General features: G+C 67.4%; 51 protein-coding genes and 3 tRNA genes (2 of these 54 only partly in view). 40 read left to right on the plus strand and 14 right to left on the minus strand.

Features of this window, described 5'->3' with window-relative positions:
• A protein-coding gene (locus MRBLWH13_RS01760) for a GNAT family N-acetyltransferase (RefSeq protein WP_341956628.1) crosses the window boundary here: on the minus strand, nucleotides 1–181 show its beginning. Its footprint begins 839 nt before the window's first position; the window shows 181 of its 1,020 coding nt (coding positions 1–181); the start codon lies at nucleotides 179–181; its stop codon lies off the left edge, out of view.
• A gap of 71 nt (nucleotides 182–252) precedes the next feature.
• On the opposite strand from MRBLWH13_RS01760, the gene MRBLWH13_RS01765 reads away from it, so the two are divergent.
• From MRBLWH13_RS01765 to MRBLWH13_RS01805, 9 genes are all read left to right on the plus strand, one after another.
• Entirely contained in the window at nucleotides 253–1,164 is a 912-nt protein-coding gene (locus MRBLWH13_RS01765) for a 1,4-dihydroxy-2-naphthoyl-CoA synthase (protein WP_341956629.1), read from the plus strand.
• A 31-nt stretch (nucleotides 1,165–1,195) separates the two neighbouring features.
• A complete protein-coding gene (locus MRBLWH13_RS01770) occupies nucleotides 1,196–2,356 on the plus strand; it encodes an AMP-binding protein (protein WP_341956630.1) in 1,161 nt (386 codons plus the stop codon).
• 43 nt (nucleotides 2,357–2,399) lie between these two features.
• Nucleotides 2,400–3,191 carry a methyltransferase domain-containing protein gene (locus MRBLWH13_RS01775; protein ID WP_341956631.1) on the plus strand — a complete coding sequence of 264 codons (792 nt, stop codon included), beginning with the start codon at nucleotides 2,400–2,402 and terminating at the stop codon, nucleotides 3,189–3,191.
• A 65-nt stretch (nucleotides 3,192–3,256) separates the two neighbouring features.
• Nucleotides 3,257–4,432 (plus strand): histidine kinase, encoded by a 1,176-nt coding sequence (locus MRBLWH13_RS01780; RefSeq protein WP_341956632.1) that lies wholly within the window; start codon nucleotides 3,257–3,259, stop codon nucleotides 4,430–4,432.
• Nucleotides 4,429–5,064, plus strand: coding sequence for a response regulator transcription factor (locus tag MRBLWH13_RS01785; protein WP_341956633.1), 636 nt, complete (start codon nucleotides 4,429–4,431; stop codon nucleotides 5,062–5,064). The genes MRBLWH13_RS01780 and MRBLWH13_RS01785 overlap by 4 nt, the downstream gene beginning before the upstream one ends.
• A 92-nt stretch (nucleotides 5,065–5,156) precedes the next feature.
• The gene (locus MRBLWH13_RS01790; protein WP_341956634.1) at nucleotides 5,157–5,918 is read left to right on the plus strand and encodes an ABC transporter ATP-binding protein; all 762 of its coding nucleotides are present in this window, start codon (nucleotides 5,157–5,159) and stop codon (nucleotides 5,916–5,918) included.
• Nucleotides 5,915–7,387 (plus strand): FtsX-like permease family protein, encoded by a 1,473-nt coding sequence (locus MRBLWH13_RS01795; protein ID WP_341956635.1) that lies wholly within the window; start codon nucleotides 5,915–5,917, stop codon nucleotides 7,385–7,387. The genes MRBLWH13_RS01790 and MRBLWH13_RS01795 overlap by 4 nt, the downstream gene beginning before the upstream one ends.
• Before the next feature lie 93 nt (nucleotides 7,388–7,480).
• Entirely contained in the window at nucleotides 7,481–8,137 is a 657-nt protein-coding gene (locus MRBLWH13_RS01800) for a 2-phosphosulfolactate phosphatase (protein WP_341956636.1), read from the plus strand.
• Nucleotides 8,138–8,208: 71 nt separating this feature from the next.
• Complete coding sequence (locus MRBLWH13_RS01805; RefSeq protein ID WP_341956637.1) at nucleotides 8,209–8,715, plus strand: DUF3054 domain-containing protein; 507 nt, start codon at nucleotides 8,209–8,211, stop codon at nucleotides 8,713–8,715.
• 25 nt (nucleotides 8,716–8,740) lie between these two features.
• On the opposite strand, the gene MRBLWH13_RS01810 is transcribed toward MRBLWH13_RS01805, so the two are convergent.
• The 4 genes from MRBLWH13_RS01810 to MRBLWH13_RS01825 all read right to left on the minus strand — a co-directional run bounded on the left by MRBLWH13_RS01810 (nucleotide 8,741) and on the right by MRBLWH13_RS01825 (nucleotide 12,052).
• A complete protein-coding gene (locus MRBLWH13_RS01810) occupies nucleotides 8,741–9,229 on the minus strand; it encodes a SprT-like domain-containing protein (RefSeq protein ID WP_341956638.1) in 489 nt (162 codons plus the stop codon).
• A 46-nt stretch (nucleotides 9,230–9,275) separates the two neighbouring features.
• On the minus strand, nucleotides 9,276–9,803 hold the full coding sequence (locus MRBLWH13_RS01815; protein ID WP_341956639.1) for a hypothetical protein: 528 nt from the start codon (nucleotides 9,801–9,803) through the stop codon (nucleotides 9,276–9,278).
• Between the two features lie 102 nt (nucleotides 9,804–9,905).
• Nucleotides 9,906–10,766: a fused MFS/spermidine synthase gene (locus MRBLWH13_RS01820; protein ID WP_341956640.1), complete on the minus strand. Its 861-nt coding sequence runs from the start codon at nucleotides 10,764–10,766 to the stop codon at nucleotides 9,906–9,908.
• 17 nt (nucleotides 10,767–10,783) lie between these two features.
• Nucleotides 10,784–12,052, minus strand: coding sequence for an LCP family protein (locus MRBLWH13_RS01825; protein WP_341956641.1), 1,269 nt, complete (start codon nucleotides 12,050–12,052; stop codon nucleotides 10,784–10,786).
• Between the two features lie 144 nt (nucleotides 12,053–12,196).
• Between MRBLWH13_RS01825 and MRBLWH13_RS01830 the strand changes: the two genes are divergently transcribed.
• From MRBLWH13_RS01830 to MRBLWH13_RS01850, 5 genes are read left to right on the plus strand one after another with little or no spacing between them, the layout of a single operon-like run.
• On the plus strand, nucleotides 12,197–13,489 hold the full coding sequence (locus MRBLWH13_RS01830; RefSeq protein ID WP_341956642.1) for a sugar ABC transporter substrate-binding protein: 1,293 nt from the start codon (nucleotides 12,197–12,199) through the stop codon (nucleotides 13,487–13,489).
• A gap of 14 nt (nucleotides 13,490–13,503) precedes the next feature.
• Nucleotides 13,504–14,481, plus strand: coding sequence for a sugar ABC transporter permease (locus tag MRBLWH13_RS01835; protein WP_341956643.1), 978 nt, complete (start codon nucleotides 13,504–13,506; stop codon nucleotides 14,479–14,481).
• Complete coding sequence (locus MRBLWH13_RS01840; protein ID WP_341956644.1) at nucleotides 14,478–15,311, plus strand: carbohydrate ABC transporter permease; 834 nt, start codon at nucleotides 14,478–14,480, stop codon at nucleotides 15,309–15,311. The genes MRBLWH13_RS01835 and MRBLWH13_RS01840 overlap by 4 nt, the downstream gene beginning before the upstream one ends.
• Nucleotides 15,308–16,822, plus strand: a complete 1,515-nt coding sequence (locus MRBLWH13_RS01845; RefSeq protein ID WP_341956645.1) for a glycoside hydrolase family 3 N-terminal domain-containing protein — start codon at nucleotides 15,308–15,310, stop codon at nucleotides 16,820–16,822. The genes MRBLWH13_RS01840 and MRBLWH13_RS01845 overlap by 4 nt, the downstream gene beginning before the upstream one ends.
• A gap of 14 nt (nucleotides 16,823–16,836) precedes the next feature.
• Nucleotides 16,837–17,703, plus strand: coding sequence for a MurR/RpiR family transcriptional regulator (locus MRBLWH13_RS01850; RefSeq protein ID WP_341956646.1), 867 nt, complete (start codon nucleotides 16,837–16,839; stop codon nucleotides 17,701–17,703).
• A gap of 39 nt (nucleotides 17,704–17,742) precedes the next feature.
• Here the strand turns inward: MRBLWH13_RS01850 and MRBLWH13_RS01855 are convergent, their stop codons facing one another.
• Complete coding sequence (locus MRBLWH13_RS01855; RefSeq protein ID WP_341956647.1) at nucleotides 17,743–18,663, minus strand: sugar kinase; 921 nt, start codon at nucleotides 18,661–18,663, stop codon at nucleotides 17,743–17,745.
• A gap of 170 nt (nucleotides 18,664–18,833) precedes the next feature.
• Between MRBLWH13_RS01855 and MRBLWH13_RS01860 the strand changes: the two genes are divergently transcribed.
• The 6 genes from MRBLWH13_RS01860 to rpoC all read left to right on the plus strand — a co-directional run bounded on the left by MRBLWH13_RS01860 (nucleotide 18,834) and on the right by rpoC (nucleotide 32,001).
• The gene (locus MRBLWH13_RS01860; protein ID WP_056309360.1) at nucleotides 18,834–20,507 is read left to right on the plus strand and encodes an ABC transporter substrate-binding protein; all 1,674 of its coding nucleotides are present in this window, start codon (nucleotides 18,834–18,836) and stop codon (nucleotides 20,505–20,507) included.
• A gap of 87 nt (nucleotides 20,508–20,594) precedes the next feature.
• A complete protein-coding gene (locus MRBLWH13_RS01865) occupies nucleotides 20,595–21,599 on the plus strand; it encodes an ABC transporter permease (protein WP_341956648.1) in 1,005 nt (334 codons plus the stop codon).
• A gap of 34 nt (nucleotides 21,600–21,633) precedes the next feature.
• Entirely contained in the window at nucleotides 21,634–22,599 is a 966-nt protein-coding gene (locus tag MRBLWH13_RS01870; RefSeq protein ID WP_341956649.1) for an ABC transporter permease, read from the plus strand.
• Nucleotides 22,596–24,305 carry an ABC transporter ATP-binding protein gene (locus MRBLWH13_RS01875; RefSeq protein WP_341956650.1) on the plus strand — a complete coding sequence of 570 codons (1,710 nt, stop codon included), beginning with the start codon at nucleotides 22,596–22,598 and terminating at the stop codon, nucleotides 24,303–24,305. Before MRBLWH13_RS01870 ends, MRBLWH13_RS01875 begins: the two co-directional genes overlap by 4 nt.
• A 231-nt stretch (nucleotides 24,306–24,536) precedes the next feature.
• A complete protein-coding gene (locus MRBLWH13_RS01880) occupies nucleotides 24,537–28,040 on the plus strand; it encodes a DNA-directed RNA polymerase subunit beta (protein ID WP_341956651.1) in 3,504 nt (1,167 codons plus the stop codon).
• Nucleotides 28,041–28,125: 85 nt separating this feature from the next.
• Nucleotides 28,126–32,001 (plus strand): DNA-directed RNA polymerase subunit beta', encoded by a 3,876-nt coding sequence (gene rpoC, locus MRBLWH13_RS01885; RefSeq protein ID WP_056309349.1) that lies wholly within the window; start codon nucleotides 28,126–28,128, stop codon nucleotides 31,999–32,001.
• A gap of 106 nt (nucleotides 32,002–32,107) precedes the next feature.
• Here the strand turns inward: rpoC and MRBLWH13_RS01890 are convergent, their stop codons facing one another.
• On the minus strand, nucleotides 32,108–32,704 hold the full coding sequence (locus MRBLWH13_RS01890) for a hypothetical protein (protein ID WP_341956652.1): 597 nt from the start codon (nucleotides 32,702–32,704) through the stop codon (nucleotides 32,108–32,110).
• 86 nt (nucleotides 32,705–32,790) lie between these two features.
• On the opposite strand from MRBLWH13_RS01890, the gene MRBLWH13_RS01895 reads away from it, so the two are divergent.
• Entirely contained in the window at nucleotides 32,791–33,720 is a 930-nt protein-coding gene (locus MRBLWH13_RS01895) for a PfkB family carbohydrate kinase (protein WP_341956653.1), read from the plus strand.
• 86 nt (nucleotides 33,721–33,806) lie between these two features.
• Nucleotides 33,807–33,891 (plus strand) — tRNA-Tyr (locus MRBLWH13_RS01900).
• Nucleotides 33,892–34,031: 140 nt separating this feature from the next.
• Here MRBLWH13_RS01900 and MRBLWH13_RS01905 read toward each other — a convergent pair.
• Nucleotides 34,032–36,149: an MMPL family transporter gene (locus MRBLWH13_RS01905; RefSeq protein ID WP_341956654.1), complete on the minus strand. Its 2,118-nt coding sequence runs from the start codon at nucleotides 36,147–36,149 to the stop codon at nucleotides 34,032–34,034.
• 79 nt (nucleotides 36,150–36,228) lie between these two features.
• On the opposite strand from MRBLWH13_RS01905, the gene MRBLWH13_RS01910 reads away from it, so the two are divergent.
• The 4 genes from MRBLWH13_RS01910 to MRBLWH13_RS01925 all read left to right on the plus strand — a co-directional run bounded on the left by MRBLWH13_RS01910 (nucleotide 36,229) and on the right by MRBLWH13_RS01925 (nucleotide 38,566).
• Nucleotides 36,229–36,726, plus strand: a complete 498-nt coding sequence (locus MRBLWH13_RS01910) for a MarR family transcriptional regulator (RefSeq protein ID WP_341956655.1) — start codon at nucleotides 36,229–36,231, stop codon at nucleotides 36,724–36,726.
• 94 nt (nucleotides 36,727–36,820) lie between these two features.
• Nucleotides 36,821–37,087, plus strand: coding sequence for a hypothetical protein (locus MRBLWH13_RS01915; protein WP_042539097.1), 267 nt, complete (start codon nucleotides 36,821–36,823; stop codon nucleotides 37,085–37,087).
• Nucleotides 37,088–37,102: 15 nt separating this feature from the next.
• The gene (locus MRBLWH13_RS01920) at nucleotides 37,103–37,966 is read left to right on the plus strand and encodes an FHA domain-containing protein (protein WP_341956656.1); all 864 of its coding nucleotides are present in this window, start codon (nucleotides 37,103–37,105) and stop codon (nucleotides 37,964–37,966) included.
• A gap of 126 nt (nucleotides 37,967–38,092) precedes the next feature.
• Complete coding sequence (locus MRBLWH13_RS01925; RefSeq protein WP_042539101.1) at nucleotides 38,093–38,566, plus strand: heme-binding protein; 474 nt, start codon at nucleotides 38,093–38,095, stop codon at nucleotides 38,564–38,566.
• A 28-nt stretch (nucleotides 38,567–38,594) separates the two neighbouring features.
• Here the strand turns inward: MRBLWH13_RS01925 and MRBLWH13_RS01930 are convergent, their stop codons facing one another.
• The 4 genes from MRBLWH13_RS01930 to MRBLWH13_RS01945 all read right to left on the minus strand — a co-directional run bounded on the left by MRBLWH13_RS01930 (nucleotide 38,595) and on the right by MRBLWH13_RS01945 (nucleotide 42,052).
• On the minus strand, nucleotides 38,595–39,572 hold the full coding sequence (locus tag MRBLWH13_RS01930; RefSeq protein WP_341956657.1) for a GNAT family N-acetyltransferase: 978 nt from the start codon (nucleotides 39,570–39,572) through the stop codon (nucleotides 38,595–38,597).
• Nucleotides 39,573–39,629: 57 nt separating this feature from the next.
• The gene (locus MRBLWH13_RS01935; RefSeq protein WP_341956658.1) at nucleotides 39,630–39,932 is read right to left on the minus strand and encodes a hypothetical protein; all 303 of its coding nucleotides are present in this window, start codon (nucleotides 39,930–39,932) and stop codon (nucleotides 39,630–39,632) included.
• A gap of 217 nt (nucleotides 39,933–40,149) precedes the next feature.
• The gene (locus tag MRBLWH13_RS01940) at nucleotides 40,150–40,668 is read right to left on the minus strand and encodes a gluconokinase (protein ID WP_341956659.1); all 519 of its coding nucleotides are present in this window, start codon (nucleotides 40,666–40,668) and stop codon (nucleotides 40,150–40,152) included.
• Between the two features lie 7 nt (nucleotides 40,669–40,675).
• Nucleotides 40,676–42,052: a gluconate:H+ symporter gene (locus MRBLWH13_RS01945; RefSeq protein WP_341958365.1), complete on the minus strand. Its 1,377-nt coding sequence runs from the start codon at nucleotides 42,050–42,052 to the stop codon at nucleotides 40,676–40,678.
• Nucleotides 42,053–42,222: 170 nt separating this feature from the next.
• Here MRBLWH13_RS01945 and MRBLWH13_RS01950 point away from each other — a divergent pair, with 170 nt between their 5' ends.
• The 10 genes from MRBLWH13_RS01950 (at nucleotide 42,223) to MRBLWH13_RS01995 (ending at nucleotide 51,136) form a co-directional block, all read left to right on the plus strand.
• Entirely contained in the window at nucleotides 42,223–42,930 is a 708-nt protein-coding gene (locus MRBLWH13_RS01950; RefSeq protein WP_341956660.1) for an FCD domain-containing protein, read from the plus strand.
• A gap of 119 nt (nucleotides 42,931–43,049) precedes the next feature.
• On the plus strand, nucleotides 43,050–45,692 hold the full coding sequence (locus MRBLWH13_RS01955) for a LuxR C-terminal-related transcriptional regulator (RefSeq protein WP_341956661.1): 2,643 nt from the start codon (nucleotides 43,050–43,052) through the stop codon (nucleotides 45,690–45,692).
• A gap of 259 nt (nucleotides 45,693–45,951) precedes the next feature.
• Nucleotides 45,952–46,443, plus strand: coding sequence for an FBP domain-containing protein (locus MRBLWH13_RS01960; RefSeq protein ID WP_341956662.1), 492 nt, complete (start codon nucleotides 45,952–45,954; stop codon nucleotides 46,441–46,443).
• A 46-nt stretch (nucleotides 46,444–46,489) separates the two neighbouring features.
• Nucleotides 46,490–47,287, plus strand: coding sequence for an enoyl-CoA hydratase/isomerase family protein (locus MRBLWH13_RS01965; RefSeq protein ID WP_341956663.1), 798 nt, complete (start codon nucleotides 46,490–46,492; stop codon nucleotides 47,285–47,287).
• Nucleotides 47,288–47,367: 80 nt separating this feature from the next.
• On the plus strand, nucleotides 47,368–48,363 hold the full coding sequence (locus MRBLWH13_RS01970) for a hypothetical protein (protein ID WP_341956664.1): 996 nt from the start codon (nucleotides 47,368–47,370) through the stop codon (nucleotides 48,361–48,363).
• On the plus strand, nucleotides 48,360–49,154 hold the full coding sequence (locus MRBLWH13_RS01975; RefSeq protein WP_341956665.1) for an inositol monophosphatase family protein: 795 nt from the start codon (nucleotides 48,360–48,362) through the stop codon (nucleotides 49,152–49,154). Before MRBLWH13_RS01970 ends, MRBLWH13_RS01975 begins: the two co-directional genes overlap by 4 nt.
• A 212-nt stretch (nucleotides 49,155–49,366) precedes the next feature.
• Nucleotides 49,367–50,527: a peptidoglycan DD-metalloendopeptidase family protein gene (locus tag MRBLWH13_RS01980; protein ID WP_341956666.1), complete on the plus strand. Its 1,161-nt coding sequence runs from the start codon at nucleotides 49,367–49,369 to the stop codon at nucleotides 50,525–50,527.
• Nucleotides 50,528–50,596: 69 nt separating this feature from the next.
• A tRNA-Thr gene (locus tag MRBLWH13_RS01985) sits at nucleotides 50,597–50,668 on the plus strand.
• Between the two features lie 34 nt (nucleotides 50,669–50,702).
• A tRNA-Met gene (locus tag MRBLWH13_RS01990) sits at nucleotides 50,703–50,776 on the plus strand.
• 177 nt (nucleotides 50,777–50,953) lie between these two features.
• Entirely contained in the window at nucleotides 50,954–51,136 is a 183-nt protein-coding gene (locus MRBLWH13_RS01995) for a hypothetical protein (RefSeq protein ID WP_341956667.1), read from the plus strand.
• A 64-nt stretch (nucleotides 51,137–51,200) separates the two neighbouring features.
• On the opposite strand, the gene MRBLWH13_RS02000 is transcribed toward MRBLWH13_RS01995, so the two are convergent.
• Together MRBLWH13_RS02000 and MRBLWH13_RS02005 are read right to left on the minus strand one after the other, a co-directional pair.
• Nucleotides 51,201–52,877, minus strand: a complete 1,677-nt coding sequence (locus tag MRBLWH13_RS02000; RefSeq protein WP_341956668.1) for an MDR family MFS transporter — start codon at nucleotides 52,875–52,877, stop codon at nucleotides 51,201–51,203.
• A complete protein-coding gene (locus MRBLWH13_RS02005) occupies nucleotides 52,878–53,489 on the minus strand; it encodes a TetR family transcriptional regulator (RefSeq protein WP_341956669.1) in 612 nt (203 codons plus the stop codon).
• A 105-nt stretch (nucleotides 53,490–53,594) separates the two neighbouring features.
• On the opposite strand from MRBLWH13_RS02005, the gene MRBLWH13_RS02010 reads away from it, so the two are divergent.
• From MRBLWH13_RS02010 to MRBLWH13_RS02025, 4 genes are all read left to right on the plus strand, one after another.
• A complete protein-coding gene (locus MRBLWH13_RS02010) occupies nucleotides 53,595–54,203 on the plus strand; it encodes a TetR/AcrR family transcriptional regulator (protein WP_341956670.1) in 609 nt (202 codons plus the stop codon).
• Nucleotides 54,200–55,636: an MFS transporter gene (locus MRBLWH13_RS02015; protein ID WP_341956671.1), complete on the plus strand. Its 1,437-nt coding sequence runs from the start codon at nucleotides 54,200–54,202 to the stop codon at nucleotides 55,634–55,636. Before MRBLWH13_RS02010 ends, MRBLWH13_RS02015 begins: the two co-directional genes overlap by 4 nt.
• Nucleotides 55,637–55,639: 3 nt before the next feature.
• Nucleotides 55,640–56,833, plus strand: a complete 1,194-nt coding sequence (locus MRBLWH13_RS02020; RefSeq protein ID WP_341956672.1) for a M20 family metallopeptidase — start codon at nucleotides 55,640–55,642, stop codon at nucleotides 56,831–56,833.
• Nucleotides 56,834–56,992: 159 nt separating this feature from the next.
• Nucleotides 56,993–57,167: the start of an Asp23/Gls24 family envelope stress response protein gene (locus MRBLWH13_RS02025; RefSeq protein WP_341956673.1), read on the plus strand. It continues 278 nt past the right edge of the window; only the first 175 of its 453 coding nucleotides appear in the window; its start codon is at nucleotides 56,993–56,995; the stop codon falls past the right edge of the window.

Raw genomic sequence — 57,167 nt, forward strand, 5'->3', positions numbered from 1 at the left:
GCAGGTACGCCCGTCGATCGATGACGGCGGATTCCTGTTGCAGCTCGCTGCGGCTCTCCGCGAGCGACCACACGACGGCGTCCGCGCCGCGGTCGGCACGCTCCGCGGCCGCGTATGCATCCCACCACGCGTCGACGTCGACGGGATCGAACGGATCGATGCGCGAGATCTCGATGGTCATGCGCCCACGGTACTTGCTCTCGCGGGGGCGCCGTCTGCGTCTGCAACCTCGTCGGGAATAGGCTGGATGCTGTGACCAGCGCATTCGTCTCAGACCTGTTCGACCCGGACGAATGGGTGCTCGCGCCCGGTGCCGAGGACTACACCGACATCACTGCCCATGTGAGCGCGGATGGCGGAGTCGCGCGCATCGCATTCAACCGCCCGGAGGTGCGCAACGCCTTCCGCCCGCACACGGTCGACGAGCTGTATCGCGCACTCGACGATGCTCGGCAGAACCCGCGCATCGGTGCGGTGCTGCTCACCGGTAACGGCCCGAGTCCGAAGGACGGCGGCTGGGCGTTCTGCTCCGGCGGCGATCAGCGCATCCGGGGCCGTGACGGCTACAAATACTCGGATGACGAGACGACCGTGCACGACCCCGCGCGAGCCGGGCGCCTGCACATCCTCGAGGTGCAGCGGCTCATCCGCTTCATGCCGAAGGTCGTCATCGCAGTGGTCCCCGGTTGGGCCGCCGGCGGAGGGCACTCGCTGCATGTCGTGTGCGACCTCACGATCGCCTCGGCGGAAGAGGCGCGGTTCAAGCAGACCGATGCCGATGTGGGCAGCTTCGACGCCGGATACGGCTCGGCGTACATGGCGCGGCAGACGGGGCAGAAGTTCGCTCGAGAGGTGTTCTTCCTCGCCGAGGAGTACTCGGCGCAGCGCGCCTACGAGGCCGGTGCCGTGAACCGCGTCGTGCCGCATGCGGAACTCGAGCGCGAAGCGTTGAAGATGGCGCGCACCGTGCTCACCAAGTCGCCGACCGCGATCCGGATGCTGAAGTTCGCGTTCAACGCCGTCGATGACGGGCTCGTGGGTCAGCAGGTGTTCGCGGGAGAGGCCACGCGCCTCGCCTATGGCACCGACGAGGCCGTCGAGGGACGGGACTCGTTCCTCGAGAAGCGGGATCCGGACTGGACCTCGTTCCCCTGGCACTACTGATCCTGGAACGACGGAGCAGAGCGAGGATCACATGGTCGCGTTGAGATCGACGGATGCCGAGGATCCGGCCGAGCTCCGTGATGCACTCGCGCGTGCACTCGACGGAGGTCCGGCCCTCGGATTCGGCATGCTCGGAGACGCCCCGAGCTGGGTGTCCGAGGGCACTGCGGTCGTGATCGCGACATCGGGATCGAGCGGCATCCCCAAACGGGTCGCCCTGAGCGGTGAGGCGCTGCGCGCGAGCGCTGATGCCACGGCGGCGCGGATCGGTGCGGGCCGTTGGCTGCTCGCCCTCCCCGCGGGCTACGTCGCGGGGCTCCAGGTCATCGTGCGATCGCTGGTCGCCGGCACGCATCCGGTCGCTCTGAGCGGTCGCTTCTCGCCCGCATCCTTCGCCGAGTCGACGCTGTCGATGCTCCGACCGTCGTCGGGGGCATCCGGGTCGATACCCGACCTCTACACGTCGCTCGTTCCCGCACAGCTCTCCACGCTGCTCGACGCGGCAGATGAGGCGCCCGTCCGGGCCGCGCTGCAGGCGTACCGCGCGATCCTCGTCGGCGGCCAGGCCCTGCCCGAACCGCTGCGCGACCGCGCTTCCGACCTCGGAGTCCGGCTGGTGCGCACCTACGGTTCCACGGAGACGAGTGGAGGTTGCGTGTACGACGGCATCCCGCTCGACACCGTCGGCGTGCGGACGGTCGACGGCGAACTGCGCATCGCCGGTCCGATGCTCGCCGAGGGGTATCTCGGGGACGGTGAGCTGACGGCGAAGAACTTCTCGCGTGACGAGCACGGCATCCGCTGGTACCACACGGGCGATCTCGGACTCCTCGACGACGGCGTGGTGCGGGTGCACGGTCGAGCCGACAACGTGATCGTCTCCGGTGGCCTCAACATCTCCCTCGACCGCGTCGAGCGGCTGGTGCGTCGCGTTCCAGGGCTCACCGGTGCGGTCGTGGTGGGCGTCGAGGACGAGCGATGGGGCGAGGCCTCGGTGATCGTCGCCCCTCGTGGCGAGGTGCTGCGGCGCAGCGAGTCCGAGCAGCTCGCGCATGCCCGGGATGTGGTCGCACAGGAGCTCGGCAAGCACGCCAGGCCCGCGCGGCTGATCCTGGTCGACGAGCTCGACGTGCTCTCTTCGGGTAAACCCGACCGCGAGGCCATCAGGCGCGCCGTCGCCGAGCTGCACTGACACTCGATTCGCCGGGGCGGGAACTCTCCTGCCAGAGTGGGGCATGGCCACCTACACGCACGGACATCACGAGACCGTCCTCCGCTCGCACAGCAGCCGCACCATCGCGAACTCGGCGGAGTACCTGCGCCCGCACCTCACGGCCGGCACGAGACTTCTCGACGTCGGAGCCGGCCCCGGCAGCATCACGGTCGACTTCGCCGGCGTGGTCGGCCACGTCACGGCGACCGAGATCGATGAGAACGCGCTGTCGCTTTCACGCGACCTCGCGGCGAGCAGAGGGCTCACGAACCTCGACTTCTCCGTCGAGGACGTGCACTCGCTGAGCTTCGCCGACGACAGCTTCGACGTCGTCCACGCGCACCAGGTGCTGCAGCACGTCGGGGATCCGGTGCAGGCGCTCCGTGAGATGCGTCGGGTCACGGTGCCCGGCGGAGTGGTCGCCGTGCGCGACGCCGACTACGGGGGGTTCATCTGGTTCCCGATGCTCCCCGAGCTCGACCGCTGGCTCGACCTGTACCGACGGGCCGCTCGGGCGAACGGCGGCGAACCCGACGCGGGCCGCCGCCTGCTCGCCTGGGCGCGGGCAGCCGGGTTCGAGGACGTGACTGCGACCTCCTCCACCTGGACCTATGCGACGCCGGAGGATCGCGCCTGGTGGGGCGGCATGTGGGCCGACCGCATCCTCGAGTCCGCGCTCGCCAGGCAGCTGGTCGACGGCGATATGGCGACCTCCGCGGACCTGCGGGCGATCAGCGACGCCTGGAAGCGCTGGGCCGACGACGGCGACGGCTGGTATCTCGTGCCGCACGGAGAGATCGTCGCGCGCGCCTGACCCACGCGGCGGATACATCTGCAGGCGGATGCGGGGCGGTTGCCGTGCCGCGTAGCGTGGGGGGAGTGATCCGCCCGCTCTCCCGCACGGCGCTCGTTCTCGACATCGTCGGGGCGGCGCTGCTCTTCATCGTCCTCACCCCGTTCTCCGTCGCCTTCTACGGGCCGGGGGCGAGTGGGGTGGGTGTCGACGGTGCTGGCGCCGCCGCAGTCATCGTCGCGGGTCTGCTGATGTGCGGCGGCGTCGCGGTCGGCAGACTCGCCCCGGCGCTCGCTCTCGTCGCCGCCTGGGCCGGCGCGATCGTGCAGATGTCGGCGAGCCTCGGCCCGCTCCCCATCGACCTGGGGATCCTGATGGTGCTCTATGCGACCGCCGCCTGGGGCTCGCGCGTGGTTCTGTGGTGGGGCTTCGGCTCGGCGCTGTTCGGCGCATTCGTGGCATCGGTGTACCTGGTCGTGGTCACCGGGGTCGCCTCCGGCGCGAGCGGGTGGGATCAGCTGACCACCGGCACGCTGCTGCTCGTGGTCTCGGTGCTCGCGCTCGGATTCGCGTGGGTGTGCGGTCTGCTCTGGCGCGTCGTCCTGCGCGCACGGCGCACCAGGTCGGCGCAGCTGCAGGCGGAGTCGCTCGCGGCAGAGGAGCAGGAGCGCGTGCGCATCGCCCGCGACATGCACGACATCGTGGCGCACTCCCTCGCCGTCGTGATCGCGCAGGCCGACGGAGCTCGATACGCGGCGGCAGCCAAGCCCGAGATGGCCACCGAGGCGCTGGGCACCATCGCCCAGACGGCACGAGGGGCGCTGAGCGACGTGCGACTGCTGCTCACGCAGCTGCGGCACCGTCAGGGAGACGGCCCCCAGCCGACGCTGGCCGACCTCGAGGCGCTGTTCGCGCAGGTGCGCCAGGCCGGAATCGAACCGCGCATCACGGTCGATCCCACACCTCCCGGAGAACCGCCCGGAGCGATCCAGCTCGCGGTGTACCGGATCCTGCAGGAGGCGCTCACCAACGCCATCCGGCATGGCGACGGCGCGGTCGACGTGCACCTCGCCTGGCTCCCCGACCGGGTCGACATCCAGGTGCGCAACACCGTCGGCCGCGATCAGACGCAGGGGAGCGGCGGGCACGGAGTGATCGGCATGCGCGAACGCGCCCAGCTGGTCGGCGGTAGCCTTCAGGCGGAGCGCCAGGGCGTGCAGTTCGTCGTCCACGCCTCGCTCCCGATCGGAGAAGCCGCATGATCAGAGTCGTCCTCGTCGACGATCAGTCGCTCTTCCGCGCCGGCATCCGCATGCTGCTCGCATCGCAGTCCGACATCGATGTGGTCGGTGAAGCCGGAGACGGGCGCGAGGCCATCGAACTTGTCCGCGCGACCCGACCGGACGTCGTGCTGATGGACATCAGGATGCCGGTGATGGACGGTCTCACCGCGACCGCCGAGATCCTCGGGCACCCCGACCCGCCGAAGATCGTGATGCTGACGACCTTCGACCTCGATGAGGCGGCGGCCCGCGCGATCCGTCAGGGAGCCAGCGGCTTCCTGCTGAAGGACGCGGACCCCGAGTTCCTGCTCGCCGCGATCCGGACGGTCCACTCCGGTTCGAGCGTGATCGCGGCATCCGCCACCCGCGAGCTGTTCGAGCACTTCGCCGAAGCCCCGAAACCGGTGCCCCCGCAGTTCGCGTCGCTGACCGATCGCGAGCGCGAGATCTTCGCGCTCGCCGCGAGGGGGCTGTCGAACTCCGAGATCGCCGCGCGCGAGTACCTCAGCGAGGCCACCGTGAAGACGCACATCAGCCGCATCCTGACGAAGCTGACCCTGCGCGACCGCGTGCAGCTCGTCGTGTTCGCGTTCGAGCACGGTCTCGCCTGACCTGCAGCCGGTCGCAGGATCATCCTTGCGATGTACGCGGATGCGTCGCCAGAGCGACGCGGCGGCGGGTCAGCTCTCCGTAGCGTCGAAGCATGGAGATCACGACCACCGACCTCGGGCTCGCGGCCCGCGTCCAGCACCTCGACAAGACCTACGGCGCCGGCGAGGGAACCGTCCGCGCGCTCGACGACGTCAGCGTCGGCATCCGCCGCGGTCAGTTCACCGCGATCATGGGCCCGTCCGGCTCGGGCAAGTCCACGCTCATGCACATCATGGCGGGCCTCGACACCCCCACACGGGGACGAGCCTGGATCGGAGACACCGAGATCACCGGCCTCGGCGACCTCGATCTGACGATCCTGCGCCGCCGCCGCGTCGGCTTCATCTTCCAGGCCTTCAATCTGGTGCCGACCCTCACTGCGCTCGGAAACATCATGCTGCCGTTCGAACTCGACGGCCGGCGCCCCAGCGCCATCGAGAAGGCCCGCATCGACGGACTGATCGAGACGCTCGGCCTCGGCTCCCGGCTGCAGCACCGTCCGCATCAGCTCTCGGGAGGGCAGCAGCAGCGCGTCGCGATCGCGAGAGCCCTCGCCACCGCGCCCGATCTCGTCTTCGCGGACGAACCCACCGGGAACCTCGACTCCAAGACCGGGCGGGAGGTGCTGCAGCTGCTGGCCACGGCGAGCCGCGAGCACGGGCAGTCGATCGCGATGGTGACCCACGACGCGATCGCGGCCAGCCACGCGGACCGCGTGCTCTTCCTCGGTGACGGACGCATCGTCGCCGACCACCCCCGGCAGAGCGCCGAGGAGATCTCGGCCTACATGCTCGCCGCCGAGGTGGCGGCATGAGCGCCGTCATCGACTCACCGGCCCGCACGGTCGTGCCGCAGACCGCGGCGACCGGGCCGCGCCTGGGGTGGCTGCGCGACCGCGGCATGGGGGCCAGCATTCTCGTCGCCGCTCTCTCTGCCGCCTTCGGAGTGGTGCTGGTCGAGACCACCGCCTACCTGGGCGCAGTGCTGCAGGCCGACCCGTTCATCGGAGACAGCGAGACCCTCGCCTTCATCGTCGGTCTGCTTTCGATCCTGCTCACGGGCGTCGCGATGTATGTCGCGGCGATCGTCACCGCCAACACGTTCTCGACGATCATCGCCGGCCGCACGCGTCAGATCGCGCTCATGCGCCTGATCGGCGCGACCGCTCGGTCGCAGCGTGCAGAGGTGGGGAAGCAGGGATTCGTCGTCGGCGTCATCGGCGCAGGCCTGGGGCTGCTCGTGGGACTGGGGATCGCCGCGATCGGCGTGCAGATCGGCAGCGGTCTGATCGCGAACGTGCCGGAGGGCTTCTCGCTCGCACAGCCGTTCATCGCGCTGCCTGCCGTGGGTGTCGCCCTGACCACGTGGGCCGCCGCCTGGGCCGGATCCCGCAGGGTCCTCGCGGTCACGCCGCTGCAGGCGATCGGCGGCTCGGTCGAGCGCAGCCACGAAGAGGTCTCTCGCGCCGGTCGCCACATCGGTGCCTGGGTGCTGCTGGTGTCGGGCGCGATCCTCCTCGCGGCGGGCGTGGTGGTGGGGCTGGTGCATCCGCTCGGTGTCGTCGTCGCCTTCTTCGGAGGACTGCTGTCGTTCACAGGGCTCGCGCTCGGCTCGGTGCTGTTCATGCCGCCCGTGCTGCGGCTGGTGGGGCGGATGTTCGGATCGAGCGCCACCGCGCGGCTCGCCGCCGAGAACGCGCTGCGCTACCCCGAGCGGTCGTCTCGCATGGCGATCGGCGTGGTCATGGGCGTCACGCTCGTCACGATGTTCGCCGTCGCGCTCGAGTCGGTCAAGCAGATGCTGATCGGCCAGGTCGAGGGCGAGATCCCCGCGGAGTTCTTCACCCCGTTCGACGCGTTCGCCGCCGTGATGATGGTCCTCGTGGCCGTGTCGGCGGTCATCGCGGCCGTCGGACTCGTCAACCTGCTCACGATCGGGGTGGTGCAGCGCCGCCGCGAACTCGGTCTGCTGCGATCGATCGGCCTGTCCAACGGACAGGTGCGCCGCATGGTGCTGCTCGAGGCGACGCACATCACGGTCGCTGCCACTCTGACCGGTCTCGTCCTCGGCATCGTCTACGGATGGATCGCTGCCCAGTCGCTGCTCGGCTCCACGCCCACGCTCCCGGACTTCGAACCGGCGGGGCTCGTCGCACCGCACGTGCCCTGGCTGCCGATCGCGATCATCATCGTGGCGACCGCCGTGCTCACCCTGGTCGCCGCGGCCACGCCGACCCGACTCGCCACCCGTGTGGCCCCTGTCGAGGCGCTCGCCGCCGACTGACCCGAGCCAGCAGGAAGCCGCAGACCGAAGGCCCCGATGACTCGAACCGTCATCGGGGCCTGGGCTCGTGCGGGCTCGTTCTAGGCTGGACGGATGCCGTCTCCGTTCGATCAGTCCACGTATCAGGTGCGCCTCGACTGGGGCGTCGAGGGGCTCGACCGTCTCGCGTCCGCCGATGTCGTCGTGGTCGTCGACGTCCTGCGCTTCTCGTCGACGGTCGGGGATGCGGTCGCATCTGGATCCACGGTCTCTCTCGAGGACGCCGTCGGTTGGTCCCGCAATGGTGCCGCGGTCGCCGCACGTGCGGGCGGCTCGGTGGTGCTCGTCGGCAGCCTCCGCAACGCCTCGGCCGTGGCGCGCGCCGTGGCGACGCTGCAGGAACGCAGGCAGGCCCGCACCTCGGTCGCCGTGATCGCCGCGGGAGAGGCGGATGCTGCAGGGGCCGTGCGCTTCGCAGTGGAGGACCACCTCGGGGCCGGTGCCGTCATCTCAGCGTTGACTGACCTCGGCATCGACCACACCGCGCCGGACGCGGCGGTCGCCGCTGAAGGATTCCGGGCTCTCAAGAGGGCTCTGCGGCATATGATCAGCGCCAGCGGATCGGCGCGCGAGATCGCGGAAGGTGTGGACGCGACCGAGCGGATCACATCGGCAGGGCTCGTCCCCACGTCGACCGTCGCCGCCGCCGAACTCGACGCGCACGATGTCGTCCCCGAGCTCCGCGACGGACTGTTCGTCGCCTTCCACTGATACCCGGACTCACTCGGCAACAGGCCGCGCACTCGGCACCGCTTTCGGCGGCGTCGACGTAGGGTCGTGGCATGAGGTTCGTCCCCGCTCTCGTCCTCGACGCCGTCCTGGTGCTCATCTTCGCCGTGATCGGTCGTGCGTCGCACGACGAGGACCCCGGCGGATTCCTGCTGACCGCCTGGCCCTTCATCGTCGCGCTCCTCGTCGGCCACCTCGCCGCCGCGCTGCTTCCGGGCAGGCCGCGCCGGCCCTGGTCGCTCGCCTGGGGCGCGGTCGTCTGGGCCGTCACGGTCGTCGGAGGGATGCTCCTTCGCGTCGCCTCGGGCGATACGGCCCAGATGGCCTTCATCATCGTCGCGACACTGGTGCTCGGCGTCTTCCTGGTCGGCTGGCGGGCCGTGGCAGCACTGCTCCGTCGCCGTGCGGCGCGTGCCCGCGACGCCGGGCAGCCCGACGACGCAATCGACGAATCGAAGGATGACGTGCTCCCCGCCGACGAAAGCGCCGTCGATGCGGAGCAGTCGACGGATGAGCCGACGCCCGAGGTCGATCCGAAGAACGACCGCGAATCGCGCTGACCTCGGGCGGCGTCGCGAGCGCGGCTCAGCGCGACATCTGCGCGGCGATCCGAGTGTCGGCCGTGATCTCGCGGCGCGTCCACTCGAAGAGATAACGCGCGTCGTACGACCGCGAGCACCGCGCGCACGATGTCGCCCGTGACGGGCGCCGATGGCGGTAGGTGATGTGGCCCGAGGGGCATTCGCCCACCCACGGCGCGAGCTCGACCGCCGTCTCGCCGTGGTGGGTCGTTCCGCCGACGTAGCCGAGTTCGCGGGCCACTCGTTTCCATGCAGATCCGTGCGCTGCCTCGTGCCCGGCCAGCGCGTGCGCGACCTCGTGCAGCAGCACCTGATGGATCTCGTCGTCGTCGAACCGAGCCGCGAGGTAGCGCGACACGGTGATGCGCTTCTTCGTGTAATCGCACTGTCCTGCGCGTCGCTTCGCGTGGTCGAAGCCGAAAGACCAGCTGTCGTCGAGATGCAGCGTGATCAGTGCCTCGCCCCAGACGCGCACCCGGTCAAGTTCCGCCATGCGATCAGGCTAAGCCATGCTGCCGACATCGTGCCGCAGGGGCGCGTCAGCCTGCGACGAGGTGCGATGTGCGGCGCCGTTCGGCCGCCTCGATCGCGAGAAGCACGGTCTCGAGCTCGCGGTCTTCCGCACCGGCTTCGCGACGCAGGAACAACGACTGCTTGAAGCTCTCGCGAGCGGTCTCGTAATCGCCGGCCTCGTACGCGTTCTTGCCGTGATTGTGATGCGCGAACGCGGCGATCGAGACCCAGCGCTGGCCCTCGGCCTCGGCTGCGCAGGTCGCCAGTTCCTGCTCAGCGGCGGCATACGCTCCGCGGTACTGGAGCACGGTGGCGTGGAGCACACGAGCTCGGAGCACGTCCTTGCGGGTGCCCGCCATTCGCGACTGCCGCACGGCCTCGTCGGCGAGGGGGAGTGCTTCGTCCAGCCGGTCGAGGACCTTCAGCAGCCATACGCGCTCGAGCAGCGCAGGAAGACTCCTCTGGCTCTCGATCTCCTCCAGCCGTGCCGCGCATTCATCGAGATCGACCAGCTCGCGAAGGCTCTCCGGGTCGTACCCTCGGATGAAACTCATTGCTCTCCTTCCGCAGCGTCCCCCGACCAGTGTGCCTCGCGACCGCGCGCTCGCCGGGGCGGCACGCCCCACGACCACGCATCCGGATCCGGATCGATGCGCTCAGCGCAGGAAGAGCGATGCGTCCGGACGAGGGGATGCCACGGCATCCGCATCCGTCACCACCCGTGCACCCTGCACGAAGGCGGTCACCTCGGCGCCCTGAGCGATCTTGGCAGGGTGCGGGCCTGCGGCGAGTAACCTCGGCAGCCATTCGGTGGGCAGCGGCGCGGCAGAGGCGGCGATCACCAGGTTGCCGAAGCGTCGCCCCTTCAGTACCTGCGTGTCGGCGAGGACGCCGATCTCCGGAAGCACCTCTGCGATCGTCGCGACCTGTCGGCGGGCGAACGCGAGGCCGGGGCCGTCTGCGACGTTCACGAGCAGGACGCCGCCGGGGGAGAGGAGATCCGCGAGCTCGCGGTAGAACTCCAGGCTGGTCAGGTGGGCGGGCGTCTGCGCGCCCGAGTAGACGTCCGAGACGACGAGGTCGCAGCTGCCGACGATCGCCGCAGGCAGTCGCTTGACGCCCTCGCGCGCGTCGCCGATCCGCAGTCGGATCGCGGCGCCCTTGGGCAGCGGCAGGTGCTCGCGCACGAGGGTCGCCAGCGGTGCCTCGAGCTCGATGACCTGCTGGCGGGAGCCTGGCCTCGTGGCATCGATGTAGCGGGGGATGGTCAGAGCGCCGGCGCCGAGATGCACGGCGGTGAGAGGGCCGGACGGCAGCTGGTCGATCACCGCGCCCATGCGCACGATGTACTCGAAGTGCAGATGCGTGGGGTCGTCGAGGTCGACGTGCGACTGCGGGGTGTCGTCGACGATGAGCTCGAACCCGCTCGTGAACTCCGACGGCACGATGCGCGCGATGCCGCCGTGGTCGAGTCGGGCCTGAGGATGCTCGGTGTCTCGTGCTCGCGTCCGGCCCATGCTCCGAGACTACGCGCTCACTTCGCCTGGTTGCCGACCGAGCAGGTGTCCTGATCGACGCTCTGACCCGAGATCTCCGGAGGCAGCGTCGCGCGGGTCTCTGGCGCCTCCGTCGGAGCGGCGGTCTCCGCCGTCTCGGGGGCCTCCTCGGTGGCGGGCGGGGTCGCGAGTTCGACGCTGCGGTTCGTCGCGACGTCGCCCGAGAGCGTGATCGGCTCGCCGGCGATCAGCGCCGCCCAGAGAGGCTCGGCCGCGTCGTAGTCGGGAACGACCTTGATCCCCGGGTTGTCGGGATCGTCGAGGTTCGGGTACTGCACGAAGACGAAGTCCGAGAACCGCACGTCCTTCAGCGCCAGCGCGAGCTGGGTGAGGGTGAGTGCGTTGCTGAGCGACTCGCTCGGCACGATGTTGTCGGCGACCGTGTTCATCAGCCGCAGCACCTTCGACGGATCGGTGAGAGTCTCGGCGCTGAGGATCTTCTTCGCGAGACGCGACATGTACTGCTGCTGGTTCGAGATGCGGGCGAGGTCGCTCTCGTCGCCCACACCGTGTCTGGTGCGGATGAAGGCGAGGGCGTTCGCTCCCGAGACGGTGTGGGTCCCCACGGGCAGGTCGATGCCCGCCTGCGAATCGCGGATCCCCTCGCCGGCGACGCACACCTCGACCCCGCCGATCGCATCGGTGATCGCGATCACGCCGTCGAAGCTGATCTTGGCCGCGAACTCGATGGGGATGCCGCTGAGGTCGCCGACCGTCTTCGCGATGCATGAGATGCCCGCATGGTCGAAGAGGGAGTTCAACGGCGCCTTCGCCATAGACGACGCGGTCGAACCGTCGTCGCGCGTGCACTCGGGAACCTCGACCATCAGGTCGCGGGGAAACGACACGACGGTGACGTTGCGGGGAGCCGCTGAGACGTGCACGAGCAGATTCACATCGTTTCGGGAGCCCTCCTCGATCTTCTCGCAGCGTTCGCCGAGCAACTGCGTCGAGACCTCTCCGCACTCGTCGGTGCCGACGATCAGGATGCTGAAGGCCTTGTCGCTCGGATATGCCCCGAGCGACGGAGGAGCCACCTCCGCGTCGTCCTCCAGTGCGACCGCGCCCTCGCCGACCCTGTTCAGCACGTCGACGAAGACGAAGCCGGCCACGGCGATCGAGGAGACGAGCAGCACGCTCAGGGCGACGCCGAGGAGCTTGAGGAAGGTGGACAGCGCACTGGGTGTCGGGAGGTCGGCATGGCGCGCGACCGTGGTGCGCTTCGCGTCGTCGAGAGCCCCTGACATGCCGCAGAGCCTACCCGCGGAGCACGATGTTACGGCCGCATGACGTTTCTGAGAATAACTTGCAGGGAATTAGTTAGTGATGAATACTTTTTCCTACGTGGTAGGCACCCGATGCCGCCAGGACGTTCAAAGAGGAGAACCCTGATGCACAAGCGCATTCTTCCGGCCGTGGCGCTCGGCGCCGTGGCCACCCTGGGCCTGGCGGCCTGTGCCGGCGGTGGCGCCGACAACGGTGGAGCCGTCGACGGAGAGGGCCAGGAACTCACCGTCTGGATCATGAAGGGCACCAACCCCGACGCGAGCGCGTTCTACGACGAGGTCTCGGACGCCTTCGAAGACGAGACCGGAGCCACGGTCAAGATCGAGGAGATCCAGTGGGCCGACGCCCACGACCGCTTCGTCACGTCGATCGCCGGTGGCACCACGCCCGACATCGCCGAGACCGGCACCACCTGGACTGCGGAGTTCGCCGATGCAGGCGCGCTCGAGCCGCTCGATGAGTACGTCGACGCCGAGAAGGGTCTGCGCGACGACCTCGTCGAGGGCCTCGCGGTCGCCGGCACCTACGAGGACGAGCTCTACGGCATGCCGTGGTACGCCGGTGTCCGTTCGATCGTCTACCGCACCGACGTGTTCGAGGAGCTCGGTCTCGAGGCTCCGAAGACCTGGGATGACATCGTCACTGCGGGTGAGGCCATCAAGGCGGCCAAGCCCGACATGCTGCCCTTCCCCGTCGCCGGAGACGCCGAGTTCCAGGTCTACCCCTGGGTCTGGGGTGCGGGTGGCGAGGTCGCGACCCTCGACGGCAAGACCTGGACGAGCGAGCTCGACAGCAAGGAGTCGCAGGCCGGCATCGAGTTCTACACGGGACTCGCGACCGAGCACGGCTTCTCGTCGGCCGGTGCCACCACCTGGAAGGAGACGGACCTCCGTGACTCGTTCACGCAGGGCAACGTCGCCATGATGCTCTCGGGCTCGTGGACCCCGAAGGCTCTGATCGAGGCGAACCCCGAGCTCGAGGGCAAGATCGGCGCCGCCGTGATCCCCGGTGAGGACGGCGGAATCGCTCCGTCCGTGCTCGGCGGCTCGCACCTGTCCGTCTTCAACACGACCGAGAACGCCGACCTCGCGTGGGAGTTCGTCAAGCTCATGACCACGGGTGAGTTCGCCGAGAAGTGGGCGGACGAGACCGGGTACTTCCCCGGAGTCCAGTCGGCGATGGAAGAGGCGCTGGCCTCCACCGATCCGCTCGTCGCTCCGTTCGCGCAGCAGATGGTCGAGGGTGGCGCATCCGTGCCGGTGACCCCGAACTTCGGCGCGGTCCAGGCCAAGAAGACCACCAACTCGATGATCCAGGCGATCCTCAGCGGGCAGAAGGATGTCGCCACGGCGACGAAGGATGCCGCTGCTGAGATGACCGATCTGCTCAACCAGTAAGGCTGTATCCCTCCATGTCGATGGTGCAAGCGCCACTGCCGGCCACGAAGGCGGAGTCCTCCTCCGCCTCCGTGGCCGGCGGCCGGCCGCCCAAGCGAGGACTCTCGCTGCTGACGGCCCGCCCCTGGCTCCTCCTCGCCCCTGGCCTGGTCATCCTCGCGGTGCTCATGCTCTGGCCGCTCATCCAGGTCTTCATCTTCTCGCTGCAGGATTACGGCCTGCGCGAGATCAACACCGGCGAGAACAACTGGATCGGCGTCGACAACTACGTCGAGGCGCTCACCAATCCGACACTCTGGACGGTCGTGCTCCCGAACACCGTCGGCTTCGCCGCTGTCGCCGTGTTCGTCACCGTCGCCGTGGGAACGCTCGTCGCCCTGCTGCTCGCGAAGCTCGGCACCGTCTGGCGCACGATCGTCTCCAGCTGCATCATGGTGGCCTGGGCGATGCCCGCGGTCACCGGCACCTACGTCTGGACGTTCATCTTCGATGCCGACCGCGGCATCTTCAACACCGTCCTGCAGGACCTCGGTCTGATGGACGACCCGGTGAACTGGTTCACGAACCAGTGGTCGTTCTACGCCATCGTCCTGCTGAACGTGGTGCACCACGGATTCCCGTTCGTCGCGATCACGGTGCTCGCCGGTCTCCTGGGCGTCTCGAAGGAGATGCTGGAGGCGGCGGCCCTCGACGGCGCCAACGCCTGGATGCGCTTCTGGAAGATCATCTTCCCCACTCTCAAGCCCGTCTTCTCGGTCGTGATCATCCTGTCGACGATCTGGGACTTCAAGGTCTTCGCGCAGGTCTACCTGATGCCCGGCGGAGGAGGCGGCAACCGGTCGGTGCTCAACCTCGGTGTCTGGTCGTATGTCGAGTCCTTCGGTCAGAACCGTTACGGGTTCGGTGCCGCTCTCGCCGTGCTCCTCACCCTCGTGCTGATCGGCATCACGATCGTGTACATCCGTTCGCTCATGAAGGAGGACGAGCTGTGAACCCCCGCCCCTCTGTCATGTCGCGCCTCGGCACCGGCATCGCGATCGCCGCGGTCCTGATCTTCACCCTGTTCCCGGTGTACTGGATGGTCTCCAGCGCGCTCGACGCCAAGGCGTCCAGCGGGGGACAGTCCCTGCTGCCGCAGGAGTTCACATTCGACAACTTCGCGTTCGTGCTCACCGACGGCGGCTTCGGCACGTACCTCCGCAACTCCGCGATCGTGGCGCTCGTCACCGTGCTCGTCAGCGCCCTGGTGTGCCTGCTCGCGGCGGTCGCCGTCGCGCGCTTCCGCTTCAAGTTCCGCACCACGATCCTCATGATGATCCTCGTCGTGCAGATGGTGCCGCTCGAGGCCCTCGTGATCCCGCTGTTCCTGCAGGTGAAGAGCCTGGGTCTGCTCAACAGCATCCTCGGTCTGATGGTCGTGTACGTCGCGCTCTCGCTGGCGTTCGGAATCTGGATGCTGCGCGGGTTCGTCGCAGCGGTGCCGGTCGAACTCGAGGAGGCCGCGTACATCGACGGGGCCAGCTGGTGGCGGATGTTCCGCTCGATCCTGCTGCCGCTCGTGATGCCCGGCCTCGTCGCGACCAGCATCTTCAGCTTCATCACCGCGTGGAACGAGTTCATCTTCGCCATGACGATCCTCGGCAGCGCCACGGACCAGTACACGGTGTCGATCGGTCTGAAGTCGTTCTTCGGCCTGCACTCGAACGATTGGGGCAGCATCATGGCGGCATCGACGATCATCACGATCCCTGTCATGATCTTCTTCGTGATCGTGCAGCGCCGGCTCTCCGCCGGCATGGTGGCAGGAGCGGTGAAGGGATGACGGACGAGCTCGAACGACTCGCCAATGCGGTGCTCTGGCCTGGATTCCTCGGGACCGAGGCTCCGCAGTGGCTCGTCGGCGAGCTCGAGGACGGCCTCGCCGGCGTGGTCTACTTCGGGCAGAACATCGGCGAGGGGCTGTCCGCACTGAGCGCGCAGATCCTCCGCAGGAATCCCGACGCCCTGATCGGCATCGACGAGGAGGGCGGCAACGTCACCCGTCTCGAGTCCGCCACAGGGTCGACCCTTCCCGGGGCCGGGCAGCTCGGCATCCTCGACGACGTCGACGTGACGAGGGCATCCGGCGCGGAACTCGCCAGGCGGGTCACGGCGATCGGTGCGAACGTGGTCCTCGGGCCGGTCGCCGACGTGAACACGGATCCGCGCAACCCTGTGATCGGCGTCCGCTCGTTCGGCAGCGACGCGGCTCTGGTCTCGCGACACGCGCTGGCCGCAGTCGACGGGATCCAGAGCGGCGCGGCGGCGGCCTGTGTGAAGCACTTCCCCGGGCACGGCGACACGCACCTGGACTCGCATCACGCGTCCCCCGTGATCTCGCTCGACGTCGACGAGTTCGAACGAGTCCACCTCGAGCCTTTCCGGGCCGCGGTGGCCGCGGGTGTCGACGCGATCATGACGGCGCACATCGTCGTGCCTGCATGGGGACCAGAGCCCGCGACGCTGAACCCACGGGTGCTCGGCATGCTCCGCGACTGGGGGTTCGACGGGGTGATCATCTCCGATGCCCTCGACATGGCGGCGATCCGCGAGACCGTCGGCATCGGCGCCGGGGCGGCACGTGCGCTCGCTGCGGGCGTCGACCTGCTGTGCATCGGAAACCCCACCAACAGGGGAGGGGCCACCCTGCCCGACCAGGACCGACGCGACTTCCTCTCTGCGCGCGACGGCATCGTCTCAGCGCTCCGAGACGGGTCGCTGCTGCGCACGCGGGTCGAGGAGGCGGCGGCTCGGGTCGCGGCCCTCGCCGCTGCCCTGCGGGAGCGCGCGGATTCGGCATCCGGTCCGGTCGACTTCGATCCGCGCGAGATCGTCGGGCGGGCGATCACGGGTGCGACGGCGGATGCGGCGTCGCTCGCCGTCGTCGACGCGCGTAGCCGGTCGACCCTCGCCGTCGACAGTGCCTCGGCCTACATCGCCGAAGCGCTTGCGGCCGGCGGCCATCGTGCCAGGGTCGACGTGGCTCGGACATCGCTCGACGAGCAGGACACCGCTCTCGACGCCGCCGTCGCGGCCGAAGGACTCACGGTCGTCCTGCTGGATCGACCGGACGCGGACGACGCTCAGCGAGCTCTGGTCGAGCGCGCTGCCACGCGCGACCCCGAGGCCGTCGTCGTCAACGTCGGGCTCGCACCGCAGCATCCGCTCGCTCTGCCGATCGTCGAGGTCGGCGCAGCGAGCCTGGTCGGTGCTCAGGCGGCCAGGGAGCGGCTGACGAACAAGGGTCTGACCGGAGACGGCTCGTCACTCGGCGACGCGGATCTGGCTGACTGAGGCAGGATGACACCGTGGACTCAGACGTTCTCGCGCTGGTGCGCCGATCGATCGCCCGTCTGAGTGCTGCCGAGGCTCGGGTCGCGGAGACCATTCTCGGCGACCCCACGCTGGTCGTGGATCTCGCCATCAACGACCTCGCGCGGCTGTGCAACACCTCACTGTCGACAGTGGCGAGATTCGCGCAGTCGCTCGGGTTCAGCGGGTATCGCGAGCTGAGAGTGGCGGTCGCACGGACGGTGACGCTCGCCCAGGCGCAGCAGGCCCGTTTCGGTCTCGACACCACGGCGATCGATCCGGACGACGAGCCGTCGGCGATCGCCGCCAAGCTCGCGTCCCAGGAGATCGACGCGATCGAGAAGACGGCGCTGGGACTCGACGCGGACGCTCTCGACCGGGTCGCGCTGGCCGTGGTCGCCGCGCGACACGTCGACCTGTTCGGGCAGGCGGCATCGTCGCTCACAGCGCAAGACCTGCAGCAGAAGCTCGCCCGCATTGGATGCTCGGTCGCCCACTCCGCCGACCCGCATCTCGCCCTCACGACCGCATCGCTGCGCTCGACGGACGACGTCGTGATCGCCTTCTCGCACGGGGGCGAGACGCAGGAGGTCGTGCGGGCGGTGGAGGTCGCGAGAGACGCCGGGGCACTCTCCGTCGCCGTCACGAGCGCGCCGGACTCGACGCTCGCTCTCGCCGCTGACATCGTGCTGCTCACCTACGCACAGGAGTCACCGTTCCGTATGGCGGCGATGTCGAGTCGCATCGCGCAGCTCGCGCTCGTCGACATCCTCTTCGTCAGGGTGGTGCAGCACCGGGGGGAGCCCGTCGTGATCCCCCTCCAGCTGACGCACGACGCGGCGGCGTCACGCCGTCGGCGCTGAGTCCACGACCGCCGGCGGCGACCCGCGGGTGAGACGAGATCAGTCGACGTGGTCGCGTGTGCTCGCGAGCGCGCGTGTTGCGATGCGGTGCGCGCGAGCGAGGCTGCCCGTGAGCGAGAGCCCGGTGAGCACCCCCGCGAGGAATCCGGCGGCGAACGCGTCACCCGCGCCGATCGATTCGACGACCGGCACATCCAGTGCCGCACTGTCGGTGCGCTCCGATCCCTCGAACGCGACCGCTCCGCGCGGGCTCGTGGCGAGGAGGTACCGCGGTTCGGGGAACAGCTCGCGCAGCCGGTCGGGGTTCGAGGTGCCGAACACGGCCTCGGCGTCCGGCTGCGTGCAGAAGACGACGTCGGCGCGGCGGGCGTAACCCGAGATCGCCGCCCGCCCCTCGGCTTCGCGCCCCCGCCACAGAGCAGGGCGCCAGTTCACGTCGAAGCTGAGCAGGCGTCCTTCCCGGTCGGCGTCGAACAGGGCATCCTGAGCTGCCCGTGCCGTCTCGGAGAGGGCGGGGGTGATGCCCGATGTGTGCACCAGCGCCGCCTCCGCCAGCAGCTCGGATGCGGGTGATGCGGAAAGAGTCGCGGGTGACATCGCCGCCGCCGCAGAACCGGATCGGTAGTAGTGCATGGTCCCGTCGACCGACCCGTCGGGCCGAGGCGACAGCTCCTTCACGTAGAGGCCGGTGGGAGCCTCCGGATCCACCTCGACGGCGATGTCGTCGACCCCATGTCTGCGCAGCTCGGCGGTGAGGAAGCGACCGAATCCGTCGTCGCCCACCCGGGACACGACCGCGGTGCGGATGCCCGCAGAGGCGAGGGCGATCGCGGCATTCCACTCCGCTCCGGCGAGGGAGCGGTGGAAGGTCCGGACGTCCTCGAGAGGGGCGGCGGTGGCGGGGACGAGGGCCACCAGGCCCTCGCCGACGCAGACGGCGAGGGGAGACGTGTCTGGCACGTTCTGGAGATTACCGGATCGACCGTGCGGCCGAACATCCGTAACAGGAATGCAACCTGGAGATGTTTTGCAACGGTGTACCCACTGGGTAGCGTCGAGGGCATCACCGTTTCCGGAGTCGAAGACGCCTCCGGAACGCGCACTGCAGCGCTCGACAGGAAGGTCACACAATGCACCATAAAGTCATGCGTCGGCGAGGACTCATCGCCGTCACCGGAGCAGCGCTCGCCGCGCTGGTCCTCTCGGGATGCGTCGCCAGCGAGCGCGGCGACGACGGCTCCGAGGGCTCAGGAGATGTGGACGGCACGTTCGTGTTCGCCGCGTCGTCGGACCCTGCGAGCCTCGACCCGGCATTCGCCCAGGACGGTGAGAGCTTCCGCGTCTCCCGTCAGATCTTCGAGGGTCTCGTCGGCACCGAACCCGGAACCGCCGACCCCGCCCCGCTTCTCGCCGAGTCGTGGGAGTCGTCCGAAGACGGCATGAGCCACACCTTCACCCTGAAGGAAGACGTCACCTTCCACGACGGCACGCCGTTCAACGCCGAAGCGGTGTGCGCGAACTTCGACCGTTGGTTCAACTGGACCGGTCTCGCCGCGTCCGAGGCCTTCGGCTACTACTACAACAAGCTCTTCAAGGGCTACGCAGACAACCCCGCCGACGCCGTGTACAAGTCGTGCACGCCCGACGGCGACTACTCCGTCACGATCGATCTGAACAAGCCGTTCGCCGGCTTCGTCGCATCGCTGTCGCTGCCGTCGTTCGCGATGCAGAGCCCGTCGGCGCTGCAGGAGTTCGGCGCCGACGACGTCAGCGGCTCCGCCGAGGCGCCGGTGCTCTCCGAGTACGCGATGGGGCACCCCGTCGGCACGGGCCCCTACCAGTTCGACGAGTGGGCACCGGGCGAGCAGGTCTCGCTCAAGGCCTACGGCGACTACTGGGGCGACGCGGGCCAGATCGACGAGATCATCTTCCGCACGATCGACGACCCGACCGCGCGTCGCCAGGCGCTCGAGTCCGGCTCGATCGACGGCTACGACCTGGTCGGCCCCGCCGACACCCAGGCGCTCGAGGACGACGGCTTCACCATGGTGTCGCGCCCTCCGTTCACGATCCTGTACCTCGCGTTCAACCAGGCCATCCCCGAGCTGCAGGACCCCAAGGTCCGTGAAGCGCTCTCGTACGCGGTCGACAAGGATGCGCTGATCAGCCAGGTTCTGCCCGAGGGCACAGAGAAGGCGATCGAGTTCGTGCCCGACACCGTCAACGGCTACAACCCCGACGTCACGACGTACGACTACGACCCCGAGAAGGCGAAGTCCCTGCTGGCCGAGGCCGGCTACGACGAGGCCAACCCGCTGAAGCTCACCTTCAACTACCCGGTCAACGTCTCGCGTCCGTACATGCCGGACCCCGAGCAGATCTTCACGGTCCTGTCGTCGCAGCTCTCCGAGGTCGGCGTCGAGACCACCCCGGTCTCGGAGGAGTGGGTCGAGTACCTCGACCGCACCACCGGTACGTCCGACCACGGCATCCACCTGCTGGGCTGGACCGGTGACTACAACGACACCGACAACTTCGTCGGCGTCTTCTTCGGCCAGCAGAGCTCCGAGTGGGGCTTCGACAACCCCGAACTGTTCCAGAAGCTGAACGAGGCTCGCGGCGTCTCCAACCTCGAGGACCAGACGGCCCTCTACGAGGAGATCAACGAGATGGTCGCTCAGTTCATCCCGGGCGTCCCGCTCGCGCACCCGGCGCCCACGCTGGCGTTCGACCCGCGCGTCGAGAGCTACCCCGCCAGCCCGGTGAACGACGAGGTCTTCACGGACATCGTCCTCACCAAGTAGGTCTGACCGACTGAGATTGCCCACCCGGGTCTCCGCGCTCGCCGCGGAGGCCCGGGCCCGGCGTACCTTCTGATCAACGGAGACCTCTTGCTGCGCACCATCGGCAGGCGACTGCTTTTCCTCATTCCCACCCTGATCGGCCTCAGCATCCTGCTGTTCGCCTGGGTCAGGGCCCTCCCGGGCGGCCCGGCCGTCGCTCTTCTCGGCGAGAAGGCGACTCCGGATGCCATCGCGAGGGTCAACGAGCTCTACGGCTTCAACAAGCCGATCATCGAGCAGTACTTCATCTGGGTCGGACGCCTTCTGCAGGGCGATTTCGGCACCTCGATCCAGACCAACCGACCGGTGACGGAGGAGTTCTTCCGTCGCTTCCCCGCGACGATCGAGCTGAGCGTCGTGGCGCTCATCTTCGCGATCGGCGTCGGCATCCCTCTCGGATACTGGGCCGCCCGCCGCCACGGCAGGTTCACCGACCACGCCTCGGTGGTCCTGAGCCTCGTCGGCATCACCATCCCGGTGTTCTTCCTGGCCTTCATCCTGAAGTACGTCTTCGCGGTGCAGCTGGGGTGGCTGCCGTCCGACGGCAGGCAGAACCCTCGAATAGACGCCACCCATCCCACCGGCTTCTATGTGTGGGACGGCATCATCACCGGCGAGTTCGACGCCTCGTGGGACGCGCTGATGCACCTCGTGCTCCCGGCGCTCGCACTCGGCACCATCCCGCTCGCGATCATCGTCCGCATCACGAGGGCCAGCGTCCTCGAGGTGCAGAACGCGGACTATGTGCGCACCGGCCGGGCGAAGGGCGTCGGCGCCTCGACGTTGCGCAGCCGTTTCATCCTGCGCAACGCCATGCTGCCGGTGATCACCACCATCGGCCTCCAGACCGGTCTGCTGATATCGGGAGCCGTGCTCACGGAGACCGTGTTCGCGTTCCCCGGCATCGGCTCGTTCCTCGCGAGGGCGATCTTCACGAGGGACTTCCCGGTGCTCCAGGGGTTCATCATCTTCATCGCGATCGCCTATGCGCTGATCAACCTGGCGGTCGACGTGTCGTACAGCTTCATCGACCCGAGAGTGCGGGTGCAGTGATGTCCCGTCTCGTTCTCCGAAAGGGGGTGGCGTCATGACCATCTCGCTCCCACCCGCACAAGGCCCGTCGGCGGCGAGCGGCTCGGTCGTCGACACCGTCGCCGTCAATCAGGCCGGCCTCAAGGAGGGGCCGGGCGGATTCTGGCGCGACGTGTTCCGCCGTCTCCGCCGCAACCCCACCGCCTGGATCGGTGCAGGCATCGTCCTGCTGTTCGTGCTCGTGTCGGTGCTCGCACCGATTCTCGCGCCGTACCCCGAGACCGCGCTCCCCGGAGCGAAGTACATCACTCCGACGAACATCCCCGGGCCCGGCGAGCTGCCGGAGTTCCCGCTCGGTCTCGACCGCTTCGGCGGAGACGTGCTCTCCAAACTCATCTGGGGTGCGCAGGCGTCGCTGCTCATCGGTGTCATCTCGACCGCGCTGGGCCTGGTCGGCGGAATGATCCTCGGGTTGCTCGCAGGCACCTTCGGGGGGTGGGTCGACACGCTCATCATGCGCATCGTCGACATCATCCTCTCGGTGCCGAACCTGCTGCTGGCGGTCTCGATCGCCGCGATCCTGGGCCAGACGCCCTTCGCGGTGATGATCGCGATCGGTGCGTCGCAGGTGCCGATCTTCGCGCGTCTGCTGCGTGCGTCGATGCTGCAGCAGCGATCGAGCGACTACGTGCTGTCGGCGCAGACCCTGGGTCTGGGCCGCGGGCAGATCACGATGTCGCACGTGCTGCCGAACGCCATCGGGCCGGTCATCGTCCAGGGAACGTTGACGCTCGCGACCGCAGTCATCGACGCGGCTGCGCTGTCGTTCCTCGGACTCGGCGGCGGTCGCCCCGAGACGGCCGAGTGGGGGCGCATGCTCACCTACGCGCAGGCGGAACTCGCCATCGCGCCGTGGTTGGCATTCCTGCCCGGTATCTGCATCGCGGTCACCGCGCTCGGCTTCACCCTCTTCGGTGAGGCGCTGCGCGAGGCCATGGACCCGAGGACGAGAGCACGATGAACGCTGCGAAAGAGAATCAGAACCCCGGCGCGCCGCTGCTGTCGGTCGAGGGCCTCGCCGTCGACTTCGCCACCATGGACGGCGTCGTGCATGCGGTCGAGGGAGTCGATCTCGAGATCGCTCCGGGGCAGACTGTCGCGATCGTGGGGGAGTCGGGGTCGGGCAAATCGACGACCGCCATGGCGATCATCGGTCTGCTCGCCGGAGGCGGACGTGTCGCCGGCGGCAGCATCCGCCTGGACGGCAAGGACATCACCCGCGCTCCCGAGCACGAGCTGCGCATGATCCGCGGTCGAGACATCGGGCTCGTCCCGCAGGACCCGATGTCGAACCTGAACCCGGTCGCCAAGATCGGCACCCAGGTCGCCGAGACGCTCCTCGCGCACGGGCTGGCCACCAGGCAGAACGTGCACGAGAAGGTGGTCGAGGCGCTCACCGCCGCAGGCCTGCCCGACCCTGAGAAGCGTGCGAAGCAGTATCCGCACGAGTTCTCCGGCGGCATGCGTCAGCGCGCGCTGATCGCGATCGGCCTGGCGTGCAAGCCGCGTCTGCTGATCGCGGATGAGCCGACCAGCGCGCTCGACGTCACGGTGCAGCAGACGATCCTCGATCAGATCGGTGAGATGACCCGGGAGCTCGGTACCGCCGTGCTGCTCATCACCCACGATCTGGGACTCGCGGCCGAGCGAGCGGAGCGTGTCATCGTGATGCACCGCGGCAAGGTCGTCGAGCAGGGGCCGGCGAAGCAGATCCTCGAGGATCCGCAGCATCCGTACACCCAGTCGCTCGTGAAGGCGGCGCCTTCGGTGGCCGCAGCGCGTCTGCGCCCGGAAGCCTTCCAGGTGGACGATCGACCGGCTGAGCAGGCGGCTGCGCACGAGCCGGCGGATCCCGTGACCGCTCCCGCCTCGTCGACCGCCGACAACATCGTCGAGATCGAGAACCTCACCAAGGTCTATCCGGTGCGCGGGCAGAAGGAGGACTTCGTCGCGGTGAACGACGTGTCTCTCGCGATCCCGCGAGGCGAGACGGTCGCGATCGTGGGCGAGTCGGGTTCCGGCAAGACGACCACGGCGCGGATGCTGCTGAAGATCATCGAGCCGACCAGCGGACTGATCCGTTACGAGGGCAAGGACATCGCCTCGCTCAGCAGAGCCGAGACGCGGGACTTCCGTCAGAAGGTGCAGCCGATCTTCCAGGATCCGTACTCGAGTCTGAACCCGATGTTCACTATCGAGCGACTGATCGCCGAGCCGCTGGACTTCTACAAGCGGGGGAGCAGCGCCGATCGGCGCAAGCGCGTCCGTCAGCTGCTCGACGATGTGGCGCTGCCGCAGTCGATGCTGCGGCGGTACCCGTCGGAGTTGTCCGGAGGTCAGCGTCAGCGTGTGGCGATCGCGCGAGCGCTCGCTCTCTCGCCCGAGCTGATCGTGTGCGACGAACCGGTCTCGGCGCTCGACGTGCTCGTGCAGGATCAGATCCTCAAGCTGCTCGGTGACCTGCAGACCGAGTACGGGCTCAGCTATCTGTTCATCTCGCACGACCTCGCGGTGGTGCGATTGATCAGCGACTACGTGTGCGTGATGAAGGACGGATCGCTCGTGGAGGCGGCCTCGTCGGAGGAGATCTTCACGAATCCGCGGGACCCGTACACACGACGGCTGCTGGCCTCGATCCCGGGGAACGAGCTCAACATCGCCTCCTGAAGCCCTTCGGACCCGTTCCTCTCGACCTTCTTCGGATGCCATTACCGCAGCATCCGAAGAAGGTCAAGGATCGAGCTTGCCATGTCGCGAGATCGAGCGTATAGTTGGTAGTTGCGCTCGCTTCTCCCTGCCCTCATATGGTGGTCGGCAGCTCGTTGAGCATTCGGGCGCACACTCCACCTGACGACAAAGGAATCGAGAAGCCCTGCGGGGCTCACGGAGGTTATTCCCTTGGCTGCTGCTCGCAACGCATCCACATCCACCACCACCAAGAACGGACGCGGAGCATCCCGTCTTTCGTTCGCCAAGATCTCCGACACGCTGACGGTCCCTGACCTTCTCGCTCTGCAGACCGAATCCTTCGGATGGCTCGTCGGCAACGACGCCTGGAAGGCTCGTGTCGCGGAGGCCAAGAAGGCCGGCCGCACCGACGTGAACGAGAACAGCGGTCTCGGCGAGATCTTCGAGGAGATCTCTCCGATCGAGGACCTCGGCGAGACGATGCAGCTGTCGTTCACGAACCCGTACCTCGAGCCGGAGAAGTACTCCATCGAGGAGTGCAAGGAGCGTGGCAAGACCTACGCCGCTCCGCTGTACGTCGAGGCCGAGTTCATGAACCACCTCACGGGTGAGATCAAGACCCAGACGGTCTTCATGGGCGACTTCCCGCTGCAGACCGACAAGGGAACGTTCATCATCAACGGCTCCGAGCGCGTCGTCGTGTCGCAGCTCGTGCGCTCCCCGGGTGTCTACTTCGACAAGACCCCCGACAAGACGTCCGACAAGGACATCGTGTCGGCCCGCGTCATCCCGAGCCGTGGTGCATGGCTCGAGTTCGAGATCGACAAGCGCGACCAGGTCGGCGTGCGCGTCGACCGCAAGCGCAAGCAGTCGGTCACCGTGTTCCTCAAGGCGCTGGGCATGACCAGCGAGGAGATCCTCACGGAGTTCGCCGGCTACACCTCGATCGAGGAGACGCTCGCGAAGGACACCATCGTCACGAAGGAAGATGCGCTCCGCGACATCTACCGCAAGCTGCGTCCGGGCGAGCAGGTCGCCGCCGAGGCCGCCCGTGCGCTGCTGGACAACTTCTACTTCAACCCGAAGCGCTACGACCTGGCGAAGGTGGGTCGTTACAAGATCAACCACAAGCTGGGCCTCGACGCTCCGCTCACCGACTCGGTCCTCACGGTTCAGGACATCGTCGCGACGATCAAGTACCTCGTGCGTCTGCACGCAGGCACCGAAGAGACCTTCCCCGGCATCCGCTCGGGCAAGAAGGCCGAGATCCGCATCGCGACCGATGACATCGACAACTTCGGCAACCGTCGCATCCGCGCGGTCGGCGAGCTGATCCAGAACCAGGTCCGCACCGGTCTCTCCCGCATGGAGCGCGTCGTCCGCGAGCGCATGACCACGCAGGACATCGAGGCGATCACGCCGCAGACCCTGATCAACGTGCGCCCCGTCGTCGCCGCGATCAAGGAGTTCTTCGGAACGTCGCAGCTGTCGCAGTTCATGGATCAGAACAACCCGCTCGCGGGTCTGACCAACAAGCGCCGCCTCTCGGCTCTCGGCCCCGGTGGTCTGAGCCGTGACCGCGCAGGTGTCGAGGTCCGTGACGTCCACCCGTCGCACTACGGCCGCATGTGCCCCATCGAGACGCCTGAAGGCCCGAACATCGGTCTGATCGGTGCTCTCGCGACCTTCGCGCGCATCAACTCGTTCGGTTTCATCGAGACCCCGTACCGCAAGGTCGAGGGTGGCGTCGTCACCGAGCACATCGACTACCTGACCGCTTCCGAAGAGGTCGACTTCAACATCGCGCAGGCCAACGCCCCGCTCGACAAGAACGGTCGCTTCCGCGAGAGCCACGTCCTCGCACGCCCCAAGGGCGGTAGCGGTGAGGTCGACCTCTTCCTCCCGGAGGAGATCGGCTACATCGACGTCTCGCCGCGCCAGATGGTGTCGGTCGCGACCTCGCTCGTGCCCTTCCTCGAGCACGACGATGCACAGCGCGCCCTCATGGGTGCCAACATGCAGCGTCAGGCCGTGCCGCTGCTGCGCAGCGACTCGCCGCTCGTCGGAACCGGTATGGAGGGCTACACGGCCATCGACGCCGGCGACGTGCTCACGGCCGAGAAGCCGGGTGTCGTCACCGAGGTCTCCGCAGACCGCGTCACCGTCATGCTCGACGAGGGCGGCACGCAGGACTACCACCTGCGCAAGTTCGACCGCTCGAACCAGGGCACGTCCTACAACCAGAAGGTCGTCGTCAACGAGGGCGACCGCGTCGAGGTCGGGGAGGTCATCGCCGATGGCCCCGCCACCGAGAACGGCGAGCTGGCACTCGGAAAGAACCTCCTCGTCGCGTTCATGACGTGGGAGGGCTACAACTTCGAGGACGCGATCATCCTCAGCCAGGACCTGGTGAAGGACGACACCCTCTCCTCGATCCACATCGAGGAGTACGAGGTCGACGCCCGCGACACGAAGCTGGGCAAGGAGGAGATAACCCGTGACCTCCCCAACGTCAGCCCCGAGCTGCTCAAGGACCTCGACGAGCGCGGCATCATCCGCATCGGCGCCGAGGTCCGCCCCGGCGACATCCTCGTCGGCAAGGTCACGCCGAAGGGCGAGACCGAGCTGTCGGCGGAAGAGCGTCTGCTCCGCGCGATCTTCAACGAGAAGAGCCGCGAGGTCCGTGACACCTCTCTGAAGGTGCCCCACGGTGAGCAGGGCACGATCATCGCCGTCAAGGAGTTCAACGCCGAAGACGGCGACGACGAGCTCGGCTCCGGCGTCAACCGCCGCGTCGTGGTCTACATCGCCCAGAAGCGCAAGATCACCGAGGGCGACAAGCTCGCCGGTCGTCACGGCAACAAGGGTGTCATCGCGAAGATCCTCCCGATCGAGGACATGCCGTTCCTCGCGGACGGAACGCCGGTCGACATCGTGCTGAACCCGCTGGGCATCCCGGGTCGAATGAACTTCGGCCAGGTGCTCGAGACCCACCTCGGGTGGATCGCGAAGCAGGGCTGGAAGGTCGAGGGAACCCCCGAGTGGGCTGCGAAGCTCCCGAAGGACGCCTTCGAGGCCGCCCCCGGCACCAAGGTCGCCACTCCGGTGTTCGACGGTGCGAGCGAGGAGGAGATCGCAGGTCTCCTCGACGCGACCATCCCGACCCGCGACGGCATCCGCCTGATCGACTCCACCGGAAAGGCCCAGATGTTCGACGGCCGCTCCGGCGAGCCGTTCCCGGCGCCGATCTCGGTGGGCTACATGTACATCCTGAAGCTCCACCACCTGGTCGACGACAAGATCCACGCGCGTTCGACCGGCCCGTACTCGATGATCACCCAGCAGCCGCTCGGTGGTAAGGCGCAGTTCGGTGGCCAGCGATTCGGTGAGATGGAGGTGTGGGCCCTCGAGGCCTACGGTGCGGCATACGCGCTCCAGGAGCTCCTCACGATCAAGTCCGACGACATCCTCGGCCGCGTCAAGGTGTACGAGGCCATCGTCAAGGGCGAGAACATCCAGGAGCCCGGCATCCCCGAGTCCTTCAAGGTGCTCATGAAGGAGATGCAGTCGCTCTGCCTGAACGTCGAGGTCCTCTCGGCCGACGGCACGCTGGTCAACCTGCGTGACACGGACGACGAGGCCTTCCGCGCAGCGGAGGAGCTCGGCATCAACATCTCCAGCCGCTTCGAGGCCGCCTCGATCGACGAGATCTAAGGTCCAGGCCGCCGACTGAGCGTCACGCCCGGTCGGCGGCCCACCTCCCCGATTTCTTCAGAAGAATTCCTACACAGGAGAATTTGTGCTCGAGTCAAACACTTTCGATGAGCTTCGCATCGGCCTGGCCACCGCGGATCACATCCGCGCCTGGTCCTACGGCGAGGTCAAGAAGCCTGAAACCATCAACTACCGCACCCTGAAGCCGGAGAAGGACGGTCTCTTCGGAGAGCAGATCTTCGGCCCGTCCCGCGACTGGGAGTGCGCCTGCGGCAAGTACAAGCGTGTCCGCTTCAAGGGCATCGTCTGCGAGCGCTGCGGCGTCGAGGTCACCAAGTCCTCGGTCCGTCGTGAGCGCATGGGTCACATCGAGCTCGCCGCTCCCGTCACCCACATCTGGTACTTCAAGGGTGTTCCCTCGCGTCTGGGCTACCTGCTCGACATGGCGCCGAAGGACCTCGAGAAGGTCATCTACTTCGCTGCCTACATGGTCATCTCGGTCGACGAGGATGCTCGTCACCGCGACCTCGGCACGCAGGAGAACAACATCCGCCTCGAGCTGAAGACGCTCGGAGACCGCCGCGACGCGAAGATCGCCGAGCGCCTCGCTCGCCTGGAGGAGGAGCTCGCTTCCCTCGAGGCAGAGGGCGCCAAGGCCGACGCGAAGAAGAAGGTCAAGGACGCCGGCGAGAAGGAGATGTCGCTCATCCGCAAGGGTGCCGACGAGGCGATCGCCAAGCTCGAGCGCGTGTGGGAAGACTTCCGCACCCTCGAGGTCGGGGCCCTCCGCCCCGAGGACGACGTCTTCCACGAGCTGCAGGACCGCTTCGGTCAGTACTTCGAGGCCTACATGGGCGCCGAGTCGATCCAGCGTCGCCTCGCGGCGTTCGACCTGGCCGCCGAGGCCGAGAGCCTGCACCTGCAGATCTCCGAGGGCAAGGGTCAGCGCAAGATCCGTGCGATCAAGCGTCTGAAGGTCGTCAACTCGTTCCTGGAGACCGGCATGAGCCCGGCCGCCATGGTCCTCGACGTCGTTCCGGTGATCCCGCCGGAGCTGCGCCCGATGGTGCAGCTCGACGGTGGCCGCTTCGCGACCTCCGACCTCAACGACCTCTACCGTCGTGTGATCAACCGCAACAACCGTCTTCGCCGTCTGATCGACCTCGGTGCCCCCGAGATCATCGTCAACAACGAGAAGCGGATGCTGCAGGAGGCCGTCGACGCACTGTTCGACAACGGTCGCCGTGGTCGCCCCGTCACCGGTACCGGCAACCGTGCCCTGAAGTCCCTCAGCGACATGCTGAAGGGTAAGCAGGGTCGTTTCCGCCAGAACCTGCTCGGCAAGCGCGTCGACTACTCGGGCCGTTCGGTCATCATCGTCGGACCGCAGCTGAAGCTGCACCAGTGCGGTCTGCCCAAGCAGATGGCTCTGGAGCTCTTCAAGCCGTTCGTCATCAAGCGCCTGATCGACCTCGGTCACTCGCAGAACATCAAGGCGGCCAAGCGCGCCGTCGAGCGCACCCGTCCCGAGGTCTGGGACGTGCTCGAGGAGATCATCCGCGAGCGTCCGGTGCTGCTCAACCGTGCACCCACCCTGCACCGTCTGGGCATCCAGGCGTTCGAGCCTCAGCTCGTCGAGGGCAAGGCCATCCAGCTGCACCCGCTCGTCTGCGCGGCGTTCAACGCCGACTTCGACGGTGACCAGATGGCTGTACACCTGCCGCTGTCGGTCGAGGCTCAGGCCGAGGCCCGCGTGCTGATGCTCGCGTCGAACAACATCCTGAAGCCGTCCGACGGACGCCCGGTCACCCTGCCTTCGCAGGACATGATCATCGGTCTGCACCACCTGACCACGGTCAAGGCGGGCGCAGCCGGTGAGGGCCGTGCATTCGGTTCGGTGGGCGAGGCGATCCTGGCCAAGGACGAGGGCACCCTCGACCTGCAGGCCAAGGTCCGCATCCGCATCCCGGGTCTGACGTTCCTCGAGGGCGAAGCTCCCGAGGGCTACGAGCGCCACGGTCTCGTCGACGCATCCCTCGGACAGGCGATCTTCAACGACACGCTTCCCAAGGGATACCCGTTCGTCCGCGAGCAGGCTGACAAGAACAAGCTGTCGCAGATCGTCAACAAGCTGGCCGAGGAGTACCCCAAGGTCGAGACGGCCGCGTCGCTCGACCGCATCAAGGACGCCGGTTTCTACTGGGCCACGCGCTCTGGTGTGACGGTCGCCCTGAGCGACATCCTCACGCCGCCGAACAAGGCTGAGATCGTCGCGGGCTACGAGAAGCAGGCCGCGAAGGTCCAGTCCCAGTACGAGAAGGGCCTCACGACCGACGTCGAGCGTCGTCAGGAGCTCATCAAGATCTGGACTGAGGCGACCGACGAGGTCCAGGCCGCGATGAAGGCGAACTTCCCTGAGGACAACACCATCAACCGCATGGTGTCGTCGGGTGCTCGTGGTAACTGGCTGCAGATCCGGAACATCGCCGGTATGCGTGGTCTGGTGAACAACCCCAAGGGTGAGATCATCCCGCGTCCGATCATCTCCTCGTACCGCGAGGGTCTGTCGGTTGCGGAGTACTTCATCGCGACGCACGGTACCCGTAAGGGTCTGGCCGACACCGCTCTGCGTACCGCCGACTCGGGTTACCTGACCCGTCGTCTGGTGGACGTCTCGCAGGACGTCATCATCCGCGAAGAGGACTGCGGCACGTCGAAGGGCCTCGAGCTCCCGATCGCCGCTCCGAACTCGCAGGGCGAGCTGGTGCGCGACGCGAACGTCGAGAACTCGGTGTTCGCTCGTACCCTGGCCTCCGACGTGGTCGACAGCAAGGGCGAGGTCCTCGCTTCTGCCGGCGACGATGTGGGTGACGTGCTCATCGACAAGCTGGTCGCGCTGGGCGTCGAGAGCATCAAGGTGCGCTCGGTTCTCACCTGCGACTCCGCCGTCGGTGTCTGCGCGCAGTGCTACGGCCGTTCGCTCGCGACGGGTAAGACCGTCGACATCGGAGAGGCCGTCGGCATCATCGCGGCCCAGTCGATCGGTGAGCCCGGTACCCAGCTGACGATGCGTACCTTCCACACCGGTGGTTCCGCGTCTGCAGATGACATCACGCAGGGTCTTCCCCGTGTGCAGGAGCTCTTCGAGGCTCGTACCCCGAAGGCGGCATCGCCGATCGCCGAGGCCGATGGCCGCATCACGATCGACGAGACGGACAAGGCCAAGAGGCTCATCCTGACGCCCGACAACGGTGACGAGGAAGTGATCTACCCGGTCCTGAAGCGTGCGACGCTTCTGGTCGAGGACGGTCAGCACGTCAGCGTCGGTCAGCCGCTCCTGGTCGGCACGCTCGACCCCAAGGAGGTCATGCGTGTCATGGGTGCCCGCGAGGTGCAGCGTTACCTCGTCGGTGGCGTCCAGGGCGTGTACCGCTCGCAGGGTGTGCCGATCCACGACAAGCACATCGAGGTCATCGTCCGTCAGATGCTCCGCAAGGTCACTGTCGTCGATCACGCCGACACGACTCTGCTCCCGGGTGAGATGGTCGACCTCAAGCGCTACCAGGCGATCAACCGCGAGGCTGTGGCAGAGGGCAAGCGCCCCGCGTCCGGCCGTTCGGAGCTGATGGGTATCACGAAGGCGTCGCTCGCGACGGAGTCGTGGCTGTCGGCCGCCTCCTTCCAGGAGACGACCCGCGTGCTCACCGAGGCTGCGATGCAGGGCAAGCGCGACCCGCTGGTCGGTCTCAAGGAGAACGTCATCATCGGAAAGCTCATCCCCGCCGGAACCGGTCTCTCGAAGTACCGCGACGTCACGGTCGAGGCGACGGAAGAAGCCAAGAGCGAGCGCTACCCGAACCGGATCTTCGCATCCGACGGTGCGTACGCAGACGGTGACTTCGGTTACGTCGACTTCGACGCGTTCTCGACGGACGACATCACGCCGGGTACGTACAACTGATCGATTCAGCTCTGACGTACTGAGTGAGTAGAAGAAGGCCCCGGGCGAATCGCCCGGGGCCTTCTTCGTGCCCGAGGGGCGACCGGCCGGCGGCGTCGGATTCGGGTCAGTCGAACAGGTGCGCGATGATGCTCGACGTGTAGCCCGAGGGCGCGAGGTTCGAGTAGCGGGTGTCGATGAGGATGTCGTCGCGCCAGAACAGGGTACGGCCGTCCGTCACGGGGTACTGCTCGTTCTGCCAGGTCTTCTCGCAGCGTGTGCCGCCGTCCGGGGCGAAGCAGGTGAAGCCCTCGTTCGTGACGAGCGCGTTGAGCATGTCGAGCGCGGGTCCTCGGTTCATGAGAGAGATCGTCGTGACGAGGTTGGTGGTGTCGGCGCGAGGATCACGCCAGATGCAGGTGAGGGTTCCATCGTCGCCGACGCCGGAGGGACCGAGGCTCGCATCATTGAGGGGGATGCCGTCGAGCTGTGCGAGTACGTCCTCCGAGAGGATCGCCCGGCAGTCGGTCGGCAGAGCGATCGGCGCGGTCGTGGGCGTGGGGGAGGCTGTGGGAGAGGGGCTCGCGGTGCCGTCCGGAGTCGAGCTCGATGACGGCTCAGGCGATGCGCTCTGCTCGGTGCTGCCGGAACCGGCAGAGCCGCAGCCGGTCAGAGCGGCGATGATCAGTAGAGTCGCAGTGCCGGCGGCGAGTCGCGCGTTCATGCGCTCACCGTAGCGCCGGAGGGCGCGGGGGAGCGGGAGGCAGACCGCGCCGCCGCAGATGCCGTTCGCGCGGTAGTGTCGGCGGAATGAGCGTTGAATCCTCCCGTATATCCGGTGCCGTCGTCGTCGGAGACGCGCTGATCGATGAGATCCGTGGCGACGCCGGTGTGCGCGAGCTCGTCGGCGGCGCCGCGCTGAACGTGGCCGTAGGGCTGCGCCGGCTCGGTGTGCCGACCACTCTGATCGCGATGGTCGGCGATGACGAGGCGGGCGCGCACATCCGCGAGTACCTCGAGGACCACGACGTCAGACTGATCGCGAGCGAGGCTGCGCTCGGCTCCTCGCGGGCTATCGTCGAGCGCGGGCCGGACGGCGAGCCGGTGTACGTCTTCAACGAGGCGGCGCAGCGGCGCAGCATCCGCTATTCCGACGAGGCTGTGCGTGTCATGGCCGGCGCCGGCCTGGTGGCCGTCAGCTGCTTCCCCTTCGACGTTCCCGCCGAGGTCGACGCGCTCATGGCCGCTGCAGGTGACGCTCGTCTGGCCATCGATCCCAACCCGCGAACGGGCATGCTGAGCGACCGCGAGGAGTTCGTGCGGGGCTTCGAGCGTGCGGCCGCAGGAGCTGCGATCGTCAAGGTCGGCGCGGATGACGCCGCACTTCTCTACGACGGCGACCTCGACGGGCTCCGCGCCCGTCTGCGAGGGCTCGGGGTGCGTGCCGTGCTCGCGACAGCAGGTGCCGACGGCGCCGCACTCGAGTCGGATGCCGGAGTGGTCACCGCTCCCATCTCGGCGTTGCCGGGGCGTGTGGTCGATACAGTCGGTGCCGGCGATGCGACGCTCGCGGCGCTGGCTGCAGGACTCGCTGACGGCACCCCGGCCGATGCGGAGGGATGGCAGGAGCTGCTCGACCGGGCGATGGATGTGGCGGCGGCGACGTGTCGCGCCGAGGGCGGGCTGCTGCGCACTCCGGAGTCTCTGGCGGACGCCGACCGAGGCGTCTTCGGCAGCTGACGTCTCGATTTCTCGCGCCTGCCGTTCGCAGGTATGATTATCTATCGTGCCCCCGGTTGGCTGTCGAAGTTGGACGGGTGCGCTCTGGCGAGTTACCCAAGCGGCCAAAGGGATCTGACTGTAAATCAGACTGCATTGCATTCGGGGGTTCGAATCCCTCACTCGCCACCAGAGAAGTTCCTCGGCCATGCGAGGTCGACGCTGAACAGTTCGCACACGATGAGAAACGCCCCCGCACCGCGGGGGCGTTTCTCGTTTCTGTTCTCGCGGAGTCTTCTTCCGCTGCCCGGTTGCGGCGAGGATCTGCCGTCCTAGCCGACGCTCACGACGTCAGGCCTCTGCTCGGCGGAGAGTGCGTCGGCACCGTTCCGGGTGGCCTCGGCATCGGAAAGCGGCGGACGGCGCGGCCACCAGAAGCTGTCTTTGGCGATGAAGGCGAGCGCCGGGACGATGACGGTTCGCACGAGAAGAGTATCGATCAGCACGCCGATGCAGACGATGATGCCGATCTGCGTCAGCGTGATGAGTGGCAGGACTCCGAGCACGGCGAACACCGCGGCGAGCAGGATGCCGGCGCTGGTGATCACGGCGCCCGTCGCGGCGAGAGCGCGGATCATTCCCGGCGTGGTCCCGAGGTGCGCGGCCTCCTCCTTCGCTCGCGTGACGAGGAAGATGCTGTAGTCGACGCCGAGAGCGACAAGGAACAGGAAGCTGAACAGCAGCACGTTCGTGTCGATGGCGGGGAACTCGAAGAGCGGTGACTGGAAGAGCCACCAGCTCAGCCCGATGGCCGAGAAGAAGCTGGCCACGACGGCGATCAGGAGCAGCAACGGAGCGACGAACGCCCGAAGGAGAAGGACGAGGACGACGAAGACCAGCGCAAGGATGAGCGGGATGAGGAGAGCCTGATCCCGAGCCTGCGCATCGGCCACATCGAGCGCCTGAGAGTCGAGGCCGCCGACGAGGCCCTCACCGGATCCGACGTCATCGAGAGTCGCGCGCATGCGCTCCACTGTCGCGAACGCCGCCTCGGTCTCGGCGCTGGCATCGAGGGTGACATCGATCCGCGCCAGCTCATCCGTCGTCTCTCCCACGGTCGCCGAATCGACGCCGTCGAGATCTCCGAGGGCAGAAGTCGCTGCATCGGCATCATCGAGAGGGACGACGACGATCGCGGGGGAGGTGGTTCCCGCCGAGAACGCGTCGGCGAGAACCTCCTGACCCTGCACCGCCTCAGGCTTCTGCAGGAAACGGTCATTCTGCGACAGCCCGGTCTGCACGAACAGCAGGCCGCTGGCCATGGCTCCGAGAGCCACGAAGCCGACGGATGCCACCAGGACCGGCCGCTTGGACACTCCACGGCCGAGCTTGCCCCAAACGCTGCGCGAGATGGCGTCGGGCGAGTTGAACCGGGGGATGTAGGGCCAGAACAGACCGCGACCGAACAGCACCAGGGCGGCGGGGAGCACGAAGAGCGCGAAGAACATGGCGACGAGAATTCCCACGGCGCACGCCAGCCCCAGCGCACGGTTGCCGGCGATCTCGGCGAGAAGCAGCGTGAGAAGAGCGAGAGCGACGGTCGATCCGCTGGCGATGATGGCGGGACCCGCTCCGCGAAGAGCCCGTTGCATGGCTTCCCTACGATCCTCGTGCAACCGCAGTTCATCCCGGTAGCGGGCAATCAGCAGGAGTGCGTAGTTCGTTCCCGCGCCGAAGACGAGCACCGACAGGATGCCGGTGATTGACGCGTCGAGCTGGATGCCTACGGCGCCGGCCACCTGTCGCGCGACGATCCCGGCGAGGGCGTCTGCCAGCCCGATGACGACCAGTGGGACGATCCACAGCCAGGGGCTCCGGTAGGTGATCAGAAGAAGCACCGCGACGACGATGACGGTGGTGAGCAGCAGGGTGAAGTCCGCTCCGTCGAAGACAGCGGCGATGTCGACTTCGAAACCCTCTGCGCCGGTCAGATAGACGCGTACCCCATCGAGGTCTGAGGCGGAGATGTCGCGGATCTCCTGTGCGCGGTCGGACTGTGCGGCGACGTCGGGCTCCGGCTCGAGGGGCACGATCACCAGTGCGACCGTTCCGTCATCTGAGATCTGCGCGGGTGGGACGGCACCGTCGCGTGAGAGATCCGCCAGATCGCCGAAGGCCTTCTCATTGATCAGAGCGAGGGTGTCAGCGTCCAGCTCGCCATCTTCGGCGGCGAACACGACGAGCGCAGAGGTCGCCTCCGCGCTCGTGAACTCCTCCAGAAGCTCATCGACCTTGACCGATTCCGCCGACGAGGGGAGCCCCACGGAAGGGGCGGTTTCGGACTCCTCGCTCCCCGCGAGCGCGAAGAGCGCGGCGGCTGCGACGGCGGTCACGACGAGGATGATCCACGACGTCTTGGCGGACGTCAGGAATCGGGTCAGAGCACTCACGAGAATTCCCCACCTTGGATAGTAGTTCGATAGTCGAATTATATGACTATCGAAAGAGAGTAGCGATATCGTGGAGGTCATGCAAGTGAGTGAGGGTCCATCACCGGAGGCCGAGAGAGCGGCGTTCGCGCCTGCCCGACCGGCGACGGCGCTGCTGCGGGACTTCATCGAACTCAGCGAGCGGTTCGAGTCCTCCCTCGCCGACGAGCTGGGCGTCAATCCCACCGACCTCCAGGTCATGGAGCACCTGATCATGAGCGGGCCGCTCGCTCCGACCGAGCTCGCTCGGAGAGTGGGGCTCTCTGCGGGAGCGACCACCACGTCCGTCGATCGACTCGTCGCGCTCGGGCATGTGTCTCGAGAGCCTCGGCCGAACGATCGTCGCGGCATCCTCGTCGCTCCCCGCCCCGAGTCGCGCGACAAAGCGATGGGTCGCCTGATCCCCATGATCATGGGTGTCGATGCGGAGCTGGACTCCTTTACCCCACAGGAACAGGACGTGATCACCAGGTATCTCCGACGGGTCACTGAGTCACTGCGCGCACACGCCGGCGCCGATCCGTCGGCTCCACGCTGAGATTTCTAGACAGTGTTCAGAAATCCCTGGACACCTCGGAACGGCAGGCGCATAATCTGATCCACAGGACATGGTTTTAGCAAAGGAGCACGCCATGAGCGATCCGAATGAACCGACAGAGCTGTTCGACTCGGCGTCGGGGCCGACCGGTGCGTCGATCACCGATTGGACAGATCTCGGGCGGGAGATGTGGGCCTACCTCACCGGTCGAGGAGCCGCCGTCAACTACACGTTCGACGACATGACCGTCGAAGTGCCTCGGGATATCGGGCCTGATGCGCCGCGGGCGACCTGGAAGTTCAACGGCACGCTCCGGGTGACGACCAGCGACAGCGCGTCCGGTGGCGCGGGCTCAGTCTGAGCGCGAGCTCCTCCGATGATTCGCCTCGATATCGACCTGCAGGTCGAGCAGGCCAGCCCCGACGGCGGCCCTCCGACACGGTTCAGCGTCAGGGCTGAGGGTCAGGAGGTCGTCGTCTCCCTTGAATCCACCCCTGGACTCGGAAGCATGAGCCGTCGAGACCTGACTCAGCTCGTGCCGCTCGCCGATGGGCTCGCGCGACGCGGAATCCGTGTGCGTGTGGAGGGGCCGCGGGGGACTCTCGTTCAGTTCGGGGATGTGAAATCGGGGCCCATGGGCCGGGCGATCGCCGGATCCTCGCACATCAAACTGGGGCATCTCTCGACGCTCCTGTCGGAGGCGCAGCATCGGGAACGCGGCAGCGGCTTCCGGCTTCCCGTCCCTCCGTCGACGCCGTTTCCCCTCGTCCCCACAGTCGCCCGGAGAGTTCGGCGGCGAGTCACGACGACCCATTACATTCCCGGCTCCGGTCGTCCGCGGTTGATCTTCGCGGTCGGATCAGGCGACTGGAACTCCAGCAGGCCGCGTGAGTTCGACCTGCTCCCGGGGCGCACCGTCATCGGTTCCGGACCGGACGCCGACCTCCGGTTGGAGGGACTCGAAGCCCGCCACGCCGAAGTCCGTCACAATGAGGACGACGAGTACGTCCTCTACTCGTATGCGGCGACCGGCGGCGGCCGACCGAATCTGCCGCACAGCACGGAGAACGCCAGGATCCTGCGCACCGGATCTCGCATCGAGATAGGGCCATGGCGCCTGGCGTACTACCGCGAGGAGTTCGCCGACCATGGGCGTCCCTTCGGTGGACGCCAGGGAGGCGAGTACGAGTTCCAGAAGCAGCAACCGGTGCGTCCGTACGGATCGGGCGAGCTCGGCTGACCAACTCCGTCCATCGGAGGGGAGCCGCATCGTGTTGGGGTGCTGAGGATGCGGCGCGCGCGTCGTGAGCAGCGTTGTGCGGCGGCTACAGTCTCAGGCGAACCATCTACGAAAGAGGCGCTGCTGATGACTGACCAGACGAGGCTCGCACAGCTGGAGAAGGAGCACGTCGAACTGGTCGTGCGGCGATTCGACCGAGCGGACGCGTGGCGACTCGGGCGCTCCATAGCCGAGCGCGCGCTGGCTCAGGGAGCTCCCGTCGCGGTCGATGTGCGCACTGCGTCGGGCGTCCTGTTCCACGCGTCGCTGCCTGGCGCGACGGCTGACAATGACGCCTGGGTGCAGAAGAAGGCAGCGACTGCCCTGAGGTTCGAGACCAGCACTGCGCTGCTCGAAGCACGCGTCGCCAGCGGCGGGCGCGACATGTTCGAGCCGGGATGGCTCGACCCCGTCACGTATGCCGTCGCCGGCGGCTCTGTGCCTGTCCGTGTCGAAGGGGTGGGCGTCGTCGCCGTCGCGACGGTGTCGGGGCTTCCCTCAGCGGATGATCACGACCTCGTCGTCGAGGGGATCACGGCGCTGGGACTGCTCGTCGGGTGACGGGCGAGTCGCGGGCGATGACACCGACTCAACTCGGGTTCACGGATCTTTGGAAGATCGCCTCGAACTCGACCGGGACGAAGCCGAGCATGGTGTTGATCGAGCGCATCCACGTGTTCTGATCGTCGGTGCTCGTCCTAACGCGACCGACTCCGTCCAGCGTCCGGGCGACCTGCAGATTCGCGAGCTTCACAGCGAGCCCCAGGCCCCGCCCCCTGTGCTGCTTCAGCACGAGCGTTCCTTCGACCCGAGCGTGTCCGCCCGGTGTCTCAGAGGTCACGAGGCAGGTCCACGCCGCGACGTCACCTTCTGCATCCAGCGCGACGGTTTCGACCACGGTCGACCCCTGCGCATTCCACAGGGCGATCTCTTCGAGATACTCGGCCGGCGTGACCGGCGACTCGAGCCACCCCAGCTCTCCGTTGGGCGCTTCTGAATCGACCAGACCCATGATCTGCGCGACCTGCTCGCGCAGGCTCTCCGGCACACCGTCGACGTGGCTGGCGACCGTGTAGCCCAGGACAGTCGTCGGTTGGGGCAAGGGCGCGGTGCGGAGGTCCAGTTCGAACACAGTCTCCGTCGTGGCGGAGGCAAAACCCAGGGGCTCGAGGAAGCCACTCGAGAGCGCCGCGATTGCATCGAGCGTCGGCCTGTACGTCCTCGCGACGAACCGAACAACCGCGGCCGGGCTCTGCTCTTCAGCCGCGCACACCAATGCGCTCCCGATTCCACGATGCTGAAGGTCAGGAAGCACCCACGCGAAGATCCATGCAGTGTCGGGCTCGCTGTCGTGCGTCATACTCGCGCCGAATCCGACCAGCCGCTCACCGTCCCACGCCCCGAGGAGCCGATTGGTCCACCCGCTGTCAGCTCGCCACCCGAGCATCCGTGCCTCGGCGCCCGCACCCAACCAACCCGGTCGCACGCGCACGTTCGCGGCGGTCTCGACAGCGTAGGCGCTGCGCATCGCGCGGTCATCTGAGACGTCCAGCGGTCGAATGTCCATGACGTCAACCATACGAACAGGAGTCCGTGCGGCAGTGCGAATCGCCTGTTCGCGTGGTCAGGGCCCGATCTGGACCTCGACGTACGGATAGTGGCAGTCGCCGGGCGCACCTGCCTGCTCACAATCCTGATCGGGCTCGAGCAGCAGCAGCGCTGGCCCCGTGAGATCGGGTGGCAGGTCTACCGACACGGAGGCCGCTCCGATCTCGAGGCGTGAGCCGGTCGTCGTGTCGCCACCGGAAGTGCGGACGATCAGTTCTCCCGCCCACTGCTCGTCGATGCTGCACCCGGCAGGATCGACGGATACTGTGACGGTCTGTCCCGCCCGCGGCGACGGGGAGTCGACCGTCAGCAGGATCACCGACTCCTCGCACGCTCGCGAGGAAGCTGAGGGAGCGTTCTCCCCGGTCTCGGTGCCTGGTGCGTCACTGCTCGTACCGTGCTGACTCGGACCTCCGGCGGTCTGCGGTGAACATCCCGCCGGCCCGGCGCTGAGCAACAGCGCCAAAAGCAGTGCTCCTACCGGGTGCCGCATCGAGTTCCCCATGACTCTGAGTGTCGCGACTCGAGGAATCGTCTCAGTAGTCGGGATGCAAGCGCAGCCGTGAGGCGATCTGCGCCGCCTGCTCGGCGGGGGTCAAGGCGATGTCGATCTCAATCGACCTCTCATCGTCGTCCAGCGCTTCCAGCGTCGCGAACTGGGAATCGAGCAGCGTCGTCGGCATGAAGTGCCCTTCACGGCGCAGCATCCGGTCGAGGATGAGCTGGCGCTCGCCTGCGAAGTGCACGAACGTGACCGCATCTCGGCGCAGCACGTCGCGGTAGCTGCGCTTCAACGCAGAGCAGGTGACGATGCCGGGCTCACCCGCCTCGATGCGATCGTCGATCCACTCGGCGATGAGGTCGAGCCACGGCCAGCGGTCTTCGTCGGTGAGGGCGTGACCGGCGGCCATCTTGGCGACGTTCGCCGCGGGGTGCAGGTCGTCGCCCTCTTCGAAGGCCCAGCCGAGGCGGCCGGCGAGCATTGCCGCGACCGTGGATTTTCCTGTGCTGGCGACGCCCATGAAGACGAGGACGGGTGCGTTGACGGACATCATGGCGCGCTCAGACGAAGACGCTCAGGACGAGGACGCCGGCGAGGCCGGTGACCGAGATCAGACATTCGAGAACCGTCCATGACTTCAGAGTCTGCGGGATGCTGAGGCCGAAGTACTCCTTGATGAGCCAGAACCCCGCGTCGTTGACGTGCGAGAGGAAGACCGAGCCGGAGCCGATGGCGAGCACGAGCAGTGCGACCATGGGCGAGTCCAGCGTCTCGGTGAGCGGCTGCAGGATGCCGGCGGCGGTGATGGTCGCGACGGTCGCAGATCCGGTCGCGATGCGGATGACGACGGCGACGAGCCAGGCGAGGATCAGCACCGACACCGAGGATCCCGACACGAACTGCGCGATGACGTCGCCGATGCCGGTGTCGACCAGCACCTGCTTGAATCCGCCACCGGCGCCGACGATCAGCAGGATGCCGGCGATCGGTCCGAGCGACGAACCCACGATGTCGTTGATCTTGGTGCGGTCGAATCCGGCGCCACGGCCGAGGATGAAGAATCCGGCGAGCACGGCGATGAGCAGCGCGATGACGGGCGTGCCGAGGAAGTCGAGCGCAACCTTCCAGGGGGCGTCCGAGCCTGCGGCCGAGATGTCGGCGACGGCCTTGGCAAGCATGAGGAAGACGGGGAGCAGGATGCTGAACAGCGTGGCGCCGAACGACGGGCGGCGACGCTGCTCGACGCCCTCGTCCTCGTCGGTCACGAAGAGTTCGGGGACGGGGACGTCGACCCAGCGGGCGGCGAAGCGCGCGAACAGGGGACCGGAGATGATCACGGCGGGGATCGCGACGATGACGCCGAAGGCGAGAGTCAGACCGAGGTTGGCGCCGAGCGCATCGATCGCGGCGAGTGGACCCGGGTGCGGCGGGACGAGTCCGTGCATCGCCGAGAGGCCGGCGAGGGTCGGGATCGCGATGCGCATCAGGGGAGCGCCGGAGCGGCGGGCGACGAGGATGATCACCGGCACGAGGAGCACGAGGCCGACCTCGAAGAACATCGGCAGACCGATGACGGCACCGATGAGACCCATGACCCAGGGGAGGGAGCGGGCGCTCGCTCGGCTGACGAGAGTGTCGACGATGCGGTCGGCGCCGCCGGAGTCGGCGAGGAGCTTGCCGTAGATCGCACCGAGCGCGATCAGGATGCCGACGCCGCCCATGGTCGTGCCGAAGCCCGTCGAGAAGCTGGTGACGGACGCGGCGATGTCCATGCCCGCGATCGCACCCGTGGCGAGTGCTCCGATGGTGAGGGACAGGAACGGGTGCAGTTTCACCCAGGTGATCAGCACGATGATGATCGCGATGCCGATCACGGCCGCGGCGATGAGCTGGCCAGCAGGCTGAGGGGTGGCTGCGGTGTCGGTGGCGGCCGTCATGAGCGCGTCAGCGGCGGGAGTGAAGAGTGCCATGAGCTTCCTTGATCCGGGCGTGGTTTACGACCTTATGCCGTACATAATAAGCACGCATACCATGTCATGCGCAACATATTCGAAACATGAGTGTGAGACGTACCGCGTGACGACGTCACCGAGGGCATACTCGTCATATGACCGTCTCCAGCGCCGGAAGCCCCGTTCACGACTCCCTCGTCGCCGAACTCGGGCGCGCGATCGTCGACGGAGTGCACGCTCCCGGCTCGAGGATGCTCACGGTCGACGTCGCACAGGAGCGTGGGGTCTCCCGCTCCGCCGCACGTGAGGCTGTTCGCGTCCTGGAATCGTTCGGTCTGGTCTGGGTGCGCCGCAAGTCAGGGGTCGAAGTGCGCCCCCGCGCCGACTGGAACGTCTACGCCCCCGAGGTGATCGCCTGGAGACTGGCGGGTCCCGGGCGAGACGAGCAACTCCGCGAGCTGAGTCAGCTGCGTTCGGTCATCGAACCGCTGGCTGCGCAGCTCGCCGCCGGCACGGCGACCTCAGAGCAGAAGGTCGATCTCGTGTCTCTCGTCGTGGCGATGGGGCAGGAGGATCATGAGGCGGATCGCGAGCGCTACCTCACGGCCGACGTCCGCTTCCACCGGCTGCTGCTGGAGTCCTCCGGCAACGGCATGCTCTCCGCTCTCGGCGGCACGGTCGAGGCCGTGCTGCGGGGCCGGACCATGCACGATCTGATGCCGCATGTGGCGAATGAGAGCGCGGTGCAATGGCACAGGGATGTGGCATTCGCTGTGGCGAGCGGCGATGCGGATGCGGCGGCAGCAGCGATGCGGAACATCGTCTCGGAGGCAGACGAGGCGATGCAGCGCGCCGCCGAGTGAGCCGGAACCGGCGGTCTCACTGATATCTCGGTATACGTCCGCCCGCGCAGTATTCCGGAGTCGTTCTCAGATCTACGATCGGAGCGCGGAGAGATCCGCGTTCTCGGGGGAGAAGAGCGATGACGCAGGGGACAGGGGGATGGGCGCGCGGGGCGCGCCTTCCGCTGCACATGCTCGATCGCCCGAGGCTGACGGAGCTTCTCGACCGCGGCCACGCTCTGACGGTGGTGAGCGGCCCGGCAGGCGGCGGCAAGTCCGTCCTCCTCAGTCAGTGGGCGGCGCTGCAGGACAGCCGGGGGACCCCTGCGATCAGGCTCGCGTTCGACGAGAGCATCACGAACGAGCACCTCATGCTGCACGAGATACTGGCCCAGCTCGTGGTTCAGGATCTGCTGTCCGATCGGGCCGCCGCGCGTTCGGCGCTTCGAGGGTTCGACAGCATCCGTGATCCGGCAGGCGAGATCGGACGTCTCCTCGGTGATCTCACCAGACCCTGCGTGATCCTGATCGACAATGCGGAACGAGTCGACGAGAGATCACTGCTGAACCGGAGCATCGAGATGCTCGACGTCGCACCTCTGCTGCGGATCGTCTTGGCGACGCGTCGCTCGACCGTGACACGGACGTTGCCGATGCTCGTCTCCGCGGATATCTGCGTGATCGGTCCTGCACAGCTCTTCTTCACCCGCGACGAAGCTCGCGAGGTGGTGCAACGTCTTTCCGTCCGGACGATCCCCGCGCATGTGCTCGGCGACGAGAGCGCACTGCCGCTCGCCGCTCGGGCCTTGGGACTGACGCTCGCGGCGCAATCCGCGCCCATCGAGATCGCCGCCGTCGAGGTGCAGGAACTGGCTGATGCTCTGATGGCGGGACTCATCGGTTCGGATGCTCCGCCGGACTTCGAGGAGTTCCTGGTGCGGACATCGGTGCCGGGCGGAGTCACGCGCGAGATCGCCGAGCGTCTCGGATGGCCGGACGGCGGGGACGAGCACCTCGATCGCGCGGAGCTGTATGGACTCGGGATGTGGGAGTCGGGTGCCGACGGTCCGGCCTTCCTCTACACGCCGCTGCTGCGGGAGGCGCTCGTGCGCAGGCTCGATCAGCGATCGTCCGAGTCCGTGGCGTCGATCCGTCGAACGGTCGCGCTCTGGGCCTCCGAGCACGGTCGCCATCTCGAGGCATTGACGAATGCGATGAGGGGGAAGGACTACGTCCTCGCATCGCGCCTCGGCCGCAAATCGTGGTTCATCCTGTCCCGATCGAGTCCTGAGGACGTCGAGGCGCTGCTGCGACGCGAGAACCCGCTCGTGCTCGCGCGTCACCCGTTGCTCGGCATGCTGCTGGCGCTGGTCCTGCTGCGCCTCGGTCAGCGGCTGCGTGCATTCGCGTACTTCCAGGGTGCCGCGCTGTCTCTTCGCCGGCGGGGGCTCGACGACGATCCGGTCGAGCGGTTCTGGATGCTGAGCGCGAAGACGCTCGCCGAGCGTTTCGCCGGGCAGTTCCGGCGATCGGGAGCCACAGCCGACCTGGTGGTGAGGGCATACACCGCGATGGAAGCCGAGCAGCGCGCCGAGTGCACCGGGTTCGCCGCGCTGCTGCTCAGCAACTGCGGGCTGAGCTACCTGCAACTCGGCCGGATCTCGGATGCCGTCGAGGTTCTGGAGCTCGGCATGACGATCCAGGTCGCGCACACCGTCATGATCCTCGAAGACGGCGTCCGACTGCGGATGCCGGATGACGACGGCGGCTGGTACCACTGCGCGGCGACTCTCGCCGGCGTCTACGCCCTGCGGGGGCGGCATTGCGACGCTCGACGTGTCCTGGACGAGATCGACGACGCCGATCCGCCGCCCGCGTGGCGCACCGAGCAGTTCGGGATCCTCGAGCAGATCGCTCACGCGATCCTGGCCGTCGCGGCGCTCGATCTCGACGAAGCCCGGCGTCGCACGGATTCGATCGCCCACCATCTGGGCACCACTGAGCTCTGGCCGTACCTGGTCTGCATCCAGAGCGAGACCGATGTTCGCGGCGGACATCCGGCCGAGGCATCGCTCTCCCTCACGAACGCGCTCGGCCGGGGAGTCAACTCGGCGGTCTCCGAGTACGGATCATCGAGATTGGCGGTTGCTCGGGCGATGTCGTCGTTGGCCATGGGCGACCAGGCAGCCGCTCATCGGATGCTGGGCGCGCTGCCTCCGGACGACCCGGCACGGAACGTCGTCGAGGGTTTCACTGCGCTGCTCACGCGCGACGACGCGCGCGCCTTCGCCGCCGCAGGGCTCGCACAGTCTGATGACGAGTCTGATCTTGATCGATTCTGCCTCGCTGCGGTCACCTCAGCGGTTGCGGCGGCTCGGCTGGGCAAGCGCGAGGCGTCGACGAAGGCGTTCTCCCGGGCGACAGCGGTGATGAGGGAGGAGCGTTCGTACGCTCCAATGGCGCTGTTCGGCGCGGACGTCCTGCAGGAGCTCCGTGGACTCTCGGGACCCGCAGAGCGGGACTTCCTCGACTCGTATCTCTCACGAGCGTCCGAGAGATGCCCCTTCCCGGCGCTGCCGCCTCCGGTCCGACTCACATCGAGGGAGCTCGCCGTGATGCGAGAGCTTCGCAGGACATCGTCGACGGATGCTCTCGCCGCGGCTCTGTTCGTCTCTCCGAACACGGTGAAGGTTCAACGCCGCAGCGCCTATCGCAAGCTCGGAGCATCGAACAGGGATCAGGCCCTTCTGCGCGCGGCGGAACTGGGCCTGCTCGACGAATGAGCCGGGTGGTCGATCGAGGCGCACCCCGCGTACCGGTGACGCGAGGTGCGCCTCACAGTCGGGAGCGTGTGGGAGGGGCGAACCTGGGGGTTCGTGCTCTCGTCGACCTGTATTCACGGTAGGTGCGGGCCCGCGGTCGTATCGAGCGGGAGTGTGATCCATGCAGTATTTCACCCCGGAACTCGCCCTCGGATGCCGTCCCCACACCCGGTGCCGCGGTGCGCGCTCCCATTGGTGCCGGTGTTCATAGACTGGATGGATGCGAGCGCTCACCGAGGCAGACATCCGCGCGTCCTTCGTCAACGCGGATGAAGACGAGCTGCGGGTCATGGAGATGCCGCACGATCTCCTGCTGATCGACTGGGACTACCTGGACTTCTTCGCCTGGCGTGATCCGGGTGCCGGTCGCCGGGGCTACGTCCTGACCCAGCACGAGGGACGGGTCGTGGGCGTCGTGCTCCGGGCATCCGACCCCGGTCGGCATCGTTCGGGAATGTGCAACATCTGCCACACGCTGCAGCCGGGAAACCAGGTCGCCCTGTTCTCCGCGCGGCGCGTCGGCGAGGCCGGCGCACGCGGCGACTCAGTGGGCACCTACATGTGCGCCGACCTGTCATGCCACGAGAACGTGCGGCTCGCGCACCCCCTCGCGCCCAATGAGGTGCTGGCGCCTGGGCAGGTCGACCTGCGTCTCGACGGCACCAGGCGGCGTATGGAGGGTTTCGCCAAACGCGTGCAGGAAGAGCACTGATCGCGATTACCCTGAGGGCCTACGTCCTGTGCTCGAAGGAGAAGCCATGAGCGATGCCATCCTGTTCTCGGTCGATGAAGGGCTGGCTCGGCTCACGCTGAACCGCCCCGCGCGACTCAACGCCTTCAACGCCGACCTCGCGCACGCCTGGCGGGATGCGACTGCCGAGGCGACATCGCGGCCGGACGTGAAGGCGATCCTGATCGACGCCGCAGGTCCCGCGTTCTGCGCGGGCGGCGACGTCATCGAGATGGCGACGACGATGGGCTCCGGTGACGAGATCACCGCGCTCGCCGAGGTCATCAACAGCGGCATCCGCTCGCTGACCGAATCCGCTCTGCCCGTCGTCGCAGCGGCACACGGCACCACTGCGGGCGGTGGGCTCGGGATCCTGCTCAGCAGCGACTACGCCGTCGTCGGTTCGCGTTCTCGTCTGGGCAGTCTGTACGCGAACATCGGGCTCACCCCTGACCTCTCGGTGTCGGCGCAGCTCGCTCATGCGATCGGTCAGCGCCGCGCCCTTCAACTCGTGCTTCAGGACCGCCTCCTCTCCGCCGCCGAGGCGGTGGAGTGGGGGCTCGTCGCCGAGGCCGTCGAGGGCGCCGACTCGCCGGACGAAGCCGAGAAGGTACGGGCACGCGCCGAGGAGGTCGCCCGGTTCTGGCTCGCGGGCGCCGCAGAGGCATACGGCCACGCCAAACGGCTCGTGCGTTCGCAACCCGAGCGCACATTCGCGGAACAGCTGAGCGAGGAGGCCCGTTCGATCGGCGCGTCCATGGCGACGGCCGATGCACAGGCCAGGATCTCCGCGTTCGCCGCCTCGTCGGCTCGCAAGGGCGGTTGAGTCCGAAATCGAGCTCGTCGAGCTCGATGTTGTCCCCGGATCGCATCGGCACCAGTGGTCGGGCGGTGTTGCGTGCAAGGATGAACGCAACGCCGCTCAACGAGAGGAACGCGATGTCGCAGCCGGAGATCGCCCCGCAGGCCCCTGCGCTGGTCGAGAAGAAGAACATGTCCCTCCTCATCCGAGGGGCGATCTGGATCGCCATCGGAGCGCTGATCGCTGCCGCGCTGGTCTGCGTGGTGTGGGTGCTGATCGGGGATCAGGACGGACTCATCGGTCGTGCCTTCCTGACCATCCTCCTGCTCGCCGCGTTCGCGGGGATCGCGATCCTCGAGGCAGGGCTCGCGCCCAACCGTCCCGACTGGCTCGCGCTGTCGAGCATGGTCACCTGGATCGTCGCTCTGCTGGTCGGAGCCGTCAAGATCTGGCTGCCGGAGGACGACCAGTACTTCACCGGTGCGGAGCGGTTCTTCCAGCTCCTCCTGGTCGTCGGCATCCTCCAGCTCGCGCTGCTGCACGTGCGTCTGTTCACCCCGGCGGCACAGCGCCACGTGACGACCTTCACTCGCATCATCTACTTCGCGACGATCGCTTTCCTCGCAGGGCTCGTCGGCATGCTCATCTTCTTCCTGACCTTCCCGCACACCTTCGAGTACGGCGAGCTGTACTGGCGCATCGTCGTCGCCCTCACCATCCTCGCCGCGGTCGGCACCACGCTGATCCCCCTGCTGAACGCGCTGTTCGCACCACGCAAGCCCGTGGTCGCGGCGGCGACTCCCGGCTTCGCCGCAGCACCGGCATGGCCGATGTACGCGGACGGTGTGACGCCTCTGCCCGTCCTGCCCGACGGATCGCCCGACTGGAACGCCTACTACACGGGGTATCCGTCGGTGCAGCCTCAGCAGGCTCAGCAGCAGGCGGCGCTCCCGGTCGCTCCGGCTCCTCAGCCGTTCCCGACAGCTCCGTTCCCCTCCGCCCCCGAGCCGTACGGGCAGGGCCACGCGGTTCCGCCGGTGCCGCAGGCACCTGACGCACCCGCTGCCTACCCGCCGGCTCCGCCGTACCCGCCGCAGTGAGCCTCGAACTCGAACTCACCGCCCTCGCCGCGAGCATCGCCGCCGAGGCCGGAGAACTCGCGCGCACGCGTCGCGCGGAGGGGGTGCACCTCGCAGCGACCAAGTCGAGCCTCGCCGACATCGTGACCGACGCCGATCGTGAGGTCGAGGCGCTGATCCGCGAGCGGCTCCGGATCGCCCGACCCGGTGACGGGTTCCTGGGCGAGGAGTCCGAAGCCGAGCGCGGGGAGACCGGCATCACCTGGGTCGTCGATCCGATCGACGGCACGGTGAACTATGCCTACGGCATCCCCTCCTATGCGGTGAGCATCGCGGCGGTGCGGGGCAGTGCGGTCCCGGGGGAGTGGGAGGCGCTCGCCGCGGCCGTCTACGCGCCGGCATCCGGAGAGATGTTCACGGCCGCGCGCGGTGAGGGATCATTCCTCGGAGACCTTCGGCTCTCCGTCACGACCGAGACGCCGGCGGGCGCGCTGCTGGCGACCGGCTTCGGCTACGACCCGACCACGCACGACGGCGACCTCGCCACCGTGCGCAAGGTCATGGCGATCGCCAGGGATCTCCGCCGTGCCGGATCCGCAGCCCTTGACCTGGCCTTCGTCGCGGCCGGTCGGCTCGACGGATACTTCGAGCGCGGTCTCAAGCCCTGGGATCACGCGGCGGGAGCGCTGCTGGTGGCTGAAGCGGGCGGTCGGGTCTCGCTGACCGACACGGCGTCGCTGAGACCCATGCTCGTCGCCGGTGGAACCCGGGTTCACGATCGTGTTCTCGATATTCTTCGAGATGAAACGTGACGAATTCATGGCATTCCCAGGTGGAGCAGGCTAGGGTTTATCCGATCGTTACTTTCATCGGCCCGAATCGGTGAAGGTCGTAAGCGCCCCCGAGCTTGACGTTTGACCCGAGAGATTTTGATTTGCCCTTCGAGAATTCACAGGCTGCCTCTGCGCCCACGCGCCGCTCCAGCCGTCCCCGCACTGCGGCCTTCGAGGCCTCTGCGGCAGGAGTGACGGAAGCCGTCTCCGAAGCCGCCCCGCTCACCTCGGACGCCCCTGTTTCCCGTCGTGCCGCTCGAGAGCGGCTGAACACCGCCGAGGTATTCCTGGCTGCGACGGCCGTCGCCGCCGCGTCCGCGGGCTCCGACTCAGCTGAGATCGTCGAGGCCGAAGCGCCAGCGATCGTCGTCGAGCCGATCGTCGTCGAGCCGATCGCCGAGACCGCTCAGGACCAGCCCGTCGAATCTGCGTCTACGGATGCCGATGACGAGGCTTCCGCGTCGAACGGCGAATCCGGCGAAGACGCCTTCGAGACCGCATCCCGTGCTTTCCGCTCCGTCGCTCCCGAGGCTGCGCAGGCTTCCGCCGATGATCGGCCAGAGGCTGCTGGCGCTGAAGAGGTGCCCGCTGAGCATGTAGCTCGTCGCCGCCCGCCGGTGCGAAAGTTCCTCGCAGCGGGCGCGACCGTCGGCGTGATGAGCCTAGCCGGGCTCCTCGCTGTGGGCATGACTCTTCCTGCCGAGGCCGTGGCTGCCGTGCAGGGTTCTCAGTCGCTCGGCGCCACGTCTCTCGTCGCCGCATCCGGTTCGTCGAAGGCGGGCGCGGCCGACGACGAGATCCAGGCGTTCGTCACATCCTCCGACGTGCAGAACGAGTCGCTCGCGCGTGCGGACAGCTTCTCTACGGTGTCCCTGATCCAGGTGGCGTCGGAGGAAGGCATCAACTACTCCAACGAGGTCTTCACCAACGACACAGAGGCCGCGATCCAGTGGCCCTTCAAGGTCGGCGTGGGAATGAGCTCCGGCTACGGCATGCGCTGGGGCCGCCTGCACGAGGGCATCGACTTCGTGCCCGGTGAGGGCGCGCCGATTCAGGCGGTCGCCGACGGCGTCGTGCGCATCGCCACCGAGCAGGGTGGGGCCTACGGAGTCACCGTCTACATCGATCACGTGATCGACGGACAGGTCGTCACGAGCCACTACTCCCACATGCAGTACGGCTCGCTCCAGGTCAAGGCAGGGCAGACCGTGAAGGTCGGCGACATCGTCGGGCACACGGGCAACACCGGTCGTTCGTACGGTGCTCACCTGCATTTCGAGATCATCATCAACGGCAGCACCATCGATCCGCTGCCGTGGTTGCGTGAGAACGCGGGCCGGTACACGTACTGACCCGCCTCGATTTCATGAGGACGCCACAGTGATGGTATTCTCGTGTGGTTGCCCCGCGAGGGGCAGCACGCCCCGATAGCTCAGTGGCAGAGCACTTCCATGGTAAGGAAGGGGTCGTCAGTTCAATCCTGACTCGGGGCTCACAGCGTTCGTATCTGCGATGCGGATGCGGTGTGGCAGGGTAGCTCAGCTGGTCAGAGCGCACGACTCATAATCGTGAGGTCGCGGGTTCAAGCCCCGCTCCTGCTACAGATGAAAACCCCCGGGATTCCCGGGGGTTTTTGCGTATCCGGAGTCAGCCGGGCTCAGATTCGATCGGTCGCGCTCGACGTCGCGGCGGATGCGACCCCGTGTCAAGGGGATGCCCCTCGACCCGCGCGACGGCGAGACTGATCGTCCTTTCCGCAACAGACGACAGGAGCGAACATGTCAGACCCCCAGGCAACGCCGGAACCCGGCTCCGGGATCGACGCGGTCGGCGTGGACGCCGATTTCGTGACGAACGACCCGGATCCCGAGGTCGACCCCGCGACTCCGGGCGAGGACCAGAAGGCAGAAGGCGATAACGCCGATCACCCTGACGAGCTCGAGGTCGGCGACCTCCCCTGACCGCTGACACACCACGGGCCTGCTCCTCGGACGAGGAGCAGGCCCGTGGGCTGTGCGAGGAGCGTCAGCGAGTCGTCGGGGGTGCGTCTCTGTCGAGAGCTACGCGGGCCTCGCCATCCGCACCGACGGCGGTCCGGATGGGCGTTCCTCGTTGCTCGGCTTCCAGGCGCTCGGCCTCCTCGCCGCTGATCGCCTCGCCACGGGCGACGAGTCCGGCCTGATCCGAGAGCGGTATCTGCTTGAGGAAGAGCGACAGCACGAGGGCGAGCACGATGAACGGCACGAGGTACCAGAACACCGGCGCGAGAGCATCCGCGTAAGCCGTCACGATGCCGTCTCGCACCTCATCGGGAAGCGCGTTGAGCGTCGCCGGATCGATGGTCGACGCCGCCTGAGACGCGTCTCCCGGCGATGCGCCGGCATCGGCGAAGACCCCGAGGAGGTTCTCGGTCAGCCGCGTGGTGAAGATCGTCCCGAACACCGCGGTGCCGAGTGATGCGCCCACTTCGCGGAAGTAGTTGTTCGTGCTGGTCGCGGTGCCGATCTCGCCGGCGGGCACCGCGTTCTGCACGACCAGGACGACCACCTGCATGATCAGGCCGAGCCCGGCGCCGAACACAAAGAGGAACGCGCAGATCAGCCAGATCGGCGTCTCGGCCGAGAGTGTGGTCATCGACACCATCGCGATGCCGGTGAGGATCGTGCCGACGATCGGATAGATCCTGTACCTGCCGGTCTTCGAGATCGCGATGCCCGAGAAGATCGAGGTTCCGATCAGGCCCACCATCATCGGGATCATCAGCAGCCCGGATGCCGCGGCAGACGTCCCGGACGACATCTGCAGGAACGTGGGCACGAAGCCGATGGCCGCGAACATGCCGATTCCGAGGACGAGGCCGATCGCGGTCGCATTCACGAAGATCGGGTTGCGGAACAGGCTCAGCGGGATGATCGGGTCCTGCGCCTTCGACTCCGTGATCACGAACGCTGTGGCGGCCACGATGAGCCCCGCACCCCACGCCCACGTCGCCAGCGAATCCCAGCCGAACTCCTTGTCGCCGCCGAAGTCGGTGAAGAAGATCAGGCAGGTGGTCGCGATCGACAGGAAGATCACGCCGAAGATGTCGATCGGCTTCTGAGCCTTCTTGCTCGGCAGCTTCAACGCGACGAGCGCGATGATGAACGCCGCGATGCCGACGGGGATGTTGATGTAGAACGCCCACTGCCACGTCAGGTGGTCGACGAAGAAGCCTCCGAGCAGCGGACCGGCCACCGCAGAGAGACCGAACACGGCGCCGAGCGGACCCATGTACTTGCCGCGCTCATTCGCCGGGACGATGTCGGCGATGATCGCCTGCGACAGGATCATCAGTCCGCCGCCGCCGAGGCCCTGCAGCGCGCGGAAGGTGACGAACATCCAGAAGTCGGTGGCGAAGGCGCAGCCGACCGACGCGAGCGTGAACAGCGCGATCGCGACGAGGAACAGGTTGCGTCGGCCGAGGACGTCACCGAACTTGCCGTAGATCGGCATGACGATCGTGGTCGCCAGCAGATAGGCGGTGGTGATCCAGACCTGATGGTCGACGCCGCCGAGCTGTCCGACGATCGTCGGCATGGCGGTCGAGACGATCGTCTGGTCGAGGCTCGAGAGCAGCATCCCGGCGATCAGGGCGCTGAAGATGATCCAGATGCGCCGCTTGGTGAGCAGGAACGGCGCGTCCTTGGTGGCTGTGGCGGACATTCAGTCGGCTTTCTGTGATGGTGCGAACACGGCGCGAGCGATCTCGAGGCGTTGCCTGACGAGATCGCTGAAGGAATCGGTCGAGTGGTGGTGCAGCAGTTGGTCCATGCACAGGCGCACCAGCGCGCCGACAGTGTGGACCATGACCTCGGCGTGCAACTCGGCATCGGCGCCCTCGCCGCTTCGCCGCACGACGAGCTCCATGTCGCGACGCTCGTTCTTCGCCAGCTGCTCGAACGCGGCCTTGAGCAGCCGAGGCTCCTGCTCGATCACCGCGAACATGGCGGGCGCATCGTCGAGCGGATTGAAGAGCTCGAATCGGGCGATCGTCAGCCGGAGGAAATCGTCGAGGAGGTCGCCGCTCTGGGCGACGAACTCGGCTTCGAGGCCCTCCTGCCGGGAGTCGATCGCGGCAAACCCGAAGACGGCGTTCTCCTTGCTCTCGAAGTAGTTGAAGAACGTGCGCCGCGAGACGCCCACCTCGGTGCAGAGCTCCTCGACCGTGAAGCCGGCGAAGCCGCGCTCGGTCGTCAGGCGGCGTGCCGCATCGGTGAGCGCGCGCGTCGTCTCGCGCCTGCGCTGTTCTCGCAGTGAATCTGCACTCTCTCTCATAGAGTGCAATATTGCACTCCAAACCTAAGAGTGCACTGTGAGTGCGAGCGACATCGTTTCACATCCGTAATACTTACGAAACACTCCGTATCGTATCGTTGGGCCATGACCTCCGATCCGATCGAGAAGCCCGGCCGTCCCACCGACGAGGACCTCACTCGACGCATCCTCGCGACGGCAGGAGAGATGCTCGGCCGGCACGGCTATCAGGCACTCAGCGTGGAGCAGGTGTCGAAGGCGGTCGGCTGCGGCAAGACCGCGATCTATCGCCGTTACGCCGACAAGGGCGCGCTCGTCGCCGCGGTGCTCCGATCGCAGGTCGAGATCGGAGCAATGCCCGATCGCGGAGACGTCCGTGCCGACCTGCTCGAACACGTGCTGCAGAACCAGCGCAACCAGGAGCTGTCTCCCGAACAGAGCCACGGTCTGCGCGCGATGTTCGAGCCCGATGTCTTTCCCACTCTGTGGGATTCCTTCTTCCAGCACCGCCGTAGGCAGGGCGTCGAGATCATCGATCGAGCCATCGCCCGCGGCGAGCTCCCGGAGGACGTCCACCACGACATCCTCCTCGACACGATCGCCGGGCTCACCCTGTACCGGCAGTCCGTCAAGCGCATCCACATCGATGAGCGCCACTACGTCGACATCATCGACGCTCTCGTCAGCACCCCGCCGCGTCGCCTTGCAGACGCTGATGAACAGGCTTCCCCTTGACCACTGACACTCCACCCCTCACCCGATCCCTGCCGAACGTGAGCGCTCGCGCGGTCGTCGGCTTCCTCGTCTTCTGCGAACTCGCGAGCGGATTCGTCCAGGGGTTCTACGCCCCTCTGCTCGGCGAGATCGCCGGCCATCTCCAGGTCTCGGACGCCGACATCACCTGGTTCCTCACGGTCCAGACCCTGGCCGCAGCAGTCTGCGTGCCGCTGCTCTCCAAGCTCGGAGACATCTTCGGTCATCGCCGGATGCTCCGGATCGCCGTGGTCGCGGTGCTGATCGGCACTCTCGTCACCGCGTTCCTGCCGAGCTACCCGCTGGTGCTCGCCGCTCGCATCCTCGTGGGGCCACTCGCGGTGTGGCTGCCGCTCGAGATCGCGCTCGTGCACAACCGCATCAAGGGCGAGACTGCTCGCACCTCGATCGGCCTGCTCGTGTCGTGCCTGACGGGCGGCGCCATTCTCGGGACGATCTCGGCCGGCATCTTCTCCGCGATCCTGCCCACACTCACGCTGACACTGCTGGTGCCCGTGCTGTTCGTCGCAGTCAGCGTCTACGCGGTCTTCTTCAAGGTGCCCGAATCCACGTCGCGCGCCGGGGCGAAGATCGACGTCGTCGGATTCATCGGCATCGGACTCGCGATGGTCGTGCTGCTGTTCGGTCTGCGCTTGGCGTCGACTGACGGATTCGCCTCGGCCATGACGATCGCCACCCTCGCTGCGGCAGTCGTCATCTTCGTGCTCTGGGTGCTGTGGGAGCTGCGCGTCACGTCACCCGCGATCGATGTGCGGCTGATCGTCTCGCCGCGCCTCGGGCCCGTCTACCTCACGGCATTCCTGTTCGGCATGGTGATGTTCGGTGCGCAGGCTCCCTCGACGACGTTCCTGACGGCCGATCCCGATACCGCGGGCTATGGCTTCGCGGCGTCCGCGGGAACAGCGTCGGCGGTCACGGCGGTGGTGACGATCCTTGCGACCGTGGGGGCAGCGACCTTCGCGCCGATCGCGCGCCGGATCGGCATCCGTGCGGTGCTGGTGACGGGTGCGGTTCTCGCCGCATCGGGATCTCTCATCCAGATCGCGTTCCACGATGAGCTCTGGCAGATCTTCGTGATCTCGGCGATCAACGGCATCGGGATGGGGTTCCTCCTCGGTGCGCTTCCCGCGCTCGTCGCCGAACTGGCTCCGAGCGACTCGACCGGCATCGCGACCGGCGTGTACAACTCGTTGCGCACCCTCGGAGGTTCTGCTGCCGGTGCGGTGTTCGCCGTGCTGCTCGCGGGCTTCACGGCATCCGGATCCCTCAGCTCGTCGATCGGCGGCTACATCACGATCTGGAGCGTCTGCGCCGGGGCGTTCATCGTCGCCGCGCTCGCCCTGGCGTTCATGCGGATGCCGCACGAGACCGACACCTCCCTCACGAAAGGCTGACCCTTGACCACCCCAGACTTCGCGGCGGATGCCGTCGCGATCCTGCCCGACCTCGTCGCGCTGCGGCGCGCCCTGCACGCCGACCCCGAGCTCGGACTCGACCTCCCTCGCACGCAGCAGAAGGTGCTCGACGCCCTCGCAGGGCTGCCGCTGGAGATCACCACCGGCACCCGCACGACTTCGGTGGTCGCGGTGCTGCGCGGCGGGCTGCCGGGGCCTGCGGTGCTGCTGCGCGGCGACATGGACGCCCTGCCGATCGAGGAGACGACCGGCCTCGACTTCGCCTCCGTCAACGGCACCATGCACGCGTGCGGTCACGACCTGCACACCGCAGGACTGGTCGGTGCGGCGAAGCTGCTCGCCGCACGGCGCGATGAGCTGCACGGCTCGGTGATCTTCATGTTCCAGCCGGGGGAGGAGGGGCATGGCGGCGCGAAGATCATGATCGAGGAGGGGCTGCTCGACGCTGTGGGAGAGCGGCCGGTCGCCGCCTACGCGATCCACGTGGCCCCGGGGCCCCGGGGCATCTTCGCGACGAGAGGCGGAGCGGTGGCTGCCGGATCCAATCAGCTCTTCGTCACGGTGAGGGGGCGAGGAGGGCACGGATCGCAGCCGCACCAGACGCTCGACCCGGTGTCCGCGGCGGCCGAGATCGTGCTCGCGCTGCAGAGTTTCGTGACACGGCGGTTCGATGCGTTCGACCCCGTCGTGCTGTCGGTGACCCGCCTCTCGACGGGAGACGGGGCGGTCAACGTCATTCCTGAGCAGGTCGAGCTGGCGGCGACGGTCCGCAACATGTCGCCGGCATCGCTCGCGACGCTGCAGGAGGGGCTCCCTCGAGTGATCGAGGGAGTGGCGGCCGCCCATGGGCTGTCGGCGGAGGTCCGGTTCGACACGATGTATCCGGTGACGGTGAACGACCCGGAGGAGACGTCCGCGACGGTCGACGTCCTGCGGGGTGCGTTCGGGGAGCAGCGGGTCGTGATGATGCCGACGCCGATGATGGGGTCGGAGGACTTCGCGTTCGTGCTGAACGAGGTTCCCGGCACGTTCATCGCGTTGATGACCTCGCCGCCCGATGCCGATCCGAGCACGATCGAGTGGAACCACTCGCCGCGGGTCGTGTTCGACGACGCGGTGCTCGGCGACCAGGCCGCGGCACTGGCATCCGTCGCATTCGCCCGCACGGCGCGCTGACATCGACTCTGATCTGAGGCCGCTCCCCGCTCGGGGAGCGGCCTCCGTCATGATTCACGTCCAATCTGTGACGAATCGTTCGTAGCATCCGTCTTAGTGGTGTCGCTGCACTGCGGCCCTCCCCGCTGGGGATCCCACACACTGATGAAGGAGCACATGATGGCGAACGTCTCGAACGCACAGCAGCCCAAGGTCCAGGTCGCCCCGGCAGGTTCGACAGGTCAGACCATCATCGAGAACGGCGTCGTCGCCAAGATCGCCGGCATCGCGGCCCGTGAAGTTTCCGGCGTCCACGCTCTCGGCGGCGGGGCGGCTCGCGCGGTCGGGGCCATCC

The organism is Microbacterium sp. LWH13-1.2 (genome assembly GCF_038397735.1).
Taxonomy (GTDB): domain Bacteria; phylum Actinomycetota; class Actinomycetes; order Actinomycetales; family Microbacteriaceae; genus Microbacterium.

Coding starts and splice junctions, on each gene's coding strand:
- MRBLWH13_RS01770 (WP_341956630.1), top strand. CDS start 1,196: ATGGTCGCGTTGAGATCGACGGATGCCGAGGATCCGGCCGAGCTCCGT.
- MRBLWH13_RS01775 (WP_341956631.1), top strand. CDS start 2,400: ATGGCCACCTACACGCACGGACATCACGAGACCGTCCTCCGCTCGCAC.
- MRBLWH13_RS01785 (WP_341956633.1), top strand. CDS start 4,429: ATGATCAGAGTCGTCCTCGTCGACGATCAGTCGCTCTTCCGCGCCGGC.
- MRBLWH13_RS01790 (WP_341956634.1), top strand. CDS start 5,157: ATGGAGATCACGACCACCGACCTCGGGCTCGCGGCCCGCGTCCAGCAC.
- MRBLWH13_RS01795 (WP_341956635.1), top strand. CDS start 5,915: ATGAGCGCCGTCATCGACTCACCGGCCCGCACGGTCGTGCCGCAGACC.
- MRBLWH13_RS01800 (WP_341956636.1), top strand. CDS start 7,481: ATGCCGTCTCCGTTCGATCAGTCCACGTATCAGGTGCGCCTCGACTGG.
- MRBLWH13_RS01805 (WP_341956637.1), top strand. CDS start 8,209: ATGAGGTTCGTCCCCGCTCTCGTCCTCGACGCCGTCCTGGTGCTCATC.
- MRBLWH13_RS01810 (WP_341956638.1), bottom strand. CDS start 9,229: ATGGCGGAACTTGACCGGGTGCGCGTCTGGGGCGAGGCACTGATCACG.
- MRBLWH13_RS01815 (WP_341956639.1), bottom strand. CDS start 9,803: ATGAGTTTCATCCGAGGGTACGACCCGGAGAGCCTTCGCGAGCTGGTC.
- MRBLWH13_RS01820 (WP_341956640.1), bottom strand. CDS start 10,766: ATGGGCCGGACGCGAGCACGAGACACCGAGCATCCTCAGGCCCGACTC.
- MRBLWH13_RS01825 (WP_341956641.1), bottom strand. CDS start 12,052: ATGTCAGGGGCTCTCGACGACGCGAAGCGCACCACGGTCGCGCGCCAT.
- MRBLWH13_RS01830 (WP_341956642.1), top strand. CDS start 12,197: ATGCACAAGCGCATTCTTCCGGCCGTGGCGCTCGGCGCCGTGGCCACC.
- MRBLWH13_RS01835 (WP_341956643.1), top strand. CDS start 13,504: ATGTCGATGGTGCAAGCGCCACTGCCGGCCACGAAGGCGGAGTCCTCC.
- MRBLWH13_RS01845 (WP_341956645.1), top strand. CDS start 15,308: ATGACGGACGAGCTCGAACGACTCGCCAATGCGGTGCTCTGGCCTGGA.
- MRBLWH13_RS01860 (WP_056309360.1), top strand. CDS start 18,834: ATGCACCATAAAGTCATGCGTCGGCGAGGACTCATCGCCGTCACCGGA.
- MRBLWH13_RS01870 (WP_341956649.1), top strand. CDS start 21,634: ATGACCATCTCGCTCCCACCCGCACAAGGCCCGTCGGCGGCGAGCGGC.
- MRBLWH13_RS01875 (WP_341956650.1), top strand. CDS start 22,596: ATGAACGCTGCGAAAGAGAATCAGAACCCCGGCGCGCCGCTGCTGTCG.
- MRBLWH13_RS01890 (WP_341956652.1), bottom strand. CDS start 32,704: ATGAACGCGCGACTCGCCGCCGGCACTGCGACTCTACTGATCATCGCC.
- MRBLWH13_RS01895 (WP_341956653.1), top strand. CDS start 32,791: ATGAGCGTTGAATCCTCCCGTATATCCGGTGCCGTCGTCGTCGGAGAC.
- MRBLWH13_RS01910 (WP_341956655.1), top strand. CDS start 36,229: ATGCAAGTGAGTGAGGGTCCATCACCGGAGGCCGAGAGAGCGGCGTTC.
- MRBLWH13_RS01915 (WP_042539097.1), top strand. CDS start 36,821: ATGAGCGATCCGAATGAACCGACAGAGCTGTTCGACTCGGCGTCGGGG.
- MRBLWH13_RS01920 (WP_341956656.1), top strand. CDS start 37,103: ATGATTCGCCTCGATATCGACCTGCAGGTCGAGCAGGCCAGCCCCGAC.
- MRBLWH13_RS01925 (WP_042539101.1), top strand. CDS start 38,093: ATGACTGACCAGACGAGGCTCGCACAGCTGGAGAAGGAGCACGTCGAA.
- MRBLWH13_RS01930 (WP_341956657.1), bottom strand. CDS start 39,572: ATGGACATTCGACCGCTGGACGTCTCAGATGACCGCGCGATGCGCAGC.
- MRBLWH13_RS01940 (WP_341956659.1), bottom strand. CDS start 40,668: ATGATGTCCGTCAACGCACCCGTCCTCGTCTTCATGGGCGTCGCCAGC.
- MRBLWH13_RS01945 (WP_341958365.1), bottom strand. CDS start 42,052: ATGACGGCCGCCACCGACACCGCAGCCACCCCTCAGCCTGCTGGCCAG.
- MRBLWH13_RS01950 (WP_341956660.1), top strand. CDS start 42,223: ATGACCGTCTCCAGCGCCGGAAGCCCCGTTCACGACTCCCTCGTCGCC.
- MRBLWH13_RS01955 (WP_341956661.1), top strand. CDS start 43,050: ATGACGCAGGGGACAGGGGGATGGGCGCGCGGGGCGCGCCTTCCGCTG.
- MRBLWH13_RS01960 (WP_341956662.1), top strand. CDS start 45,952: ATGCGAGCGCTCACCGAGGCAGACATCCGCGCGTCCTTCGTCAACGCG.
- MRBLWH13_RS01965 (WP_341956663.1), top strand. CDS start 46,490: ATGAGCGATGCCATCCTGTTCTCGGTCGATGAAGGGCTGGCTCGGCTC.
- MRBLWH13_RS01970 (WP_341956664.1), top strand. CDS start 47,368: ATGAACGCAACGCCGCTCAACGAGAGGAACGCGATGTCGCAGCCGGAG.
- MRBLWH13_RS01995 (WP_341956667.1), top strand. CDS start 50,954: ATGTCAGACCCCCAGGCAACGCCGGAACCCGGCTCCGGGATCGACGCG.
- MRBLWH13_RS02000 (WP_341956668.1), bottom strand. CDS start 52,877: ATGTCCGCCACAGCCACCAAGGACGCGCCGTTCCTGCTCACCAAGCGG.
- MRBLWH13_RS02005 (WP_341956669.1), bottom strand. CDS start 53,489: ATGAGAGAGAGTGCAGATTCACTGCGAGAACAGCGCAGGCGCGAGACG.
- MRBLWH13_RS02010 (WP_341956670.1), top strand. CDS start 53,595: ATGACCTCCGATCCGATCGAGAAGCCCGGCCGTCCCACCGACGAGGAC.